This window comes from Rhodococcus sp. P-2, from assembly GCF_016598535.1.
Taxonomy (GTDB): Bacteria; Actinomycetota; Actinomycetes; order Mycobacteriales; family Mycobacteriaceae; genus Rhodococcus_F; species Rhodococcus_F baikonurensis.
Window position 1 is genome coordinate 2298749 of record NZ_CP066779.1, and the last position, 57671, is coordinate 2356419.

Here is a 57671-nt window from a genome sequence, read left to right on the forward strand (position 1 = left end):
CAATCTTGTCCGGGTAGGACGCGTCGTCGACGAGCACGAAACGGTCTTCGGTCAGTCCGAGGTCAAGGCCGGACAACTTCTCGTAGCCCGCTTTGTCGGTGACGATCAGCTGGCAGTCGACGTACCGGACCTCGGCCTCGAGCTCGGCTCCACGCCTGGTCGGATTGATGCCGACGATCGTGGCTCCGGTCAGGGCCGCGCCGCCGAGCCAGAACAGGAACTCGGGATCGTTCTCGAGAAGGACTCCGATGTGAAACGGTCCAGGCGCGCGAAGCGACTTCGCAAGCGAGCCACGCGCTGCGCTCTCGCGCACCACTTCGTCCCAGCTCCAGTCCTGGGTCCGCGTCCGCAGACCCAAGTGCTGATCACCGAGACGGTCGATCAACATCTGCGCGACGTCCTCGCGCTGAGGAGCTGCAAGAGCTGCATTCGAAGATGCTTCGGTGGCGGTGTTCGTCATCGTGTCCTGTGTCCTAGTCGATATCGGAATGTCGATTACTCCAACTGCGATACGACTCGAACGTATCGACGCCTCAAAGCCGGAACCGTCTCAGTCTCGCTCAGTGGTAACCGCCGCCACAGATATGATTTTCTCGTGAGATTTTGTGACGTGAAAAGCGCCACAATACGAAAGGCCATTCCATGACTGCCCCCGCAGATCCGCAGTTGCTTCTGGACCAGGCGGTCTCACGCCTCACCGGTCCAGGTGGGCCATTCGAGATCGTCGAAGAAGAGGTTCTCGGCACCGTCATGCCCGTGATGAAGAACCGTGGTCACGCCATCGGTGAACTCATCTCGGCGTCTCGCGCCTGGGGCGACGGCGACTATCTCGTCACCAGCGATCGTCGAATCTCGTTCACCGAGCACGCCGATTCCGTCGCCGCGCTGGCAACTGCTCTGCGGGACAAGTACGGAGTCCGCAAGGGCGACCGTGTGGGCATCCTCGCTGCCAACACTCCCGAATGGGTCATGACGTTCTTCGCGACGCAGGCGCTCGGCGCGATCGCTGTCGGTCTCAACGGTTGGTGGGTTCCGCGCGAGGTCACCCACGGGATCGAGCTCTCACGTCCGAAGGTTCTGGTCGTGGACGCCAAGCGCGGCGCCGCCCTCCCCGAACTGCCGGCAGACATCACGGTCCTCACCATGGAGGAGGATCTGCCCGCGCTCATCGCGGAATATGCAGGCTCCGACGTGCCGAGCACCGACATCGACGAGGACGATCCCGCCGTCATCCTGTTCACCAGTGGTACCAGCGGCCGCCCCAAGGGCGCACTCCACTCGCACCGCAACGTGATGGCCGTCGTCGACTACCACAAGTACAGCGACGCGATCGGCGCAGCATTCACCGGCCGTGAGTACGACGCTTCCAAGCCGAGCCCACTGCGTTATCTACTCACCTCCCCGCTCTTCCACATCGCCAGCCTGCACAATCTGGTGGTCCCCCGTCTCGCGACGGGCAGTGCCGTCATCCTGACCGAGGGCGGCTTCGACGTCGACAAGGTTCTCGGATTGGTCGAACGCGAGCGCGTCACCAACTGGGGTGCGGTGCCGACGATGGCGTCGCGTCTACTCGAACACGGCAACATCGCCAAGTACGACGTCTCCTCGCTGACTGCATTCTCGCTGGCGTCGGCGCCGTCGTCACCCGCTTTCAAGGAACGACTCAAGGAGCAGGTGCCGTTCGCACGCAATGCTCTGGTCGACAGCTACGGTCTCACCGAATGCAGCACCGCCATCGCAGTCGCCGTCGGCGCCGAACTCGAAGAGTTCCCAGGCACTCTCGGACGTCCGATCATCACCGTCTCGATGGAGATTCGCGATCCCTTCGGGGAGTGGCTGCCGGACGGCATCGAAGGTGAAGTGTGCGTACGCAGTCCGTTCGTCATGCTCGGATATTGGGAGAACGACGAGGCCACCGAGTCTGCAATCGCACCCGGACGCTGGCTCCGCACCGGCGATTTCGGCGTCATCGAGAACGGTCGTCTCCGTCTCACGGGCCGTCGTTCCGACCTGATCCTGCGTGGCGGCGAGAACGTCTACCCCACCGAGATCGAGCAGACGCTCGACGAACACCCCGACGTGATCGAGTGCGCTGTCATCGGCATGCCGCACCCCGACCTCGGCCAGGAAGTGTCCGCCGTGGTGGTCCTGCGTCCCGGAGCGGACACCACGGAGGCCGAATTGCGCGACTACGCCGCCGAGCGCCTGTCCTACTTCAAGGTGCCGTCGAAGTGGCGCATCACCAATGATCTGTTGCCTCGCAACGCAACCGGCAAGATGGTTCGGCGCGAGATCACCGTATGACCGCGGAGCTGTCACGGATCGTCGCCGAGTCGGCGATCCGTGACCTGCTCTGCGAGTACACGCATCTGATCGATCAGGGCAGATTGCGTGAAGTCGCCGCATTGTTCGCCCGGTCCGACTACGGGCAGTGCGGGCCGGACGGGATTGCCACCACGCTCATTTCATCCGACGCCGATGCCGTGTTCGCAGCCTGCAGTGGCTTCATTCGCATGTACGGCGATCCTCCGATTCCACGAACCAAGCACCTGCTGACAAACACGCGGATCGCAGTCGACGGCGAATCGGCGTCGGCGCTCTCGTACATCACGGTCATACAAGGCACTGAAACACTTGCCCTGCAACCCATCCTGTCGGGGCGTTACTTCGATCGTTTCAGCTGCGTCGACGGATCGTGGCAGTTCAGCTCGAGACTCTTCTGTATGGACAACATGGGCGACATGTCCGCTCATGCCAAGCGTGCGCTGTAGAGGAACGACTGTGGAAATCGGCGTCAACGTTCTGGGCCTCGAGGCCCTGTTCGACGGCAAGATTCGCCCGGTTCTGGACTTCGCCGCGCGCGCTGACCGTGCCGGAGTCGATCTGATCTGCACCGGCGATCACCTCGGGTTCAATGCCGACGCACACGCTCGGCGGGTAGTCGAACACAACTTCTTGTTCCCCTTGGATCACCCTTGGTACGAACCGATTTCATTGCTGTCCTCGATCGCGGCAGTGACGGAACGTGCTCGCCTCGGGGTGTCGGTTCTGATCGCCACTGTTCGTCCGGCGGCTCTGCTCGCCAAACAGGTTGCCACACTCGACTCACTGTCCGAAGGTCGAACTGTGATGGGCTTCGGCGTCGGTTGGCAAGAAGCCGAATACACTGCCACCAACATGCCTTTCGATGCGCGATTCGGGCGCATGGAGGAGACTGTCGCAGCGTGTCGCGAACTGTGGACCAATGCCCCGGCCAACTTCAAGGGACGCGACTTCGCCTTCGAGAACTACCACAGCCTCCCACTGCCGATCCAGCCCCGAGTACCAGTGCTCTTCGGGTTCGGACCAAGTCAGCGGAACTTCGACCGCATCGCACGCGTCGCCGACGGTTGGACCGTGAACCCGACCGATCTGGGAACGTTTTCCGACAGTGTCACATTGCTGCGCAACACTTTCGAGGCCCACGACCGTGACCCGGATACCGCACGTGTGCAAGTATCTGCAGCACCGATTCGACGCGACAACGGGTCCGTCGACCTCTCGGCAACGGCAGACGAAGCCCGGGACTGGTTCGACCGCGGCGCGTCCGTCGTCGTCTTTCGACCTGCCGTATTCGACTGCGCAGCCGAAGAACTACCAGAACTACTCGACTGGATGAGCAGCATCAAGGAGGCGTGACATGGACCGGGCACTGCAAGATCTCATCGACAAGCAGGCAATCCGTGAGGTAGTTCTGACGTACTGTCGCGGCATCGACCGCCTCGACTTCGATCTCGTCCGCAGCGCCTACCATCCGGACGCGATCGACCACCACACCGGTTTCGACGGCAACATAGACGAGTACATCGCCTGGGTCACACCGAAACTCTCGGCGATCGGCGGCACGATGCATCACATCGGCAACCACCTGGTCGAACTACACGGCGACCAGGCGATCAGCGAGGCGTATTCGATGTCCACACATTGGGGCGGTCCCGAAGGCATCGGGATGGTCAACTTCACCAGCGGTGCGCGATTCATCGACCACATGGAGCGACGCGACGGTCGTTGGGCGATCAAGGAGCGATGGGCCGTACGAGAGTGGACCCGCTCGGACGAGGGCCGCTTCGTCAACCCCGAAGGGCCTGGTCCGCGTGGGCGTCGAGATGCCTCGGATCCGCTGACAGCACTACGCCAAACCCTTGAAATGCGTTGAGGTTCACGATTCGGACTATTCCGACTGATTTGAAGATTCAGCTGCATTCGAACATGCATTCGAATATGATGAATGCATGTTCAACCCCACGACAGAGCTTTTCGGTATCTCAGCGCAGCTGACCGGTACCGAAACTGATTGTGCGCTGGTTGATCTCATGACAGATCTGCACGCATGTGAGGCGATGCTGGTCGAACGCAAGCTCGCTGTGATTGCCGAGTTCTTTTCGCGGCGAAGCTCAGAGCATGCCGCCAGTGGTGCGTGGTCGTCGACCGCACACGAGTTGGCTGAATCGGAAGTCGGTGCGTCACTGACGATGGGCCGCGCGGCTGCAGGCAAGCTGATCGGGTTGGGGTTCTCGTTGAAGACTCGTTTGCATCGCACTCGAGCGGCGATGGCGCGTGGCGAGTTGGATCTGTACCGAGTTGGTTTGATCGATTCCGCGACCGCGAACGTGAAAGACGAATTGATCGACGAGGTGGAACGACTACTGCTCGAGCAGGTTCTCGCCCCACCAGTAGCCGGCGGAACGGGCTTGACGGGAAGGCGACTGACAGCGGCGATCGATCGGATCGTGGCGATGGTGGACCCGGAAGGTATGCGAGAACGCCGACGCCGTGCTCTCACCGATCGGTTCGTCGGGGTCAGCGCTGCCGAGGACGGGATGGCAAAGATCTTGGGCAGCATTCCGGCAGAGCAGGCTCGGGCATTCGACGGCCGACTACGCGAGTTGGCAATGTCGGTATGCCGAAACGACTCTCGAACATACGAGCAGCGACGAGCCGACGCGCTCTTCGAGTTGACCAACGGATCACCGTTCTTGCCGTGCAACTGTGGCCGAGCTGATTGCCCGCAGGATCGTAGCGGTGGTGTTGTCGTTCGTCGGCCCGTGGTTCACGTCGTGATGACTGATTTCACTCTGCGCGGAGGCGGCGAGCCCGCTCACCTCGACGGGTACGGGGTGATCAGCGCTGAGCATGCTCGCGACATCACCCAAGACGCCGTAATTCGAAACGTCCGAGTACCCGCTGATACCGCCACCGAATCGGTGCCCGGTTCGGCGTACGTCTACCGGCCTGGTTCAGTTCTCGATACCTGGTTGCGGATCATCGCGGGCAGCTGCCAATGGCTGCATTGTGATGTCCCGGCCTGGAATTCCGATCTGGACCACAATGAACCGTTCCATCATGGCGACCCCGAACGCGGCGGCAAGACAGTCGAATCGAATATGAGTGCGTTCTGCCGCAACCACCATCGCCTCAAGCATTCCGACCGGTGGCGATTCGCGTCGAACCAGGATCGGACCATGTCGCTGACATCGCCGACTGGGCATTGCTACCGAACACGCCCCGCAGGGTTGATGGCCGGGCCGCACGGCCCGATACCGCCGCAGTGCGGTCGAGATCGGCGGACCCAGGCGGAGAACAAGGCCGCCCGTATCCAGTCCGAACGCAATCGTCAACGCCGACGGATACAGAAACGAGCACAGGAGCACATTCAATGTGAGCGGCGGAAATCACCGCGAGCCCATCGAGAACCCATCGATTACGGAGACGACCCGCCACCGTTCTGAGGTGCCGAGGTGCGTCGACGTGTCGCCGGGGTCAATCTGACGTCGGCTTGGTGTCGTCATCTCCCGCTGACGGATCCTCTTCGGCAAACGGATCGATGGTGTCGACACCTTCGAGGACGGTCAGTTCTTCTTCAGCCTCGGCCAGGAGGCCCTTGGCTTCAGCTTCGAACTTCTTCTCCCAATCGGACATACCGAGCCCCTTCTCTTCCGAAGCGAGTTCCCGCTGTATCTGAACTCAGACTACGTCGCCGGCGACGAGTTTCGCCTTCCGCTCGAGTCATTACTCATGACCGAGTAATCATGTATCTCGACGGACGGAGCACCCATGCCCGGACAGTTGGAAGGCAAAACCGCACTGATCACCGGAGCCGCCCGAGGTCAGGGCCGAAGCCACGCCGTGCGACTGGCGCAGGAGGGCGCGAACATCATTGCGCTCGACATCTGCCGTCAGATCGAATCGGTGGCCTACCCGATGGGAACCGACGACGATTTGAGGCAGACAACGGCAATGGTCGAGGCCCTCGGGAGACATGTCGTCGCGCGAGAAGTCGACGTTCGCGATTTACCTGCGCTAGAAGCTGCAGTATCCGAAGGAATTGCGGAGTTGGGCAGCCTCGACATCGTCCTGGCCAACGCCGGTATCGGCATGATGTCTCCGGACGTCGACGATGCTCGCGCCTTCCGCGACCAGATGGAGGTCAATCTCTTCGGTGTCTGGAATACCGTCCAGGCCGCAGCGCCCCCGATGATCGAGCAAGGGACAGGCGGCGCAATAGTCCTGACCGGATCGACACTGGGACTCGTCGGTCGCGGAGGTGACGGCACCGGCGGGTCCGACGGCTACTGCGCGAGTAAACATGCCATCGTGGGGCTTGGTCGCACGTGGTCGCACTGGCTTGCTCCCCACAATATTCGTGTCAACTCCGTGCACCCGACGGGCGCGAATACACCCATGGTCGTCAACGACGCCGTCGCGAAACTGTTTGCGGACTCCCCCACATCGAGCGGAGCCGACGTGGGCAACCTCTTGAACGTCGGGCTGATCGAGGCTGCCGACGTCAGCAACGCGATAGCCTGGTTGGTTTCGGATCAGGCTCGATACGTCACAGGTATCGCGTTGCCGGTCGACGCCGGCTTCACGGCCAAATAGACACCGCAATCTCGAGCCGAAGAACTGCCGATCAGTCGACGGTCGGCGCCCACTGCACACCGTTGATGTGCCCGCCGCCGTCGACGAAGAGGGTGTTGCCGGTGACGTAGCGGCTGTCGTCACTCGCCAGGAAGGCCGCAACGGGGCCGATGTCGTCGAGGGGATCGCCGATCCGCCCCATCGGGTTCTGTGCGGCCATCACTGCCACGTTCTCCGGATTGGCTTCGGCGACACGCTTGTACGCCGCACTCTGCGCACCGGGACAGATGACGTTGCAGGTCACATGCTTGGGGGCCCACTCGCGGGCAGCAGTGCGAGTCAGCGTTCGCAATGCTTCCTTGGCCGCGTTGTACTGCACCGAGTACATGTGAGCATTCACCCCGTTGAGGCTGCACATGTTGATCACGCGGCCGGTGCCGTGACGCTCGAGTTCCGGCAACGCGGCCTGCATGGCCCAGAAAGCGGCCATCACTGCCATGTCGAAACCGCCGCGCAATTGCTCGTCGGTCATGTTCTCGAGCCGAGCGAAACCGAAAGTCCGCCAAGCATTGTTGACCAGGATGTCGAGGCGCCCGAACCGCTCGACGGCCCGGTCCACCATGGCGCCAACCTGCGCTTTGTCGGTGACATCGGTACGGATGAACTCAGCCTCCGCGCCCCATTCGTCCCGCAACCACTGGGTGGTTTCGAGGCCCGCTGCCTCGTCGATCTCGGCAACCAACACCGACGCGCCTTCACGCGCGAACGCGCCCGCCACTCCGCGCCCGATGCCCATACCGGCACCGGTGACCACTGCTACACGTCCGTCGAGCTTGCCCACTGGGCCCTCCTTCGTCAGAACCCCTACCTGGGGCGCGGCACGGTCTTGTCGATGAACAGGCCCTCTACCGATACACACAATTCGCCGTCCGCAGTCTTGATCTCACCGACGGTGTGAATCTTGCGGCCGTCCTTGGAAAGGAATTTGCCGCTGATCGTGAGGGGCTCGAACAGCGGAGTCGGGCGATGGTACCGAGTGCTCAATTGTGCTGTCATGCCGGAAGTTCCGCCCCAGGCGTTCGCGACGCCGAGAACGTGATCGAGCAGCAGCGCCGAAACACCGCCGTGTACATGGCCGGGAGGGCCCTGGTACGGCAGCGTCAACGTGACCACTCCCTGCACCGACCCGTCAGCGAGCCCTTCCAGAACGAGCGGCGGCGCAATGGCATTCTCGGGGCCGGTCACCGGATCGTGACGAGTCACGCCCTCACCGTTCCACATGTCGATCAAACGCTCAGCCACCTCGGGTGAGTGCTGCTCGAGGTGCTCGGCAATGCTGTTGAGCTCCTCCGCAACCCGGTCCAGGTTGGCGTTTTCGCGGTCGGTCCGCAGCATCGCGTCGACAACGCGTCGGGCTGCTGCCGTGGCCCGGTCGACGGGGGCGTCTTGCGGCGGCGATGTCAGAATCGTGCCGCCCGGGTGTGTGGCTGCCGTGGGGTGTGTACCGAGGTCCATCAGTTGATCTCCATTGTTGCGTGTGTGAGAACCGGGGAGTTCTCGCGCTCGGGGCAGGTCGCCGCCAACGTCAACGTGTTGCCGTCCTGCCATACCGAGGTGGTGATGGATTCGCCGGGGAACAGCGAACCGGCAAACCGCACCGAGTAGTTCTTCACCCTCGTCGGATCTCCGTCGAGGATTCCGTCCACCACTGCCTTGCAGACGATGCCGTACGACGCCAGGCCGTGCAGAATCGGAGCGTCGAAGCCCGCCATCTTCGCGAAGGCAGGATCGGCGTGCAGCGGGTTCATGTCTCCACTGAGTCGGTACACCAGCGCCTGTGAGGGACTCGTGCTCGACGTCAGTACCTTGTCGGGCGCCTGATCGGGCACCCCGGCAACAACTTCGGGACCGGCACTGCCGCCGAAGCCACCTTCGCCGCGCGCCCAGATCTGCATTCCGGTGGTCCACAACGGGTTCCCGTCAAAGTCGTGCGCCGCGGTCTCGAGAACGATCACAGCTGCCTTTCCCTTGTCCCAGACGTCGGCGACCCGAGAGGAAATACGAGCAGCACCCGTCGACGGGATCGGCGCGTGAAGTGTCAGCGACTGCCCACCGTGCAGAATCTTGCGCAGGTCGATGTCGATTCCCGGCATACTCATCGACGGTGCGGGCAGCACACCCGCCGAAACTCCCTGGCCTGCAACCATTGCAAACGTCGGAAGTACCTTCAGACCCTTTTCGTACACCCAGGTGAGTTCTGCGGGATCCAGAGCATTCGCTCCTGCTCCGAGTCCCAACTGGTAGAGCATGACGTCGCGGTCGGTCCACGACGCTTCGCGCACTGTCGGTTCGGCGGACAACGCCACATCGAGATCGATAGCCATCAGTTCTCCAAAGTTCCGGCTCGGTAGACCGTCACGACGCAAGCGCCGCCCAGTCCGAGGTTGTGCTGCAATCCGATTCGTGCGCCCTCGACCTGGCGAGCGTCCGCGGTCCCGCGAAGCTGCCACGTGAGTTCGGCGCACTGGGCCAGCCCCGTCGCGCCCAGCGGGTGTCCCTTCGAGATCAAACCACCCGACGGGTTGACGACCCACTGGCCGCCGTACGTGGTCGCGCCGGATTCGACGAGCTTTCCGCCCTCTCCGACAGCGCACATCCCCAGGCCCTCGTAGGTGATGATCTCGTTGATCGCGAAGCAGTCGTGCAGCTCGATGACGTCGACGTCTTCGATGCTGATGCCGGCTTCGGCAAAGACCTGCTCGGCGGCCGCCGCCGTCATCGGCGCGCCGACAACGTCGATCATCGACCTCTCGGCAAATGCTGCCTCGGTGTCGGTGGTCATGGCCTGAGCGACGATCTCGATCGCTCGGCCCTCGAGTCCGTGCTCACGGACGAACTTCTCACTCACGACGATCGCGGCTCCGGCGCCGTCCGAAGTCGGCGAGCACTGCGAACGTGTCAGTGGATCGTGAATCATCTTGTCACCGAGTACCTGTTCGAGGGTGTACTCGTCACGGAACTGCGCATACGGGTTGTTGACCGAGTGCTTGTGGTTCTTGACCGCCACGGCTGCAATCTGTTCGACCGTCGTGCCGTACTTCTTCATGTGTTCGACGGCAGCATTGCCGAACAGCTGCGCAGTCATGGGTGAGCGCGCGAAACCGTAGTCCTCGACCATGATCTTCAGCTGCGAGTCCAAAGTCGTGACCTTGGGCATCTCACCGGTGCCGGTCAGTGCAGTTTTGGTCATCTTCTCGAAGCCGACGGCCAAAGCGCACTCGGCTTGCCCGGCCTGGACCCATTCGCGCGCCGTCATCAGTGCCGTCGAGCCGGTGGCGCAGTTGTTGTTGACGTTGACGATCGGAATGCCGGTCAGACCGGTCTCGTAGAGAGCTCGCTGTCCTGCCGTCGACGCATTGAACACGTAACCGACTGCGGCGCGCTGGATCTGGTCGTAGCCGATGCCGGCATCGGCCAGGGCATTCGAGACGGCTTCGGTCACCATGTCCGGGTATTCCCAGTCGCGGGTCTCGATCTTCTCGAACTTGGTCATGCCCACGCCGATGACGAAGGTGCGATTGCTCATGTGCAGGTCACTTTCCCGGTTCGGGGTCGCGAGGCAGACCCAGGATTCGCTCACCGATGATGTTGAGCTGAACATTGGTTGTACCACCCGCGATGGACATGCACTGCGAGTTCAAGAACATCTGGGTTGCAGACATCCGATGCTGTTCGCCCAGAAGTGAACTCGGCCCGGCCCACTCCATTGCCACGTCCCAGACCTGCTGGATGTGCTCGACACCGATCAACTTTGCCACCGAGGACTCGGCGCCCGGCTGGGCGCCGGTGAGCGAGCGCAGCGTGGTGCGCAGACCGAGAAGACCGCCGGATTGCGCGTCGCACAGCACCTTTCCGAGAACGGTCAACTGCTCGTTGTCGATGCCACCGGGCAGTCCGTCGACCAGGCTCAGAAGAGCCTCGCCACCCGATCCGAGAGACGAGTCGTTGGACAACGAGACACGCTCGTTGGCCAGCGTGGTGCGAGCGAGCTTCCAGCCGTCGCCTGGCTCGCCGACCAGGCACTCGTCAGGAACGAAGACGTCGTCGAAGAAGACTTCGTTGAACAGTGCTTCACCGGTGATCTCGCGCAGCGGACGAATGTCGAGGCCACTGTTCTTGATGTCGATGAGGAAGTAGGACAGGCCCTTGTGCTTGGGTGCGTCAGCGTCGGTGCGCGCGAGGCAGATTCCCCAGTGCGCGTCGCGTGCCATCGACGTCCACACCTTCTGGCCCTGCAGCTTCCAGCCACCGTCGACCTTGGTAGCCTTGGTACTCAGGGCCGCGAGGTCGGAACCTGCGCCGGGCTCGGAGAAGAGCTGGCACCAGACTATGTCGCCGCGCAGTGACGGCGGGACGAACTTGGCAAGCTGCTCTTCGTTGCCGTGCGCGATGAGCGTCGGGATGACCCAGTTGCCGATGATCATGTCGTGCGGCTTGATCTTCGCCGCGCGCAATTCCCCGGCGATCACGAGCTGGCTGACAGCATCGGCGGACTTGCCCCACGGAGCCGTGAAGTGCGGTGCGGTGTAGCCCTTTTCCGCGAGATACGTCTTCTGTGCGGCGCCTTCGAGTTCGAGAGCAGGAGCAAGTTCAGCGCGAACGTCGGCGCGGATCGCCTCTGCCTCCGGCGGCAACTCGATGCTGAGCACGCGACGGGCGCCGGCAATGGTCAGCTCCGCAACACGACGACGCCAAGATGCCGTGGAACCCAGCAGAATTCGCAAGGACTGCGCGCGGCGCAGGTACAGGTGCGCGTCATGCTCCCACGTGTAACCGATTCCGCCAAGCACCTGGATGCAGTCACGCGTGACGGAAAAGCCTGCCTCCAGGGCCGTGGCTCCGGCGACTGCTGCTGCGAGAGAAGCCTCTTCGGCACCGACGCCGTTCGCCGGTGTCAGCGCACGCGCAGCGTCCCAAGCGCAGACGCGCGCCTGCTCGGCAAGAGCGAGCATGCGGGCAGCCTTGTGCTTGACTCCCTGGAACTGGCCGATCGCGCGACCGAACTGCTGACGCACCTTCGCGTAGTCGGCCGAGGTCGTGACTGCCCAGTCGGCCAAGCCTGATGCCTCGGCCGCGAACAGTGTTGCGGCAATGTCGAGTACACGCTGGGTATCGATGGTGAGGATCTCGGAATCGGTGAGGACCAAACCATCGACGGTGACCTCGGAGTTACGACGCACGACGTCATAGCTGGCCAAGTCCGTGACCTCGAGACGATCGCGTTCGAGCAACACGAATCCGCTGTCGGTCGCGAGCAGGAACACGTCGCTGACATGACCGCCGAGAATGTGGCTGGACGTACCACTCAGAGTGGCGACACCACCGTCGCGTGTGATCTTCAGTGAACCCGGCTGCAGTGCAACAGCTCCGAGATTACTGCCGTCCACGAGCGCCGGTAGCCTGCCGGTCACCCCGGCATCGCTGAGTACGGCGCTGACCACTACCGTCGGCAGGAACGGTCCGGGAACCATCGAGCGTCCCAGTTCCTCGACGACGATAGCGAGTTCGACCAATCCGTATCCGGCACCGCCGAATTCCTCGGCTACGTGCAGTCCGAGAAGTCCCTGCTCGGCAAGCCCGTTCCAGAGTTGGGGGCGGGTTTCGACCTTCGCCTCGACCGCTTCACGGATGACGGTGGGTGTTGCGTGACGCGCCGCCCAGCCCCGTACGGAGTCGCGGAGGTCACGATCTTCTTCACTCAATCCAATAGTCATGTCTACCTCGTCAATTCGACAGTGTCAGTACGGGTCAGATGCGTTCGATGATGGTGGCGGTCGAGAGAGCGCCACCGGCGCACATCGTGACCAGAGCCGTCGACTTGTTCGAGCGCTCGAGTTCGTGCAGCGCAGTGGTGATCAGACGAGCACCCGTCGAGCCGACGGGATGCCCGAGCGCGATCGCACCACCGTTGACGTTGACCTTGGACAGGTCGGCGCCGTGAACCTGCGCCCAGGAGAGCACGACGGATGCAAATGCTTCGTTGATTTCGACGAGATCGATGTCGTCCAAGGTCATTTTGGCCTTGTCGAGCACCATCTGGGTGGATTCGATGGGACCGTCGAGGTGGTAGAACGGGTCGGATCCGATCATGCCGGACGCGATGATCCGCGCGCGGGGCTTCAATCCCAGTTCCTGTGCGCGCTCTTCGCTCATCAGCAGTACCGCAGCGGCGCCATCACTGATCTGCGACGAGTTTCCGGCGGTATGGATGTGGCCCTCGATAACCGGCTTGAGCCCGGCGAGCGCTTCTGCCGTCGTCTCACGCAGTCCCCCGTCGCGAGTGACAGTGGCAATCTCACCAGTGGGCGCGCCTTCCTTGTCCACCACCGGAGCCTTGACAGGAACGATCTCGCGGTCGAAGCGGCCTTCCGCCCAGGCCTGGGCTGCGCGGCGCTGCGACTCGAGACCGAAGGCGTCGACGTCGGCGCGCGTGATGCCGCGTTTTTCGGCGATGCGCTGCGCCGAGGTGAACTGATCACCCATGTCGATGGTCCAGTCGTCCGGGTACGGGTTCCCCGTTCCGGGCGCATTTGCCTGGCCCAGGAACACACGGCTCATGGCCTCGACGCCGCAGCCGATACCGGCCGAGATCTGATTGGAGGAAATCAGGCCGGAGATCAAATGCACTGCCTGCTGGGCAGATCCACAGGCGCAGTCGATAGTGGTTGCCGCTGTGCTGTACGGCAATCCGGCGTGCAACCACGCCTGCCGCGTGACGTTGTTGGACTGCTCACCCGCCTGGGTGACACAGCCACCGATGATCTGTCCGATGTCTTCCGGTGCTACGCCTGCCCGCTCGAGAACGCCGAGCTGCGCTGCTCCCAGAATTTCGGCGGGGTGCAGTCCCGCCAGGGCGCCGCGACGACGGCCGATCGGTGTCCGAGCGGCCTCGACGATGACTGCATGACCCATGATGTTCGCTCCTTCGTGGAGTTTTCGGTCGGTGAGCTGGCTCACCGTTCAATTTTCTGTAATTTATTCTATTAATGATGTCAGGGCAATGTCCGGATTGACATCAACTCTGAACCAGTGCCGATCCAAAAATAGAATTGATTTCAATTTTGAAGAAATGACGAACCCACCCCGAGGAGGGGCGAGGTCACGTCAGTGTCGTGAGAGATTCACCAGGAGCAGGTCGCATCCCTTGCGGATGTCGTACTCCGCATCGGGGATGGAGATTCGACCGTTGAGGCACGATTGGATAACCCCGAACCACAGCTGCATCAGCAGACGCAGCCCGGTGTTGTCTTCTTCGGTGGGGTTCTCGATCCCAGCCGCATCGAGGATGATCTGCCGGAATCCGCGATCGATCTTGCCCACGTCCGGCACCGTCGCGACGTTGGCGGTACTGGACGACTGCAGCATCGCAGTCGAGAGAGCCGGCCGACGCAGTAACCCGCGAGTGGCGCGAACCAATACCTCGTACACCGCATCCTGTGGATTGTCCGACTGAACCTGATGCCTGGCAAAGCTGGCACCGATCTGATCGATCTGCTCGACCATCACAGCGACGAAGAGGTGCGTCTTCGAGGGGAAATAGCGATAAAGAGTGCCGATGGCCACGCCCGCCCGCTTGGCGACCTCGTGCATCTGTACCCGTGAGAGTTCCTTCTCGGTCCCCAATTCGGCGGCCGCTTCCAGCATCCGCACATGGCGCGCCCGCTGCTCGTCCGAACTGGGCTCTGCAGCGTCCCTGACCTCGGCAATTCTCGGCAACGTCGCCCCCATCATCGATTCTGTGTCCCGGTCGCGAACGACCTCGCCAATTCTCTCATCTCGACCACCCATCTCGGCATATTGCCCGCTCAGTGGGACCTGGCATGGCCTTCTCTCTCCGTGCGGTATTCCGTGGACACCCCACCCTCTTGGAGTAAGGACGCAATGATGCAGGACTGGACCACCGAGTGCGACGTGTTGGTAGTCGGCTCCGGCGGCGGCGCGCTGACCGGCGCATACACCGCGGCAGCTCGAGGATTGACGACGATCGTCCTCGAGAAAACCGATCGCTTCGGCGGAACTTCCGCGTACTCGGGCGCATCCATCTGGCTGCCGGGAACCCAGGTACAGGAACGTGCGGGACTCCCCGACTCGACGGAGAACGCACGCACCTATCTACGCGCATTGCTCGGCGATTCCGAGTCCGAGCGCCAGAACGCCTATGTCGAGACCGCTCCCGATGTCGTCGCCCTACTCGAGCAGAACCCGCACATCGAATTCGAGTTCCGCGCGTTCCCCGACTACTACAAAGCCGAAGGCAGGATGGACACGGGACGCTCCATCAACCCACTGGATCTCGATCCCGCGGACATCGGTGAACTCGCCGGCAAGGTGCGTCCCGAACTCGACCAAGACCGCACCGGTCGAGGCCATGCGCCCGGCCCGATGATCGGTGGGCGCGCACTGATCGGCCGCCTGCTGGCCGCAGTCCAGAGCACGGGCAAGGCAGAACTTCGAACCGAATCCACTCTCACGTCCCTGATCGTCGAGGACGGACGAGTCGTCGGGGCCGAGGTCGAATCCGGTGGCGAAACCCAGCGAATCAAGGCGAACCGCGGTGTCCTGATGGCAGCGGGCGGCATCGAAGGCAACGCCGAGATGCGTGAGCAGGCCGGCACCCCCGGCAAGGCGATCTGGAGTATGGGTCCCTTCGGCGCCAACACCGGCGATGCGATCTCTGCCGGTATCGCTGTCGGTGGCGCAACCGCTTTGCTCGATCAGGCGTGGTTCTGCCCCGGCGTCGAGCAGCCGGACGGCAGCGCCGCCTTCATGGTCGGCGTTCGCGGCGGACTTGTCGTCGACAACGCTGGAGAGCGCTACCTCAACGAGTCGCTTCCGTACGACCAGTTCGGGCGAGCGATGGATGCGCACGACGACAACGGTTCGGCCGTACCGTCGTTCATGATCTTCGACTCGCGCGAGGGTGGCGGGCTGCCCGCCATTTGTATCCCGAATACCGCACCCGCCAAGCATCTCGAAGCCGGGACGTGGGTCGCCGCCGATACGCTCGAAGAACTCGCCGCCAAGACCGGACTGCCGGCCGACGCGCTGCGCAGCACCGTCGAAAAGTTCAACGATGCAGCAAAACTGGGCGTCGACGAAGAGTTCCACCGCGGCGAAGACCCGTACGACGCGTTCTTCTGCCCACCCAACGGCGGCGCGAATGCGGCACTGACGGCCGTCGAGAACGGTCCGTTCTACGCAGCCCGCATCGTCCTCAGTGACCTCGGCACCAAGGGCGGATTGGTTACTGATGTCGACGGCCGTGTCCTGCGCGCCGACGGCAGCGCCATCGACGGTCTGTACGCCGCCGGCAACACGAGTGCTTCATTGAGCGGGCGTTTCTACCCCGGCCCCGGAGTTCCGCTCGGTACTGCCATGGTCTTCTCCTACCGAGCAGCCCAGGACATGGCGAAGTGACGCACTAGATCGTAGAGCAGCAGATGATGGGGCAGCCGAATGGAAATCGGTTGCCCCATTCTCCTTCTCACGGTGTCGCGATGCTGTATCAGTCCGCGTCGATGCCGGGTAAGCCGTCCACACTCTTCGCGTTCTTCTCGGCGCGATAGGCGACGAGTCTCTCCGGCCCCTTCTGCTCCGCCACGCGGTCGAGCACGTCACGATCGGATTGGTAGTCCATCAGCGGTACTGCGTATCCGCACGAATCCGAGATGCGCGTCAGATCGACCACGACGATTGACCGCAGCCCCGGGTGCTCAGGGAACCTGCCGACAAGCTCGTTGAACGGTTCCGATCCTGCAAGCAGAATTTGTCCGTGACCGTGCAGTCGTACGATCTTCGGGGGTCCGTCAAATGCCATGAACATCAGTGTTATCCGCGAGTTCTCGCGCACGTGTGCAATGGTTTCCACACCGCTGCCAGTGAGATCGATGTACGCCACCCGGGTGGATGTCAGCACCACAAACGATCCGACTCCCCCTTTGGGTGAGCAATTGATCAACCCGTCAGGAGACAACGGTGCCGTAGCAACGACGAACAGCGGTTGAGTCTGCAGCCACGTGGTGAGCTTTTCATCGATGCCTTCGTAGACGCGCCCCATGCCGAGAGTGTAGTTCGCGCCGGCTGGACGTCACGAGGCACTGGCTGTGGCGGCTCGAAGCTCCTCACACATCGCCGTGAAGGCACCGTCGTCTGCAGGATCCGTCGGCACCGACAGTGCAATCCCGTCGCAGAGGCCCACGTACTTCGAACTCACCACGTCGGGGAGTTCCGCATAAGTGCATTGTGTGACCAAGATGTCGAGAACATCGTCGGTGAGGACGGCAGGTAACTGGGCCCAGTCACCTGCCCGCGCCATCACTGTCAGCTCCTCCCCGACCTCGGACAATCCGAGGACCTCCAGCGCGACTCGGTACGCCGGAGTGGAGTAGAGAAAGGCGAGTTCGCTGCGCGCCGCTTCTCGCTGCGCGATGATCGCGGCCCGATCTTTGCCGGTGATCGTCTTCGGAACGGCAATCAGTCTCGGCTTCCTCCCACCGCCCGTCAATGACGGAATGATCCTCTCCGCGAGCACCTTCGGATGCGAGCTGGTGGGGTGAGCCACAAATCCATCGGCGACGTCGCCCGCGAGGGAGCACATCCGTGAGTTCACTCCCCCGGTCCAGATCTCCGGAGCCGGAACACCGATCTGCCCCGGGCTGAAATAGGGTTGCAGCCTGTTGAAAGTGTAGTGCGAACCGGCATAGTCGAGTTTGCCGCCCGTTTGGAACACTCGAAATATCTCACGCACAGCGCCGACGTAATCACGCAGTTGCGCAACAGGATCTGTCCACGGCATCGAATACCGTCCGACGATGTTACCCCGCACCTGCGTCGCAAGCCCCAATTGGAATCGTCCACCGGAGAAGTCCGCCAGATCCCACGCAGCCAAAGCCGTCACCATGGGACTGCGCGCAAATGCGACAACCATCGACGTCCGGACGGTGAGGGTGGTGCTGTGTTCGACGGCGAGTGCTGCCACCGCAAAAGGATCGCGGACGGTCTCGGAGATGTGCACCGTGTCGAAACCGAGTTTCTCGATGCGTTCGACGTGCTGAGCTACCTGCCGCAGCGGAGTGTCGGCAGGTAGCGAGGTCACCAATTCCATGTCAGCCCAACGGCTCCAGGCGAATCGACAACAGCTTTCCTTCGTTGGCGACCTTACGAGCGTGCTCGTTGAAGTCCGGTGCGGCGCAGACGAACAGCGTACGTCCGTCGGAGCCGCCGAGCCCGCACGCGAAGACACCGCTGTCGAAGGCAATTTCATCGATTATCTTGCCGGCGCTCACATGAAGAACACGACTTCCGAGTGCGTCGGCCACCCACATCGAATCGTCTCCGTCGATGCAACATCCGTCGGGCGCAACGACGATCTGAGCGAGAGTGGTCTCCATCTCGGGTCCACCAGGTACCGGCCCGAACGACACCCAATCACGGCGTTCGCTCAGGGAGCCGTCGGCCTGAACCGCAAACGCACTGATTCGATTGCCCAGCGTTTCGTCCACGAGCAGATCTCCGGTCGACGTCAGAGCCATACCGTTGGGGAAGTGGAGATCTCGCGCCACGACGTGTACCGATCCGTCCGGGTCGACGCGCAGGAGATCTGCCGTCTCGACGGGAGCCAGGTTCATCAGGTCGAACCCGAAGTTGCCTACGTACGCTCGTCCCTGCGCATCGACCAGCATGTCGTTGACGTTGGCACTGACGTACTCGGACAAGTCCGCGTGCACCACCAACTCGCCGTCGGATTCTCGCCGCAGAATCTTCTGGTCCCGCATGGAGACCACCAGCAATCTGCCGTCCGGAAGCCACCCCAGCCCCGACGGTTGCCCTGGAACCTCCGCCTCCACGCGTATGTCGGTCCCGTCCTCGCGGGCCGAAATCACCTGGTAGGTATAGAAGTCCGACACCCAAACCCGGTTTTCGTGCCAGCGTGGGCATTCGAAGTAGGTATAACCCTCGAGAACTACCGCAACCTCTGGTGCCATCAGGCTCTCCCACGTCGGTGATTGAATGGTGTATTCACTCCATTCAATCATCGGTGCCCCGGTGGCGGTGTCCGATTCCCGACTACTCGCCGCGGTACACCTGGTCCAGCACGTCGAACGCGGATTCCCACCCGTCGTAGACGTTGCCGTCGCCCTTGAAACCCGGGACCCCGACCAGATGGAATGTCATCTCGGTCTTGTCGCCCCGATCTGCGAGCGTGACCGTGATTCGCGGCGCAGTATCCACCGAATCTCCTGGATTCCCCCAGGTGAAGACCAGTTTCTTCGGCTCGTCGACCTCGAGATAGGTTCCGCCGGTGGGGAACTCGGCACCATTCTCGTCGTTGATCATCAGGTAGCGGTACGTTCCGCCAACTCTGGGATCGATCGTGACGTGCTCCCGAGGGCTGCTGACACCCTCAGGGTGCCACCAACGCGCCGCCTCGTCGGGATCGGTCCACGCTTGCCAGACAAGGTCGCGCGGCGCGTCGAAGATCCGGGTGATGGTGAATTCTGCAGTGGCATCGGCATTCTGGTCACTCATTGTCCTTCTCCTTCTTCGGTCGACGTTGTTTCAGCTCACGTAGACGCTCGTCGAGAAGATCGAAGCGTTCGTTCCAACCGCGCCGGTGTTCGTCGACCCAGGCGCTCGCGTCGTCGAGACCCTCTGCGCGAAGGGTGCATGTGCGCCATTGCGCGGTGGCGGTTCGTTCGATGAGACCGGCTCGCTCGAGCACCTTGAGATGCTGCGAGATGGCGGGTCTACTCATTTCGAACGGCTCGGCCAGCTCACCGACGGTCATCGAACCATCCGTCAGGCGAGAGAGCATTTCACGCCTCGTCGGGTCGGCCAGTGCGCTGAACACTGCATCGAGCCGGCCACTTCGCCCATCCATGTAAGCAACTCCTTAATTAAGGAATAACTTAAACATAGAACTCGGGATCGTGGCCGTCAACCCTTTCAACTCCAGGTGTACCGAAGCCGCTCGACGATTGTCGCCTCGTCCATCTGGGAGAACGTCTCCCGCTCAGCTCCCTTCACTGACACCAATGCTTCGACGATCGATTCCCCGAAGATTTTCTTCGCCGCCGAGGAACAGCTGAAATTCTGCACGAGCGCGCCGACGTCGGTGGGGACTCGGGTCACCCCGCGCTCATCACGTTCCGCCTCTGTGAGAGTCGACGGGTTCACCACCATTTCCGGAGGCAATTGCGCGGAATTGTCGATACCGATATGCAAAAGACCCAGTATCGCAGCGGTGGCCAGGTACGGATTGGCCGACGGATCGACGAGTTTCAGTTCGGCGTTGGCGCCGTGTGGATTCGACGGCGACTCTGCGCAGAACCTCAGTGCGGCTTCCCGGTTCTCGAGCCCCCAACAGACGTAGGCGCCCGACCAATTGTCCGGCCGCAGCCTGATACCCGAAAGTGGAGAGGACGCAAAGACAACGGCGAATTCCGCCAGATGAGCGAGGACTCCCCCCAAGGCGGAAGCCCCCGCATCCGTCATTCCGTGCTCCCGATTGCCACCGGAGAAAATTGGCCTACCATATGCGGTCAACGAAAAATGTTGGTGCGCACCGTTCCCCGCACCACCAATAGCAGGGATCGGCGAGAACGAGGCCGTCCAGCCGTGAGCTCTGGCCGTACGGCTGATCAGTATCCGAGCCAAGACCACCAGATCAGCGGCCTGAACAGGAGCACTCGGAGCGATCGACATCTCGAATTGATCTACTCCGTACTCGGCATGGACTTGCTCGATATGCAGTTGTGCGCGTTCGGCATTGCGCAGGAGGTCCTTGAGGAAGTCTTCGCGACCGAGGACTGCGCCCAGACCGTAGGCCGACCACTCACCGCCACACGCATCACCGAAAAGAGTGAACTCGATCTCGTGGCCCACCCGAGCGTCCAGTCCGTCGGCAGCAAGCCGCGCCACGACCGCGGCAAGTGCGGAACGAGTGCACACGGCGGCCGTCGAACCGTCTTGCTCGTGCAACGTGGCCGGCGCCCACGACACACCCCCGCCGAGATCGCGGAGGTCGGATCGGTCGATACGCAATCGGAGATCACCGACGACCGAGAAGGAATCGGTGAAGGAAATCCGATCGTCGCTACAGAAGACGTTCCAACTCGGTGAGACTCCCGCACCGACTTCCTCGAAGACACCGGTTCGAGCCGCGGGCATCACTTTCGCGCGAGCGACACCTGCCATGTCGACGATCGAGCCGATGGTCAGAGCCGGAACTTCCCTCATCCAAAGGCAAATACCCCACCCGGTGGCGCGCCAACCCGTCAGATCAGGTTGTCCTCCACCGGCAGCCCGAATGCCGCCCGGCCGTACAGCGCCAACGCGCGCTCGGGTTCGTTGGCAACGTGAACGCTGCCCGCATGAACGTCACGCCACGCACGCTCGATCGGGTTTCCGCGGGAGAGGGAGTTGCCGCCTGCCGTCTTGAACAGCATGTCGATCGCTTCCACCGAGCGTTCCGTCGCGCGAACCTGGTCACGACGCGCACGCAGCCTCATCGAGAGTGGTAGCTCCTGACCGGCGACCGCAAGTTCGTACATCTCCCGGATGTTGCGATCCATCTGCAGAATCGCAGCGTCGATCTCCGACGACGCGCGTGCGACTGCGACCTGAGCGAACTGGTCCTCACTGAACCGTCCGCCACCCAGGCTCAGACGGACGCGCTCACGCATCACGTCCAGGTACCCCTCGTAACAACCGGCGACGATGCCCACACACGGAGCAGCGACCGTCGAAGTGAAGATGCTTCCGAACGGAAGTTTGTACAGCGGACCAGGATTGACCGCTTGGCCAGGCCCACTCAGTTGCGCGGTTTCGTAATTGCGTTTCAAGCGGTGCTCGGGAACGAACGCGTTCTTGACAACGATCTCGTTGCTCGCGGTACCTCTCATTCCCACGACGTCCCAGACGTCGCGGATCTCGTAATCGGTGCGCGGCACCAGCACCGTCATGAAGTCGACGGGACGGCCGTCCACGCCGACCACCATCGCTCCCAGCAATGCCCAACTTGCGTGGTCACAGCCGGAGGAGAAACCCCACTGGCCCGACAGTTCGTAGCCACCGTCCACCGCCGTCAGTCGTCCGACCGGTGCGTAGGCGGACGAGATGAGCGTCGTCTGATCCTCTCCCCACACGTCGTCCTGCGCTCGGTCGTCGAAAAGCGCCAGGTGCCACGGGTGCACTCCCACCACCGAGGCGACCCAACCGGTCGAGCCACAGGCAGCGGAGATGGCCCTGATGACTTCGTAGAAGTGGACCGGGTCGCTCTCGGCGCCTCCGTATCTCTTCGGCGCAAGCATGGAGAAGACACCGGCTTCGGACAGTTCCCGGATGGTCCGTTCGGAGATCTTGCGCGAATCGTCGACCTTCTGAGCACGGGCCGCGATCTTCGGAAGCAGATCACGGACGGTACTCAGAACCTTGTTGACCATGGGAGACACTCCTCGCACCGAACCGTGAGGGAGCGGATCGGCAGATAGACATAACGGCTGCCTCGCCACGATATGTCGGTCGCGCGTTCCGGTGATCGGAAGTCCCGAAGGCCGGGACGAGCCGCCGGATCCTCGCGCTCTCCGCTGGTCCCGGCCAGTGAGACGAGGCCCCAGAGGCAATTCACGCTCCCCTAGCGTCGGGCGTCGACACTGACCCTGGAAAGGACGGGACTCATCGTGACGATCAATCAGTCCGACAACGACGAAGTTCGCGAGATCCAAGCTGGAACCGCGCCTACTCGCTTTGCACGTGGATGGCACTGCATTGGGCTCACGGAGTCCTTCAAGGACGGCCAGCCGCACTCCATCGAGGCGTTCGGCACCAAGCTCGTCGTCTTCGCCGACAGTGAAGGCAACGTCAAGATCCTCGACGCGTACTGCCGTCACATGGGTGGCGACCTGAGCCAGGGCACCATCAAGGGCGACGCCATTGCCTGTCCGTTCCACGATTGGCGCTGGGGCGGCAACGGCAAGTGCCAGAAGATTCCGTACGCACGCCGCGTTCCCCCGCTGGCCAAGACGCGCGCATGGCAGACGCTCGACCAGGACGGCATGCTCTTCATCTGGCACGACCCCGAGGGCAACCCGCCGACCGACGACGTAGCCATCCCCCGCATCGAAGGCGCGCTCAGCGACGAGTGGAGCGACTGGGTCTGGTACACCACGACCGTCGACACGAACTGCCGTGAAATCGTCGACAACATCGTCGACATGGCCCACTTCTTCTACGTCCACTACTCGTTCCCGACGTACTTCAAGAACGTCTTCGAAGGCCACGCTGCAACGCAGTACATGCGCGGCGTCGCTCGCTCGGACATGCGTCCCCACGCGGCAGGCACCCCGAAGATGGTGGGAAGCAACTCGGTTGCGACGTACTTCGGTCCTTCCTTCATGGTCGACGACCTGACCTACGAGTACGAGGACTACAACGTCGAGTCCGTGCTCATCAACTGCCACTACCCGGTAAGCGCGGACAAGTTCGTGCTCCAGTACGGCATCATCGTCAAGAAGTCGGATCGTTTCCAGGGCGAAGCCGCCGACGCGATGGCCGCGAAGTTCGGCACGTTCATCGCCAAGGGATTCGAGCAGGACGTCGAGATCTGGAAGAACAAGACTCGCATCGAGAATCCGCTCCTGTGCGAAGAAGACGGCCCGGTCTACCAGCTCCGTCGCTGGTACGAACAGTTCTACGTCGACGTCGCGGACATCGCTCCCGAGATGACCGAGCGCTTCGAATTCGAACTCGACACCGCGCGACCCGTCGCCGCCTGGCAGAAGGAAGTCGAAGACAACCTCGCTGCGAAGAAGGCAGACGAAGATGCAGCCTCTTCAGTGCGCTGAGTGCAAGGCGCAGGTCCTGGTCCAGAAGAACAGTTGGGAACACACCACCGTTCAGTGGAGTGACCAGGCCCGCGCCCAGTGCCTCGAAATCGCCGACGACCGTGAATTCGGGCAGCGAGAGGGGCGACCCGGTGCTCCTCGCAAGGAGTGCGGCGCCTTGATCGCATCCATCGTGAATGCTGCAACAGCGGGCGAGCTCGAGATCCTCAACGACGAGCCGGTGCCCAAGCCGATCGTCGACGACAGCGAACCCGTACCGGCTCCGTTTCACTAGTCAAGCCAACATCTTTCGAAGAAGGTAGTAATGATCGATCCTCAGTACTACGGCCCGTGGGCAGTCATCGCCGGCGGTTCCGAAGGTGTCGGCGCGGGGTTCGCCGACGAGCTCAGCAAGATCGGCATCAACCTCGTTCTCATCGCCCGCAAGCCGGGCCCGCTCGAGGAGACCGCGGCCAAGGCACGCGCCAACGGCGTCGAAGTACGCACTCTCGCATTGGATCTGCTGGTTCCCGATGCGCTCGATCAGATCAAGGCGGTCACCGACGACGTCGAGGTCGGCCTGCTCATCTTCAACGCCGGCGCCAACAGCTACGGCCACGAGTTCGTGACCGGTGATCTGACCGGATTTGCCGGAGTCATCGAGCTGAACATCAACAAGCAACTCGAACTCTCGCACCACTTCGGCGGCTTGATGAAGGATCGCGGACGAGGCGGCATCATGCTGCTCGGTTCGCTGGCCGGATTCATGGGCTCCGAGCACCAGAGCATCTACGCGGCCTCGAAAGCTTTCGGTCGCATCTTCGCCGAAAGCCTGTGGCTCGAACTCCAGCCGTACGGCGTTCATGTCGTCGAGTTCATTCTCGGTGTCACTCGCACGCCGGCCATGATTCGCGCGGGATTGAACTTCGACATTCCGGGCATGAACGTCGCCGAGCCCGAAGATGTTGCACGTGAAGGTCTCGAACACCTTGCCGACGGCCCGATCTGGGTTGCTGCAGGAAACTATGAAGGCGCCAAGAAGCGCAGCGGCTTCCCCCGAGACAAGATGGTCAAGGGCGCTGCCGAAGCGATGCGCAAGCTGCTGAACCGCTGACATCTGCTGTGCGCCTTTATTAACCCCCCGACGTTAAGAAAGGCGCACAGCATGAGCGTCGACATCACCACCCTTCTCGACGAACGCGAGATCACCCGCTCCATCTTCGAGTTCGCCCGAGCCATGGATGCGCGAGAGTGGGATGAACTCCACCGGATCATGACGCCGGACGCTACGGCAGAATTGGGCACCGGAACTCTGCGCGGACCCGCCGAGGTAGTGGCGTCCATCCGCTCGTTCCTCGACGAGTGCGGTCCCACCCAACATCTGATCGGTAACGTGCTGGTCGAGGTGGTCGGTGATATTGCCACCAGCCGCTCCTATGTCAGCGACATGCATGTGGGCACCGGGAGCAAGGCTCACCTGAACTTCTTCACCCTCGGCGACTACCACGACTCATGGGCGCGGATCGACGGAAGGTGGCGAATGACGCACCGCACCAAGCATTCACACGCCAGTCAGGGATCCATCGAGGTTCTGGGCGCCGGCCCCAGCGGTTGGCGGAGCTGATTCAGCTCAACATCGACGAACGGCCGGTCGCGAGCGGACTCTTGCTGGTGAGTCCGCCGTCGACCACCAGGGTCTGCCCCGTCATGTAGCGAGATTCGTCCGACGCCAGGTAGACCATGGCGTGTGCGATGTCTTCGGGTTCGCCGAGGTAAGGCAGGGCGTTGGCCTGCTTCATGCCTTCGATGACGTCAGCAGGGATGTTGTCCACGAGTGCGGGTGTCATGATCGCACCCGGCGCTACGGCGTTGCACCGAACACCGTTTGCTCCGTACTGAACTGCGATGTATTGAGTCAACCGGATGACCGCTGCCTTGGCAGACCCGTAGGCCGACTGCAGGGAGTCTCCGATCAATCCACCGACCGAGGCCGTGTTGACGATCGATCCTCCGCCGCTGCTGTTCATGTGCGGAATGGCAAGGCGTGAAGCGACGACAGTGCTGCGCACGTTGAGGGACATCACGCGATCCCACTCGTCCAGGTCCATCCGGAGCAGGTCGAGATCTTTGCGCGGATTGCTACCGCCCACGTGATTGCACAAGACGTTGATGCCGCCGAATTCGGCGACCGCTTTTTCGATCATCGCGGCCAGGGAGTCCTCGTTCATGACGTCGACGCCGAAACCCAGTGCAGTGCCACCGGTCTCGCGAATCGCCACCGCCGCTTCCTCTGCTCGCGCCGGATCGAGGTCGGCAACCAGCACCGCGGCACCTCCTGCCGCCATGAGTTGTGCTGCGGCACGACCGATTCCACTGGCGGCGCCGGTGATCACTACCTTCTTACCTTCGAGCCTGTTCATATCTGTTCCCTTCGCGGACAATCGCCATACCCGGATCTCACGTGCCCGGAATTGACAGCTGGGCGATTACCCGATCACTACCAGTGAACGCAGGATCGACAGCCGCGTCCAACTTTCTTGAATGAACTCACAAGTACGTGACCATGGCCCGCGCACCTGCTACACCGCCGAAATCGAGTGGCGACGGCAGGATCGACTGTGCTGAAGTGGCACTATGCAGAATTCTGTTCGACCGCTGTCCATCAACGACCTCGACCGTGCCGCCGAGGTTCTCGGCGAGGCGTTTGCCGACTACCCCTGGACGAACTGGTGCGTCGCCGAAGACTCCCACGTGGAACGCGTCGCGGCTCTGCAACGGATCTACCTCGAACACCTGGCACTACCGTTCGGGCGTTCCTACATCGACGATTCCGGCAACGGCGTCATCGCAGTCCTGCCGCCCGACGCCCCGGAGCCAGATGAAGCGACCGTCGAGAAGATCGTCGAACTGCACGGAGATCGGTTCGAGCGCGTTCTTCAGGCTGACGAACAACTGTCTGCGCTTCCCGTCCCCGACAACGCATGGTCGTTGGCAACGATCGGTACGACGCTGCGCTCACGCGGAACCGGATTGGGTTCTGCGCTACTGAAACATGCTTTGGCGGAGCTGGATCGAACTGAACAGGATTGCTGGCTCGATACGTCAACCGAACGAAATCTACCGCTGTACCAACGGTTCGGTTTCACGATCGTCGGCCAGGCCTCGCTCCCCGACGGACCAGACGTATGGCGGATGCATCGACTTCAGGGCTGATTGTTCGACTTCAGCACTCGCCGAATCATTTTCGACAAGGACGCGTATTGGGTGATCGTGTTGACTGCGATCCACCTCGACACCGGCCAGGTCCTGGTCCACGAGAAAACCCCGACCGACAGCAGTTGATCCTCGTCGAGAGTTTCCACGTATCGACGCAGCGCTGCGACAGCCGCGCGCAAACGATCCCGAAGCTCTCGAACCGAGGTGCCTGCACTCGCCTCGACCACCGACTGATTCAGCGCGGGTGTTTGCGTCCACTTGTAACCCGCCGCCGGCGTCTGCGGAGTCTGGTCTCGCAATCCGGCACCTATCCACTCTACGACGGCCTCTGCCCACCAGACACGCACAGCGAGTACGTCGTGCACCGACCACGCATCGACGGCAACGACGTCGAAAACATCGGCCTCGGCGGCGCTCTCGAGTAACGCGTCGAGTTTCGAATACGCCGTGTCCAGCTCACTCGCCAGTTCCTCGCGTGACAAGGTCTGCGCCACAATGCCTCCGAACTTTCGTCAAAATGGAAGAAGCGGAGCCATCGCAATCCGATGACCCCGCGTTCAACCTAACGTCTACCGAAGTTAGTTCAGTTCTCCCATGAACCTGTTGACGTTCTCGGCGATCTCCTTCGACTTGGTGTGGTGCAGGTAGTGATCGCCGTCGAGCAAGACCAATTCACCATGATCGACCGATGCTGCCTGTCCTTCGTGCAGCTCTGTCCAGCCCTGGACCTTGGAATTCTGTACCGCGAACAACAGAATCGGAAGATCGGCCGGGAAGGTCTTGCCGATCGCCGCGGCGAAGTTGCTCGAGAGGTGATCCATTTCGTTGAGGTACGTGTCGCTGAAGTTGTTCTTCGCGACCAGTCTGCTCATCTCTGCCTTCTCGGCATCATCGAGGTATGCATCGGTTTCCTCGCTGCCACCGAGTTTCGCCAGAACGTCGGAGAAGCCCAATTTCTTTGCAACGCGGAAGGCTTCGATCGGGAACTTGGTGTCCACGTTCGGCTGCCCCGGGACGCTGCTGTCGATGCCCACGAACGCGGTGACCTCGTCGCGGTACTTCGCTGTGTAGTCCAGTGCATAGACACCGGTGATCGAGTGACCCATGAGGATGTATTGGTCGATCCCCAAGGCCTGCACAGCCTCGTGTATCTCTTCGACGATGTTCTCAGCCGTGCGGTCCGTGTCGGTTGCGTCGCTGTATCCGTAGCCGAAGGGCTCGATCGTGACCACGCGGTAATCAGGGGCAAGCTCGTTGATGAGCGATTTGAAGTCGAGAATGGGAGCAGACGTTCCGAATCCGGGCAGCAGCACGATGGTCTGATCGCCGTTGCCGCGGATCGAGTAGCTCATGTTCTTTCCGTCTACGGACACGAACTGGTTGCCGGTTTCCCCGGTCGGAACGCTCGCCTTGGCGGAGCCGACATCGAATACGAGCGCTATCGATACCAGCACAACCAGAACTACGGACACCGAAGCCAGAACCTTCAGTGCAACGGTACGAATCTTCTTCATTCTCATCCTCATCTTTTCGGGCGTCGATACGGCTAGGAAAGGCTCGACATCGAGGCCACACTGGTCTCGTCGAGCACACGCAACACGTTGTTGCCCATCAGCTTTGCCAAGTCCTCCGCAGGCCAACCGCGTTCCGCCAGACGGTCTATCAACACCGCGAAACCGGATACGTCCTGCATACCGTCCGGAAAGTCGTCGAATCCATCGTAGTCACTACCCAAACCGATGTGGTCGATGCCCGCGACGTCTCGGGCATGCTCGACATGATCGGCCAGATGGTCCACCGTCATCGCCGGCCGTGGGCCGACCCGCCCGCCTTTGAACCACTCGTTGTACTCGGCAGAAAGGAACATAGGCACAAAGGCGATCATGATGACCCCGCCGTTTGCCGCGAGCAGCCGCATGACGTCGTCGGGAACGTTGCGGGGGTGACCGCACAGCTGAGAGCAGGACGAATGGCTGAAGATCACCGGTGCCGACGACGTCTCGACGGCATCTCTCATCGTTTCCACCGAGACGTGCGACAGGTCGACGAGCACGCCGAGCCGGTTCATTTCGCGCACGATCTCGCGACCGAAGTCGGTCAGCCCGCCGTGCACTCGGGTGTCCGTCGCGGAGTCCGCCCACCCGGTGTTGTCGTTGTGCGTCAGAGTCATGTACCGAAGACCAAGGCGCGCCATCATTCTCAGGACGCCGAGCGAACTGCCGATGCTGTGACCACCCTCTGCGCCTAACAATGACGCAACCTTGCCCTCGCTCCAGATGCGACGCACGTCGTCACCTGTACGCGCGAACTCGAAAGTATCCGGGTACCGCTCGATCAACCGGTACACGAAGTCGATCTGATCGAGTGTGTACTGAACAGCCTCGGCCTCCGTCCGGTCACACGGGGTGTAAACCGACCAGAACTGCGCACCGACGCCACCGCGACCGAGTTTGTCGATGTCGGTTTGGAAGATGGAATCCTTCTCGAGATTCTCCACCGAGTAGTCGGCAGTCTCGCGAGCTGTCCATGCGAGATCGTTGTGGCCGTCGATGACCGGTGCAAGGCCGTAAGCATCCAGTGCCGCTGGGTGATTCACGTCCGGGAAAGGAGCGAGAGGTTTCATCATGAGTTTTCCTCGGGAAAGTAGTGCGGGCAGGTCGAGGGCCCTCATCGCCCTCGACCTGCCCGAGATTTCATTCAGCGGAGAGAATCATCTCGCCGCGACTAGTCGGAAATCTTCTTGAAAAGCCTGGTCATGTACAGATATTCCTCGCCATCGATCGTGAGATGAGCCATCTCACCCGAAGCGCTCTCGTTACTGATCGAGAACCGGGAAGCGGACAGAGGCACGACCTTGGTGGGCGGGGCGGGCGGCTCGCCGTCGATCTCGATCTTGGCGAAGTTCTGCACCTGGAATCCGCCGTCGTCGCCACGCGTGAGTTCGATGCGAACGGTTGTCGATTCATAGGTTCCGAGAATGTGCGACAGGTCGATGTCTTCTGCATTCGGCTCGGACTTCGGCTCCGGCAGAACAAGATCGAGCTCCTGCGCGATCTCCTTCTCGATGTCGTGGGCCAGGGCACCGCCGCCACGCGAGTTGGTGACTACGGCCATGGCGAGACCGAGCTTGGGGAAGGTGTGAAAACGAGTGATCTGACCGATCGTCGCACCGCCATGCTGCGCGGACGTCACACCGCCCCAGTCGGACAGGATCCAGCCGAGACCCCAGGCCTGATCGACGCTCGAGACCGCGGTCAGGTCGAATTGCGGAGTGCGCATCAGGCGCGCGGACTCTTCGGACAGAATGCGCTCACCCGTCAGAGCCAGGCCGTCTCGCATGTGTGCAGCACCGAATGTCAGCAGAGAGCTGACGGATCCGGTGATGATGCCGGCCGGACCGATACCGCGCGGAAGCAGCCACTGCTTGGTCGGAACCACCTTGTCCGGCGACGTCCGATCCGGGTTGGCCACGTGGCCGACGGCGGTGCGGAACAGAGGGGCGTCCTTGGCCTTGGTGATGATGTGCGTCAATCCGATTGGCTTCCAGAGGTATTCGACCAACGCCTCGTCCCACGTCATCTCACGAAGAACCTCGACGATACGGCCGGCCACGGCGAAACCCGCGTTGCTGTAACTCAGATGTCCGCCGGGCTCGGTGACGCTGATCGCGGTCGCGAGTTCGTCGACGTACTTCTCGACGCAGTCGTCGCCGTCACCGGTGTCGTTGAACAGGTCTCCGTCGATACCGCTTGTGTGCGTGAGCAACTGGCGAATCGTGATTTCCTTCGTGTTGGAAGGATCCGCGATCGTGAACTCCGGAAGCACCTCCACCACCAAGGTGTCCAGCGTCAGCTTGCCCTCGTCGACGAGCTGCATGATCAGCGTCGTCGTCCAGATCTTGCTCGCGGATCCGAACTGGAACAGGGTGTCGGCATCGACGTCGACTCGCGTGTTCAGGCTCGTCACTCCGGTGGTGATGACACGGATATCCGCTGCGCCGTCTTCGCCCAGCGCGATCACACCGACCTGCGCGCCCGGTACCGAATGCTTGGCTGCCAGTTCGTCGAGGCGTTCCTGCCACTTCGGGGCGACAAGTAGGTCCTTGGGCAAGTCGGTCACAGGTCGAACTCCTTCGATCATGGAAGCCAGTGGCGTAGATGGCGTTACTGCGATCCGCTCAGGTCTCACTCGTCGGGAAGTGAGGTTGCGGAAGCAATAGCCGTCCACCCATGATCTCAGTGTGCTCGCAGTCACGTCCTGGTCGATTGCACCGAAGTTGCACCCGAAAATGGTGCGATCGGACGAGCCTGTGTTCAGGACTCGCCATTCGAAACGATCAGCGCTCGAAGGTTCCTTCCAAGCGATTGCGTGAACCCGGATGGATCAAGCGCGCCGCGCTGACCAACCCGTTGGCCGACCAGGTGCGGCGGCGAATCAGTAGGCACGGTTCCCCTCGATCGATGCGGAGCAGCTCGCATTCGTCCGGGCTCCCCAACACAGCTTCCACGACATGCTCGCCGCGAACCAGAGGCGCAACGTCACTCAAGTAGTTGTTGGGGGTGATCGCGGTGAAGTCCTGGCGCAGATAGTCGGGCGCCTCGTTCGGATTCACGAATCGGTCTTCCACCTGAATCGGAGTTTCGTCCTCGAAGTGCACCATCAGCGAATGGAACACCCGTTTGCCCACCGATTCACGAAGAAACGTCTGCCCGTGGTCGGTTTCTTCCTCACGAACGAAGACGACCTCGGTTCGATGACGGTGGCCGCGGCGCTGAATCTCGTCGGCGATGTTCTTGACTTCGAACAGCGGGGACGCGGTCTTGGTGGCGGCGACAAAAGTACCGACCCCCATCATCCGCACGATCAGACCGTCGCTGGTGAGTTCACGAAGCGCTCGATTGATGGTCATACGTGACAATCCCAGCGCACTCACCAGTTGGTTTTCCGAAGGCAGCTGATCGCCTTCGGTCCACCGACCCGAGTTGATCTGCGAGACCACGAGGTTCTTGACCCGTTCGTAGGCAGGGGCGGACTCGCCGCCTGCCTCGTTGAACAGCACGGCGAGTTCTGCGTCCACTTCGGCAATCGCCATCGCCACCACCCGTTCGTCGAAAACCACCGAGTCGGTTCTCCCGTTCGGCCTCCGAAGTCTATCCGCCTCGTGCACCTTTCCGATCCATCCGCGAGCGTCCGCGCCGGACCTAACCCACCATGCGCCGCAATTGGCTCGTCGCAACCGAAAGCGCAGCAAGATCGTGCTGCCCGGATGCCTCGATCTCGGCGAGCGCGAGAGTGGACCTCTCGATTCTCGACGCATTCCTCTCTTCCCACCGGGAGAGTTTTTCCGCTGTCGAGTCACCTGCTTGCGCATCGGCCAGGACGTCGAGGGTCAATGCCCGCACCGTCGAGTACAACTCGTCACGCAACGACAACCTGGCCAGCGCGTTCCATTTTCCGTCCTTGCTCAATGCCGACACTCGATTGAGCATCGGGACGAGCCCAACGTGTTCACCCAGCCGGAAGTAAAGTTCGCCGGTCTCCGCGATTGTGCGATCGGCGAGGTCCGCGATCTCCACCACGTCCAGCAGCCCGAACTGGTCGAGCAGGATCTCCACTCGCCTGACCAGGTTCTCCGGCGCGCCCTTGTCCGTGATGAGGACAGTTCGCGCAGCCAGGTTCCGCTGATCTGCACCTACCAGCCAGCCATCGAGTTCGGCCGATGCCTCGGCGATGCGATCACCGAACCGGCTGATCTCGGCCCCGACGGCCAGCGGTTGAGGCCGACGCGTCAGCATCCACCGTGACGCGCGGTCGAGCAGTCGCCTGGTGAGCAGGATCAACTCGTCGGACACAGCAGTCGAGATCGAGGCTTCGCTGATCTCGCGCCACAACTCCCACAGACCGAATACCTCGGACACCACGGTGAAGGCGCGTACTGCATCCTCCGGATCAGCGCCGACCTCTTCACCGAGCCGATACACAAAGGTGACGCCTCCCCGATCGATGACGTTGTTCGTCAGCACCGTCGCGACGATCTCGCGCCGCAGGGGGTGCCGGTCGAGGGCATCGCCCCCTGCATCTCGAACGCCCTCCGGAAAGTAGTTCAGCAGCGCCTTGCGGTAGATCTGGTTGTCGATCGAGCTTCCCGCCAACAGAGTGGATTTCAGATCGAGTTTGACGTGGGCCATCAATGTGGCGAGTTCCGGCGACGTCAGTCCCGTTCCCGTCTTCTCGGCCGCAGCGAACTGTTTCTTGGTCGGAAACCCTTCGATGACGCGGTCGACGATTCCGCGAGCCTCGAGGCTCGAAATCACTCTGCCGTGCACACCGATCATCGCCCCCGCATCCGCGCGCGTGGTGCCCATCAGCTCGTTCTGTGAACGGTTGTCTGCAAGAACGAGTTCTGCGACCTGATCGGTCAGCGATTCGAGTAGCGCAACGCGATGTGAGTCCGCGACGACGCCTGAACTGATCAGGGAGTCGAGAAGGATCTTGATGTTCACCTCGTGATCTGAGCAATCGACTCCGGCCGAATTGTCGAGGGCGTCGGTGTTGATCCGCCCGCCGCCGCGTGCGTACTCGATCCGTCCGGCCTGGGTGAGGCCGAGGTTGCCTCCTTCGCCGATCACTCGCGCACGCACTTCGTTGCCGTTCACCCGAACGGCATCGTTGCTCTTGTCGCCGACTTCGAGATCGGACTCGGCGGAGGCCTTGACGTACGTTCCGATGCCGCCGTTCCACAACAGATCTGCCGGGGACCGCAGAATCGCCCGAACCAGTTGCGGTGGAGTCAGTTCGGTGACGTCGTCCTCGAGGCCCAGTGCCTGTCGCATCTCGTCACTGATCGGAACGCGCTTCGCCGAGCGCTCCCACACTCCGCCGCCGGCACTGATCAGGGTCGGGTCGTAGTCGGCCCACGACGATCGTGGGAGCGTGAAGAGACGTGATCGCTCGTCGTACGAGCGCTGCGCTGCCGGGTTCGGGTCGACGAACACGTGCCGATGATCGAACGCCGCGATCAGGCGAATGTGATTGCTGCACAACATTCCGTTACCGAAGACGTCACCGCTCATGTCTCCGATCCCCACCGCGGTGAAATCGTCGTGCTGGGTATCGACGCCGAGCTCCCGGAAGTGCCGCTTGACACTTTCCCAGGCGCCTTTCGCCGTGATACCCATGGCTTTGTGGTCGTAGCCGACCGATCCGCCGGAGGCGAAGGCGTCGCCGAGCCAGAATCCGTACTCCGCAGCAACTTCGTTCGCGATGTCGGAGAACTTTGCAGTGCCCTTGTCCGCGGCGACAACAAGATATGTGTCGTCTCCGTCGTGGCGAACGACCCGTCGCGCTGCGACAACGGCGCCGCTCTGCTTGTCGACGTTGTCGGTCAGGTCAAGTAGCCCGCGAATGAAGGATCGGTAGCAATCGATTCCGGCCGCCAATGCAGCTTCCCGGTCTGCGTCTGCACCCAGACCCGGAACCGGCGGGCGTTTGACGACAAATCCGCCCTTCGCGCCGACAGGCACGATGACCGCGTTCTTGACTGCCTGCGCCTTCACCAGTCCCAGTACCTCGGTGCGGAAGTCCTCTTTCCGATCCGACCAGCGCAGGCCGCCGCGAGCGACCGTACCGAAGCGAAGGTGCACACCTGCGACATCGGGTGAGTACACGAATATCTCGAACTTCGGACGAGGGAAAGGCAATACGGACAGCTGCTCCGAATCGAACTTCAGCGAGAGTGCGCCGAACGATGCGGTGCCGTAGACGAAGTAGTTGGTACGCAACGTGTTACAGACCAGTTCCGACATCGCGCGCAAGATCCGATCAGCGTCCAGTCCTTGCACTTGTGCCACGGCCGTATCCACCGCCGCTGCTGCGCGTGCGCCCCGATCACCGTCGACGGCGTCAGGATCGAAACGACTCTCGAACAATTCACACAGACCGCCGGCGATCTCGGGATGATCGGCAAGTACCTCGGCGACACGACTGTTGCTGTACGGAAATCCTGTTTGCTGCAGGAACTCCGCGTATGCCCGCAGCACCACAACCTGTTTCCAACCGAGTCCCGCGATCGCGACCAATTCGTTGAACGAGTCCGGCTCGGCGTCGCCGCGTCGAACCGCGGCAAATGTCGCAGCGAAGCGCGCGGCAAAGTCGTCGAAGCCGTCGACAGGAGCATTCGGATAGTCGAGCGTGAACTCGTAGATCCAGGCCTGTTCCGACCCCACCGGGACGAGTTCGTACGGACGCTCGTCGACCACGTCGACACCCAGGCTCTGCAATACCGGCAGCACCTCGCCCAGCGAGAGCGGGTCACCCGATACGTACAGCCCGAGTCGGTGAGTACCGGGTCCGTCGACAGATCGGGCCAACCGTGGGCTCACCTCTCCGAGTTCGAGGCCATCGAATACCGCCATGTCCTCGGCAGCGCGGACGGCATCGAAATCCTGCTTGTATGCCACCGGAACTCGCTCGGCGAACCGAGCACGCCTGCGCCGCTCGTCGTAGTGCGAAGCATCCAGAACGAATCGCTCGTCCCACGTCAGGCACGCGTCGACGACGAGGTCCCGAATCTCCCGCGCTTGTCGCGCCGATGCGAAATTCGCGCCGCTGCCGACTGTGGCCGTGAAATGCACGACGGCCAGGGCAGATTCCGAGACTCGACTGGAGAATTCGATATTGCGGGCACCGAGCGCGTCGGCGAGTACCGACTCGGCCGTTGTTCTGATCGTCGTACTGAACTTCTCGCGCGGAACGAAGAGCAACGCCGACAACTCTTGATCCCGCCCAGCCGCAGGAGAACATCCCACCGGTTGCAAGAACAGATGGATCGACGTGCGGCCGTCCACGGAAGTGAGTTCGTCCAGCGCGTCCGCGATTCGGGCCGGCTCGGCTGCGAACAGCACTGTGATCGGGATCGACTGGATTACTGCCAGCATCGATTGTCCGACAAACGAATCGACGGTGGATCCGGAGGCATCGAAGATGTCTGCGACACGTCCGCGCACGAGCGGGGTTCGCCGAACATCCGCGACAAGGCCGGTCGCGGTCAAGGACCCGATGAACCGGTACGCACGGTCACCGACGGACACATCGATCTCGGTGGCGTAGGCGGAGCCACCGAACCCTTGCCCGAGAGTCACCACCCCGACCGAGAGGGGCGCCGCTTTCGAATCCGCGGAGCCGGTTGGATCGGGGAGCACGCCGAGAGTCTTCGTCTCCTCGCCGTCGATTGTCGTCGCACCGCCGACTACGCTGAAGTTTCCGGCGCTGCACCACCGGAGGAAGTCAGCCTCTTCTGCGTAGCCATCCGAGTCCAGTTGCTCGCGCGCCTCGTCGACGAGATCCCGCAGGGGTAAGGAATCGCGGAAGGCATGCGCGATTCGGTCGAGGATTCCGTCGACGTCCTCCGCGATCACCTGAGCCTGCTCGTCCGAACAATGTGCAGGTAGCCCGATGTGGATCCATGATTCGGTGCGCTCACCAAACCGGGCACCTTCGATGCTGTGCGCCGGTTGCACGACTGTGCCAAGCACAGGGTGCACCACGAATTCCGGTTCCATGCGAGCACGGGCGAGCGTCGCCAGGACCGCTTCGACGAGCTGCGGCATGTCGTCGCCGACGTATTGAATCGCCGGGCCATCACCCAACTCCCCGGCCGGCGCGAGTCGCGAGATCGACGAATTATGTCCTCGCCGACGCGAAAGGTCCATGTGCGCGGCGACGATCGCAAGCTTGCGGTCTTCGGCAAGCGCAGCGTATCGATCCGCAGACAAGCCCTCGAAATACGTACTGGACACCCTCCTCACATTCTCGGAGTCCGGTGTCGTGTCGACTGAAACGAGGCTCATGTCAGCACCTTCCGCCGAAAGCCACGCTGCTTCCGACTGGTAGAGGATTCGATCCGCGATCAACTTGTCTATACAGGCTTAGACAAGTTGATCATTGCAGAACGTGAGCCGCGACACAACAGCTACAGCCCTGGACAAATTCGCCACCCTCGGCCATAGTCAGTCCATGCCGACTAGTGGCAATTAGATTCCATTAGATGAAATCTGTGAACACCTCGCTTCGAAGGAGCCCCCGTGACCACCCAGACCGCGCCCGACATCGACAACGTTGATCTCGCAGAGTTCCGCAGCACCGTCCGAGCCTTCGCCAACGCCGAGATTCACCCCGGTGCGGCCGCACGCGACGAGTCCAAAGAGTTCCCGGCGCAGCTGGTCAAGCGCCTCGGACAGCAGGACCTCATGGGCATTTCCGTGCCGGAGGAATTCGGCGGACTGGGTCTGTCGACACGAACCCAACTGGTCGCCATCGAGGAGGTTGCGCGCACCGACGCCGCTCTGGCGTCGATCTACACCGCGCACTACCTGGGCCTCGAGCCGATTCTCGTCGGCGGTTCCGAAGAGCAGAAGCATCGCTGGTTGCCCCAGTTGGCTTCAGGCGAACTGCTGGCAGGCTTCGCACTCACCGAACCCGACGCCGGATCAGACATCGCGTCGATGCGTACCGTCGCCCGACGCGAGGACGACGGCTGGCATCTCTCCGGGTCCAAGACGTACATCTCCAACGCGAAGGAAGCCGACCTGGTCGTACTCTTCGCCAAGACTGACCCGAGCGCAGGATTCCGCGGCATCACCGCCTTCGTCGTCCCCAAAGGCACACCGGGAATCAGCTATTCGGAACCGCAGGACAAGATGGGAATTCGCTCGGCTCCGACATACACCGTCTACCTCGACGACGTCGTCCTCCCGCTCGACTCGGTGATCGGCACCGAAGGCCGCGGCGGCAACATCGCCTTGACCGCACTGAACCGAGCGCGCATCGACGTCGCGGCAATGGCGAACGGCATCGCTTTGCGCGCTTGGGAACTGGGACGTGAGTACGCCACCGAGCGAAAGCAGTTCGGCACGCCTATCTTCGACTTCCAGGCAATTCAGCTCCTCCTCGGTGGCTGCGACGCGCAACTGGTCGCATCACGCGTCACCGCAGACTGGGCCGCCGACGTCAAGGACGCCGGCCAGGACATCCGCCGCGCCGCATCGATTTCGAAGTACGTCGCCACTGAAGCCTGCTTCTCGATCGTCGATCAAACCGTGCAGATCCACGGTGGCGCGGGATTCATGCGCGAATCGGAAATCGAACGCCTGTACCGGGATTGCCGCATTCTCCGCATCTTCGAGGGCACCTCGCAGATTCAATTGCTCACCATTGCCGGCAACGCTCCGTCGCCGCGTTCCACCGAGTTCTGAAAGGCGCGGACATGACTGCACTTCCCCCACTCGACGGCATCCGGGTCATCGACCTCTCGCGTGTCCTCGCCGGACCTTATTGCACCGCACTGCTTTCGGATGCCGGCGCGGACGTCGTCAAGATCGAATCCGAGCATGGTGAAGACTCTCGGCATCTCGGCCCGTTCCGCGACGGCGAGAGCATCTACTTCAACGTGCTCAATCGCGGAAAGCGTTCGGTGGCACTCAACCTCAAGAACGACGAGGACCATGAGGCGCTGCTGACGCTCATCGAGACCGCCGACGTCGTCGTCGAAAACTTTCGCCCGGGCGTCACCAAGCGCCTGGGAATCGACTACGAGGCTGCGCGGGCTCGCAATCCGCGGATCGTGTACGCGTCGATCTCCGGTTTCGGCCAGGACGGACCCATGTCCGGAGCTGCAGCCTACGATCTTGTGGTCCAAGCCCTTTCGGGGATCATGAGCATCACCGGCTCGGAAGCATCCGGGCCGACCCGGTTGGGTGAGTCGTTCGGAGACCTGGTCGCCGGGCTGTTCGCCGCCTGGGGAATCAGTACTGCCCTGCTGAGTGCACGGGCGACCGGGCTCGGACAGCATCTGGACGTCGCGATGTTCGACAGTATGCTCGCCATGCTGCCGACAGCACACAGCCAACTGCAATCCACCGGGCTCACTCCCCCACGCGTCGGTAACCGTCATCCGGTGTCCACACCTTTCGACACCTACCGGGCCGACGACGGACTCTTCGTCCTCGCAGTTGCGAGCCAATCCGGGTTCGAGAAATTGGCGCAGACGATGAATCGCGTCGACCTGATCGCAGATCCTCGATTTGCCGACGACACCGTCCGGACCGAGAACGAGCCGGCACTGCGTAAGGAGATCGAAAACTGGGCCGCCGGAAAGACCGTCGCGGACGTGGTCGACATTCTCGGCGCTGCAGGGCTCGCCGGCTCGGAGATCTGGGACGTCCAACAGGCACTCACCTCCGCACAGGCCGAGTACCGCGAAGTCGTCGAATCGTTCGAGCACCCGGTAGCAGGAAAGATCTCCTACGTACGACAACCCGTCGTCTTCGGTGAGAGCCGACGTCCAGGAGTTCGCCGCAGCCCCCTGCTGGACGAGCACCACGGTGAGGTGCTGCCGGGCTCGCGATAGATTCAGCGCAGACATCCCTCGGCACTTGGAGTAGGACATGGCCCCCGGCGACGTGACTCGCAGCGCGAATCGCACGTTCGAACTTCTCGGTGCGATCGTCGAGCACGGCGGGTTGACGCTCGGCGACGCCGCCAAGGCAACCGATCTGGCAACCAGCACCGCGCTTCGCCTGATCAGAAGCCTCGAACAAACCGAGTTCGTCGTTCGCGGCGAGGACAACGTCTATCGCGTCGGCCCGCGGCTACTGCAGATCGGAGCTCGCGCTCTCGGCGACAATCAACTGTTGCCGAGAGCCCGGCCCGCGATGAAGGCCATCGCCGAAACCACGAGGGAGTCGACCTACCTGTCGACGATGGGACCGAAAGACACTGCGCTGTATCTCGATCAGATCGAGGGCACGCACGCGATCCGCCACATGGGGTGGGTCGGCCAGAGCGTTCCCCTGAACGGCACCGCCGTCGGCGCAGCGTTGAGCGGCAAGGTGGGTGAGAGCGGATACGCCATTGCGCACGACACCATCGAGGACCACTCGACCGGAGTTGCCGCGCCGATCTACAACGCAGTCGGTCAGATAGCCGGGGCGCTCAGCGTCGTCGGCCCGACATTCCGTCTGACGGACGAGGTCTGCGCCAGCCACGGTCGCGTCTTGGTGGAGCACTGCGCCCGGTTGTCCGCGGAACTCGGCAGCCAGACTCCCTGAGCCACCCCGAGCACTTGGCGATTCAGTCTCGTATCCGAGACAATGTGGGTCCCCCGCTACCTCCTCCGACCTACCTGTAAGGACACACCCATGAGCACGAGCCGCGTGAAATCCGCTGAGCGTGTGCTCGACGTGCTCGATCTGCTGGCTCGCCGGGGTGTGCCGCTGGCGACCGCGGACATCTCCAGCGCCCTCGACCTACCCAAGAGCACGACGCATCATCTGCTCAATGTCATGCGGGATCGACGGTTCGTCTCGTACTGGGCTGATCAACGCGCCTGGACTCTGGGTGTCTCGGCGTTCGAAGTCGGTGCGTCGTACATGCGATCCGGCCCACTGCACCGCGAGGGCCAACGATTCATGCTGGCACTCACGCAGTCGACGGACGAGACCTCCCACCTGGCGGTACTTCAAGGTTCTGACGTCATCTACCTCGACAAACGTGAACCGCTCAAGCCGGGCGTGCGGTTGGTGACCGAGATCGGGACCCGCCTTCCGGCGCACCTCACCGCAGTCGGGCGGGCAATTCTGAGCCGCCTGGACGCGGAACAGATCAGCGCGCTGTACGAGGGGTACACCTGGCCGACGCGGACCGGAACAGGACCGTCGACGCTCGCCGAACTGCGAAACCTGCTCGCCGAAGCACGCGAGAGCGGGTATGCGGTAGAAGAGAATGCGACGACATCCGGGATCAATTGCATCGCCAGCCCCGTGATCACACGGGACGGTCGTCCGGTCGCAGCTCTCGGCGTCACCTTCCTCTCCGGCTCCAAATCGGCCGAGGAGAGCGCCTTGATCGCCGACCGAGTGCGCACCGTCAGCGCCGAGTTCTCCGCCGACCTCGGCGATCGAATGGTGGAGACCCCGACCGCCGACTTGTAACAAAATTCTCCGCTGCGTACTTCCCGGGCCTTGTTTTCGTCTCATATTCAAGACTAGAGTCTCGTATACAAGACTTACTGAATCGCTGCCGCACTATTGGAGTCCCATGAACGCCACCCCTGCCACCCAGACAGCCACCCGAACCATCCAGGTCGGAATCGGCGCTGTCACCATCGCCGACGTCGTCGACGTCGCCCGAAACGGTTACGGCGTCGCATTGACCGCCGAGTCCCTCGCCGCGATCGCCGAAAGTCGTGCACGCATCGAAGCCCTGGCCGCAGACCCCACGCCGGTGTACGGAGTTTCCACGGGATTCGGCGCGCTTGCCACCCGGCACATCCCGGAGCATCTGCGGACGCAGTTGCAGCGCAGCCTGATCCGCTCGCATGCGGCGGGCTCGGGGCCGGAGGTCGAACGCGAAGTGATCCGGGCCTTGATGCTGCTACGCCTGTCGACGCTCGCCACCGGACGGACCGGAGTGCGCCCCGTGGTCGCGCAGGCGTACGCCGACCTACTTACCGCGGGCATCACTCCGGTGGTGCACGAATACGGCAGCCTCGGATGCTCGGGAGATCTGGCACCACTGGCGCACGTGGCGATGGCAATCATCGGTGAAGGTTCCGTCCGCACCGCCGACGGTGAACTCACCGATGCGGCAACGGCATTGGCCGCCCATGGCCTCGAACCGGTGGTTCTGGCCGAGAAGGAAGGCCTCGCACTGATCAACGGCACCGACGGGATGCTCGGCCAATTGGCCCTCGCGATCACCGATCTCGATCATCTACTCAAGCTGGCCGACATTGCTGCCGCGATGAGCGTGGAGGGCCTGCTCGGAACCGATCAGGTATTCGCCGCAGATCTTCAGGCACTTCGCCCCCACCCCGGACAGGGTGCGGCGGCCTCGAACATGGTGCGTCTGCTGGCCGACTCCCCGATCGTTGCCAGCCATGCGGGCCCTGACTGCACCAGGGTTCAGGACGCGTACTCACTGCGGTGCGCTCCGCAGGTCGCCGGCGGCGCACGTGACACCGTCGATCATGCCCGCCTCGTCGCCGGACGCGAATTGGCCAGTGCTGTCGACAATCCCGTTGTCACCCTCGACGGGCGGGTTCGGTCGAACGGCAACTTCCACGGCGCTCCCGTGGCCTACGTCTTGGACTTCCTCGCCATCGTGACCGCGGACGTCGCGGGTATCAGCGAACGCCGCACCGACCGCTTCCTCGACGTTGCGCGCAATCACGGCCTGACTCCCTTCCTCGCCGACGACCCCGGAGTCGACAGCGGACTGATGATCGCGCAGTACACGCAAGCTGCCGTCGTGTCCGAACTCAAGCGACTCGCGAGCCCCGCCAGCGTCGATTCGATCCCTTCCTCGGCCATGCAGGAAGATCACGTCTCCATGGGATGGTCGGGTGCACGCAAGCTCCGCCGGTCCATCGACGGTCTCACCCGGGTTCTCGCCATCGAGATACTGACTGCAGCACGAGGAATCGATCTCCGGTCCCCACTCGAGCCCTCCCCCGCCACCGGAGCGGTTCTCCGGACGCTACGCGAGAAGGTGCAGGGGCCTGGTACCGATCGCTTCCTGTCCCCCGAGATCGAGGCGGCGGTGGACTTGGCGGCATCCGGCGCACTCGTTGCGGCCGCGGAGAACGCGATCGGTGCCCTGGCATGACCGCACCCGGAGCACTGAGGCCGCGCCCTCGACCTGAAATCGAAGCACTCCCTCGATACTCCAAAGCCGCCGGCCTGGAGCAGGTTCGGTGGCGGGCGTCGAGCAACGAGTCGACGGTTGCACCCTCGGCGGCAATTCTCGAGGCCGTCAATCTCGCGGCCGCACACTCGCACTTGTATCCGTCGCTGTTCGGCGACACGCTGATCACCCGGTTGAGCGACCGTCTGGGCGTGGGCGACGACCAGGTATTGGTCGGCGCCGGTTCGCTGGCACTGCTCCAGCAGGTATTGACCGCATACACGGGCCCGGGCACCGAAGTCGTCTACCCGTGGCGCAGCTACGAGGCGTACCCGATTCTGATCGGAATCGCCGGAGCGAGCGGTGTACCTGTCGCGCTCGATTCCGAACATCGGCACGATCTGAGTGCAATGGCGGCAGCCGTGACTCCGCAGACCCGCGCGGTACTCGTCTGCAACCCGAACAATCCGACCGGAAGCGAGTTCTCGACCGCGGAGTTCGTCTCGTTCGCCCGCTCGATCCCGGGTGACGTCCTCATCCTCCTGGACGAGGCTTACCGGGAGTTCGCGACCGGCGATGTCGACGGCGTCGATCTGCTTCGAGCCTTTCCCAACATCGTCGTATTCCGAACCTTCTCCAAGGCTCACGGATTGGCCGGCCTTCGGGCCGGCTATGCCATCACCGACTCGGCGATCGCAGCGGATCTTCGTAGCGCGGCACCGCCCTTCGGGCTCAGCGCCGTTGCCGAGGCCGCGGCCTGCGCAGCGTTGACCGATCCGGCGCACACCGATTCGATAGTCGAAACGGTAACCGAGGGTCGCGCGCACCTACGTGAGCAATTGGCTCTGCGCGGCGTCGAGTCCGTCCCCAGCGGAGCCAACTTCGTCTGGATCCCTCTCGGCGAGAGAGCTTCTGCACTCGAAGCGGCTTGCGTCGCCCAGGGTGTCTCGGTCCGGATGTTCCCTCGCGAGGGGGTGCGGGTCACCGTCGGCGAGCGGGCCGCAGAAAACGCCGTGATCTCAGCTGTGGACGCTCTCGCACACAACCTTTGACCGACTGGAGAAAAGAATGTCCGTCCACGAACTTGCTCGGTCGATCGGTTCGAGTCGCCTGATCACCGACCCGGCGGTAATGGACTCGTACCGTCGCGACGAGGCTCATCTCGCCGAACCCGGCCATCCGGTAGCCGTCATGCTCGCCGACACTGCGGCCGACATTTCCGAGGCTCTGAAATGGGCTACCGCTCACCGTGTCCCGGTGGTAACCCGCGGGGCGGGAACCGGTTTGGCGGGCGGCGGGACAGCCGTCGAGGGCTGCCTGGTCATCTCGACCACTCGCATGCGCTCGATTCTCGAGGTCAATCCGGACGATCAGCTCGCTGTCGTGGAAGCCGGGGTGATCAACGCCGACATCAGTCGAGCAGCAGACGAGTACGGGCTGATGTACGCCCCGGATCCGAGCAGTTTCGAGATCTCCACGATCGGCGGGAACATCGCCACCAACGCCGGTGGACTTCGATGCGTGAAGTACGGCGTCACCCGCGATTCAGTCTTGGGCCTCGAGGTGGTACTCGCTGACGGGCGGATCGTGCGAACGGGTCGAAGGACCGTCAAAGGTGTTGCGGGATACGACCTGACGAGCCTTCTCGTCGGTTCGGAAGGAACTCTCGGAGTCGTCACGAGCGCCACACTCAAGCTCCAGCCCAAGCCCAAGAGAGCTCCGGTCACCGTCGTCGGCAGTTTCGATTCTCTCCGCTCCGCGGCGGACGCAGTTGCCGCGGTCGTTCGTGACGGGATCGGGCCGAGCCTGCTCGAACTGATCGATCGAGCAACCCTTCGCGCAGTCGACGACTGGAAACGAATCGGGTTGGAAGACAATACTGCCGCGATGCTGATCGCGCAGGCCGACGGGGTCGATGCCGACGCAGCAGCGGCGGCTATGCAGAAACACTTCGAACAGGCCGGCGCCGATTTTGTCGCCGTCTCGCAGGATGCAGCGGAAGCCGCACAACTACTCGAGATCCGCAGGCTCGCCTACCCGGCGTCCGAACGTCTTGGGCAATGCCTCGTGGAAGACGTCGGGGTCCCGCGGTCGAAACTGCCCGACATGCTCGAAAGTATCGACCGGGCCGCTGCCGAGCATTCGGTGAAGATCATGACGGTCGCCCATGCGGGTGACGGCAACGTCCACCCGACGTTCGTATTCGACCGCACCGAAGACGGCTCGGTCCCCGAAGCCGTGTGGACCGCCGCGGACGAGGTCTTCCGGCATGCCCTCGAACTCGGCGGAACTCTCACCGGAGAGCACGGCGTCGGCGTCCTGAAGCGTCGCTGGCTCTCTCTCGAACTCGGCGAGGACAGCATGCAACTGCACCGATCGATCAAGGCCGCGTTCGATCCGCTCGGAATCCTCAACCCGGGTAAGGGTTTCTGATTCGCGAGGGGTGTTACACAGCATTTACGTGAAAACTGGTTCCGGGTATTGACGCCTGTATATACAGGCATATACATTTATCCGCAGTGACAGTGACCCAGCGCACAGAGCGCAAGGCGCAAAGCACCAAGCACGAAGAAGGTGGGCATTACCCCGACGTCGATTCCGTCGCTCGACGGGCTCGCAGCAGAAAGACAGGCCTATGACTCACGATGGACCGGCCGAGGTCATCCTCACTCCGGAGCGACGCACTATCGACGTCGTCCCGGATGCAGAACGACACGGCACCCCGCGCAGCCAGTTCACTCTCTGGTTCGGCGCCAACATGCAGATCACTGCAATCGTCGACGGTGCTCTCGCCGTCGTATTCGGCGCGGACGCCATCTGGGCGATCGTCGGACTTCTGATCGGCAACATCTTCGGTGGCGCTGTCATGGCGCTTCACTCCGCACAGGGTCCGCGCATGGGCCTCCCCCAGATGATCTCGAGTCGCGCCCAGTTCGGCGTCAAGGGAGCCGTCGTCCCGCTTGTTCTGGTCATCCTGATGTACCTCGGCTTCGCTGCCACGGGCACTGTGTTGGCCGGCCAAGCCGTCAACAAGATCCTGCACATCGACAGCCCCACGGTCGGCATCGTCGTCTTCGGTCTCCTCACCGCATTCGTCGCGGTCACCGGCTACAAGCTGATCCACATCGTCGGCAGAATCGCCACCGTCGTGGGCATCGTCGGATTCTCCTACCTGGCCGTTCGACTGTTCCTCGAGTACGACGTCGCCTCATACGTCGGCATCAAGGGCTTCGACATCGTCACCTTCCTGCTCGCGATCTCGCTGGGTGCCGGTTGGCAGCTCACCTTCGGCCCGTACGTCGCCGATTACTCGCGTTACCTGCCGCGCAGCACCTCCGAGAGCACCACGTTCTGGTCGACGTTCCTCGGTAGCGTCATCGGATCACAGTGGTCCATGACCTTCGGCGCTCTCGTCGCGGCCTGCGCCGGCGACGCGTTCCTGGGTAACCAGGTCGGCTTCATGGGAGATCTCGCCGGACCCGCTGCCATCGCCTTCCTGATCTACTTCGTCATCCTGGTCGGCAAGCTGACGGTGAACGTGCTCAACGCGTACGGCGGATTCATGTCGATCCTGACCACCGTCACAGCCTTCAACGGCCAGTCGCGAATCTCCAGCACCGCGCGCACCCTCTACATCCTCGGTTTCACCGCCGTCTCGGTGTTGATCGCGATCGCCGCCAGCGCCGACTTCCTGGACAACTTCAAGAACTTCGTCCTGGTATTGCTGATGGTGTTCACGCCGTGGAGTGCGATCAATCTGATCGACTACTACTTGATCTCCAAGGAGCGCATCGACATTCCGGCGCTCTACGACGTCAACGGTCGGTACGGAGCCTGGAACTTCACTGCCCTGGCCTGCTACGCCGCCGGTGTTCTCGCCCAGATCCCGTTCCTCGCCCAGAAGATGTACACCGGCCCCGTCACGGACATGCTCGGCGGCGCCGACATCTCGTGGCTCGTCGGCATCGTCTTCACCGGCCTGATCTATTACCCGCTCGCCAAGCGCACCAGTAATCCGCCTGCGTCGATGATCTACCCCGATCACACAGCGATGACCGACTCTCGCGTCTGATCCCCCAACATCTTTCGAACTTCAGCAAGCTAGGAGAACACAATGGAAATCAGCACCCCCGGCCACGAGCCGCGCCCCGTCCGTGCTCCCCGCGGCCCCGAGCTCACGACGCTCGGTTGGCAGCAGGAGGGCGCCCTGCGCATGCTCATGAACAACCTCGACCCCGATGTTGCCGAGCACCCGGACAGCCTCGTCGTCTACGGCGGAACCGGTCGCGCAGCACGTAGTTGGGCGGCATTCGACGCCATGGTCGCCACGCTGAAGACGCTGAAGAACGACGAGACCATGCTGGTCCAGTCCGGCAAGCCGGTCGGTGTCTTCCGCACCAACGAGTGGGCACCCCGAGTCCTGATCGCCAACTCCAACCTCGTCGGTGACTGGGCAAACTGGGAGGAGTTCCGCCGTCTCGAAGACCTCGGTCTGACCATGTACGGCCAGATGACCGCAGGCTCCTGGATTTACATCGGCACCCAAGGAATCCTGCAGGGCACCTATGAGACCTTCGGCGCCATCGCGAAGAAGCGCTACAACGGCTCACTCGCCGGAACGATCACCCTCACTGCAGGTCTCGGCGGCATGGGCGGCGCTCAGCCTCTCGCCGTCACGATGAACGACGGTGTCGCGATCTGTGTCGACTGCGACATCACCCGCATCGACCGTCGTATCGCCCACAAGTACCTCGACACCAAGGCCGACAGCATCGAGCACGCGCTCGAACTGGCGACAGCGGCACGTGACGCCAAGAAGCCGCTCTCCATCGGCCTCGAAGGCAATGCGGCAGAGATCTTCCCGGCGCTGCTCGAGATGAAGGCCCCCATCGACATCGTCACCGACCAGACCTCGGCGCACGATCCCCTCGCCTACCTGCCGATCGGCATCGACTTCCCCGACATGAAGATCATGTCGGAGAAGGATCCGCAGAAGTTCACCGAAGATTCCCGCAACGCGATGGCCGCGCACGTCAAGGCCATGGTCGGATTCATGGACGCCGGCGCCGAGGTGTTCGACTACGGCAACTCCATCCGTGACGAAGCCCGCAAGGCCGGCTACGACCGCGCTTTCGACTTCCCCGGATTCGTTCCGGCCTACATCCGCCCGCTCTTCGAAGAAGGACTCGGCCCCTTCCGCTGGGCAGCGCTCTCCGGTGACCCCAAGGACATCGAGGCCACCGACAAGGCCATCCTCGAACTCTTCCCAGAGAACGAGCACCTGCGCCGCTGGATCACCATGGCAGGCGAAAAGGTTGCCTTCGAAGGCCTTCCGGCCCGCATCTGCTGGCTCGGATACGGCGAGCGTCACCTCGCCGGCCTCAAGTTCAACGAGATGGTCGCCTCGGGCGAACTGTCCGCACCGATCGCCATCGGCCGCGATCACCTCGACTCGGGATCGGTCGCCTCGCCGTACCGCGAAACCGAATCGATGATCGACGGGTCCGACGCCATTGCCGACTGGCCGCTGCTCAACGCCCTGGTCAACACCGCATCCGGCGCTTCGTGGGTTTCACTTCACCAGGGTGGCGGCGTCGGTATGGGACGCTCCATCCACGCGGGTCAGGTGTGCATTGCCGACGGCACCGAACTCGCAGCCAAGAAGCTCGAAGCAGTTCTCACCAACGACCCCGGTATGGGCGTCATCCGGCATGCGGATGCAGGATACGACCACGCCATCGACACGGCAGCCACGCGCGGCGTCCGTATCCCGATGACCGAGAACTGAAACAGCTCCACCACCTCACCCTGAGTTAGGAATTACATTGACCACGAATGGTTCTCGAACCACAGTTCTGACCAACATCGGAACCCTCGTCACCAATGACCCGACTCTGGGTGAGGGCAAGCTCGGCGTACGACACGACGCGGCAATCGTCTTCGACGACGGCGTTGTTGCTTGGGTCGGCGATTCCGCCGACGCCCCGGCTGCCGATATCGGTCAGGATATCGGCGGTCGGGCCCTGCTTCCCGGCTTCGTGGAGAGTCACTCACACCTCGTGTTCGGTGGCGAGCGGGCCGAGGAATTCGCGGCTCGCATGGCCGGCGAAAAGTACGCCGCCGGCGGCATTCGCAACACCATCGAAGCGACGCGCTCGGCCACCGACGAGCAATTGCAGGCCAATGTTCGGCGCCTACTCGACGAATCCCTGCGCTCGGGCAGCACAACCGTCGAATGCAAGACCGGGTACGGGCAGAACACCGAGAGCGAACTACGCAGCGCGCTGATCGCCGGGCAGTTCACCGACGAGGTCACACTGCTGGCCGCCCACGTTCCACCACCCGAATATGCCGGCCGCGCCGATGATTACGTCGCCATGGCGTGCGACGAGATGATCCCTGCCTGTGCGCCACATGCGAAGTGGATCGATGTCTTCTGCGAGCGAGGAGCATTCAACCGCGAACAGGCACATGCAGTCCTGAGCGCAGGCGTCGCCGCCGGACTGATCCCCCGTGTCCACGGAAACCAACTCGGCGAAGGGCCAGGAGTCCAGCTCGCCGTCGAGATGGGTGCCGCGTCCGTCGATCACGTCACCTACGTTACCGCCGAGGACATCGACGCCCTGGCTCAGAGTTCCACCGTCGCAACACTGTTGCCCGGCGCCGACTTCTCCACCCGCAACAAGTACCCCGACGCCCGCGCACTTCTGGACGCCGGAGTCACCGTAGCTCTGGGCGCCGACTGCAACCCCGGCACCTGCTACACCACCAGCCTTCCGTTCTGCATCGCAATTGCGGTGCGAGACATGCACATGACGCCCGCTGAGGCGGTCTGGGCAGCCACTGCCGGTGGCGCCCGCGCGCTTCAACGTACCGACGTCGGAACCCTTTCTCTCGGAACACGTGCCGACGCCATCGCGCTCGATGCACCGTCGTACCTCCACCTCGCCTACCGCCCGGGCGTGCCTCTGGTGCGCGAGGTCTGGAAAAACGGCGCACTCGCCACAAGCTACTGAAATACACTCACCGGGAGGCCGTCGTGGCACATCAGATCGCAGTCGACATCGAACCCAAGCCGTGGACCGGACGCTCCGACGGTACCTCTGCCGAGCATCTGCGGTGGCATCATGCCGTGCAACCGTATTCAGCCGAGACCGCACCCGGTGACTGTGTTCTGATCGGATTCTCCAGCGACGAAGGAGTCCGTCGCAACAAGGGCCGTCGCGGTGCCGCGGACGGCCCGGACGCATTGCGAGCCGGGTTGGCTTCCATGGCGCTGGCCGAACCGCTGCAGATTCAGGACGCGGGAACCGTTGCCGTGTCGGGTGAAGAACTCGAGGCCGGTCAAGCCGCACTCGGGAACGCAGTCAGCGCTGCGCTCGATTCGGGACACTTCCCCGTGGTTCTCGGGGGAGGACACGAAATCGCCTACGGTACATACCTCGGCGTCGCGGGCTCCGAGTTGCGGACCGCCGGAGCCAAACTCGGAATCCTCAACTTGGACGCGCACTTCGATCTACGTGGCGATCCGATCCCCAGCTCCGGCACGCCCTTTCGTCAGATCGCCGAGGACGAAGCCGCGGCCGGTACCTCGCATCAGTACAGCGTGATCGGGATCAGCCAGCCCAGCAACACCACTGCTCTGTTCGACACGGCCCACCGTCTCGGCGTTCGCTATCTGCTCGACGAAGAATGCGGAGTGATCGATCGAGGCGTCGTGGATCAGTTCCTCGCAGACTTCCTCGACGACGTCGATCTGGTCTACCTGACCATCGACCTCGACGTACTTCCTGCCGCCGTGGCGCCGGGCGTCAGCGCACCCGCGGCCTACGGTGTCAGCCTGGAAACCATCCAATACGTATGTGATCGAGTCACGTCCAGCGGAAAGCTCGCGGTTCTCGATGTCGCCGAACTGAACCCGAGCCTCGACGTCGACAATCGCACTGCACGGACCGCTGCTCGCCTGATCCATCGGATTGTCACCAAGCACGTGCCGGTTCGGCGCTAGCCCCGAGTACATTCAGCAACACTGAGCAGATCTACGGAACGGCCTGAAAGCTGATGCCGCGAGATCTGTCAGCACACTCCAAACTATGCCCTTCGAGCTCGCTGGCGGTTGCAGTCAAGACGCTGCACAGCCAGCCGTCGAACTCCGCTGACCAGGTATTTCCGGCATGACTGAGCGACGTGTCGTTCAGGTACCTTTCGGCAATGCCCATTGCCACCTCACAAGTGACGCCACCTTGCAGATTGTCGATGGAGGCGACACCGCCTGTCTCGGGGTAGGTGATCGTTCCGCACCCCTCGGATGTGGATGTCGTCGGCAATTGTGAAGTCGAAGTCGACGAGTTGCCCGAGCAGTACTCGAAGCCGGGGACTCCACCGATCACGGGAGGCCCGACCGTGCCGTCGTGAATCGAAAAGCCGATCAACCCTCCTGGGTTGCCATTACCGACTTGCCGCGGATCTCTGGTGGTGACGAAGATCGATTCGCCTGACTCGGTCTGAATCGTCATTGTCGAATGATCGTTGCCGTGGGCCGATTCGATCTGAGCCACGGTGGAGCCGTCGTGCCACCAGACGTCGTGAACGGAACGACAGCGCAACTCGGAAACTGCGTGGGCGTTCCGGCCTGATTCCCCAACGACGACAATGCTTCTGCCTGTGTCATACCGAGCGCGAGCGAGCCGAATCTCTCTGAACTTGCCTGTGTCACGGCCGATGCCTTCCCGGGACTACTCGAAACAACAGTGCTCGACGCAGACTCCGTTGACGACGTTACGTCTGTCCTGTTGAGACTGTCAGAGGCACAGCCACCGAGAAACAACGACAGACAGACGCCGGCCACTACAACCGTGGTTGTAGTGGCTGCGCCGTACCGAACTCGGTCAACTGGTGTGCGCGGTCGGTGACAAGAACGCCATCCCTGCCTTCGGTCATGGCACCAGGGAATTCTTCTCCAACCAGTCCTGAGCGATGTCGCTCATGTCATCGAGATCGGCAACGCGCTGGTTCATCTCGATGAGGTCTTCAGTGGTCAGTGCCGCCGAAACCCCCGCGAGCACGGATCGGACGTCATCGCGAGCCTTCAACTCGTTGATGATCGGCGTGATGTTCTCGGCGAGGAAGAGATGCTTCGTATCCTCGAGCGCAACCAAGTTCTCCGAGCGCATCGCGGGATCGGTACTGAAGACATCGGCTACCTGTATCTGCCCGCTCAGGAGCGCATTGAGCGTGAGGGGGCCACCTGCATCGAGTGCCAGGAACTCCCGGAACGTCAGGCCGTACTTGGTCTTCAAGCCGGCAACGCCGTTTTCGCGCGTCTTCCATTCCGGCGGTCCGCCGAGCGTCAACTCGTCGGCGTACTGCACCAGATCCTCGACGGTCTCGAGCGAATACTTTTCTGCCGTCTCCTGTTTGACGGCAAGTACATCCTTGTCCTCAGCGGGCGACGGCTCGAGAGCTACCAGCCCCTTGGGCAATTTCGCATCGATTTCGGCGGATACTTCAGCTGAAGCCGTCGCCGTTGTCTTGCTGTCCAGATATTGCAACAAGGCGCCGGAATACTCGGGGATCAGATCGATGGAACCATCGCGCAATGCCGGTACATAGAGTTCTCGGCTACCGATGTTCAACTTCTCGGTAACGTCGATACCGTTGGCACGAAGCGCTTCGGCGTAAATGGTCGCAATCAGTTGGCTCTCGGGAAAATCGGCGGAACCGATCACGATGGCGCCCTCAGCGCTACCACCGCCGTCCGTGGCCAAGGGGTCCTTGCCGATTCCGCAGCTGGACAACGCAACCGCTGTCACACCGACCAACGCGGCGATCAATACCTTCTTCATTTCGAATGTCCTCAGATCGGTGCGGGCTCGGGCACAGCAGTGCGTTGTGAGGTGGCGGCAGGCTTCTCTGACTTCTTCTTCCGATCGCGCCTGGTGATGCCAGGCGAAACGACTCGCGCAGTCAGTGCGCCGATTCCGAGATCGAAAACCAGCGCAATCAGCGATACCAGTACGGCTCCGGCCGCCATCTGGCCGTAGTCGCTCTGAGCTTTTCCGTCGATCAACAACCGGCCTAGCCCGCCCAACGAAATGTAAGCGGCCACAGTCGCGGTGGAGACGATCTGAAGAACGGCACTTCTGATGCCGGACAACATGAGTGGCAGGGCACATGGAATCTCGACCTCGGTCAAGATCCGCATCGATCGAAATCCCATCCCCCGCGCGGCGTCGACTGCAGCCTGATCGACCGCTCGAACTCCGGCATACGTGTTGGTGAGAATGGGAGGGATCGCGAGAAGCACCAGGACGATGAGGCTGGGGATCAGATACGCGAGTTTGTTCGGGAATGACGGCGCGATAATGAGAACCAGTAGGATCAGCAGACCGATGGTCGGCAGCGCTCGTAGCGAGTTGGCCAGTCCAGCAACAACAACGGAGCCTCGGCCCGTGTGTCCGATGTAGAGACCGAGCGGGATCGCGATAACCGCAGCCACCGCCAGCGCGGCGAAGGTGTACATCAAGTGCTGAACGAGAAGGGTGGGGATACCGTCCGGCCCGGTCCAGTGGGATCCGTCGAGTAGGTAGTTGATCATGATGTGGTCACTTTCGGGGTCCACGGCGTCAACAGCCGATTCGCCAACATGATGAGGAGATCAAGAATCAACGCCAGCACCAGACACAGAGCGATACCTGCGATGATGGGAGTGTAGAAACGCAACTGAAATCCCTGGGTGAACAACGAACCTATCTGCGGAATACCCAGGAGTGCGCCGAGTGAGACAAGACTGACATTCGAGACGACTGCGACGCGCAAACCCGCACAGATCACCGGAACTCCCACTGGCAACTGCACTTTCAACAGCGTCTGATACGGCCGGTAACCCATCGCCGTCGCTGCCAGAACTGTCTCCGGCGGAACCGAATCGAGCGCATCGGCCACTACCCGCACGAGCAGAGCAACGGTGTACACGGTGAGCGCAACGATGATGTTCATCGGGTCCAGAATCTTGGTACCCAGAATCGGAGGCAGGAGCACGAACAGCGCGAGCGAAGGGATCGTGTAGAGCAATCCGGCCGTGCCCACCACGTAGGGATGCAACCGACGACTGCGATAGGCAACCCAGCCGATCGGCAACGCGACCACCAAGCCGATCACCAAGGGAATCAACGACAGCAGAACATGCCATCCCACCAGGTCCATGATCCGGTCGGACTGACGTCCGAGCCATTCGAAGTTCATCGGAGTGCCCTCCCCGCGTCAGCCAGATCGGCGGCCTCGATGGCTTCCACCGCGGCGTGCGCGGTGACGGTTCCCACCAGGCGTCCGGCGTCGTCCACGACGACGCCACGCTTGCTCGGCGCTGACAGCGCCGCATCCAGCAGAGCGCGCATCGTCCCTGTGGAATCAGCAAGTGTTCCACTGAGATTCAAGTCGTCCGGGCGGATACAATCCGTGAGCGCGTCCGGCTTCACCCATCCGAGCGGCTTGTTCGCGGGATCCACTACCAACAGCCACGTATCGCCGGTGAGTGCGCGGGCCGCCGCAGCGGAATCGCCCAGATGGGCAACGGGTTCTGACACTGTCGGTAACTCGCCGTCCAATGTGGTGAACCCCAACGATCGGTACCCACGGTCACGTCCGACGAAGTCGGCAACGAATTCGTCAGCAGGTTGAGTCAGCAATTCGAGAGGCGTCGCCGCCTGCGCAAGAATGCCGCCGGTACGCAGTACCACCACTTGATCCCCGAGTTTCAGCGCTTCGTCGATGTCGTGAGTGACGATGATGATCGTCTTTCCGATTTCCTTCTGCAGGCGGAGAAACTCGTCTTGCAGCTGGCCGCGAACGACCGGATCAACGGCGCTGAACGGTTCGTCCATCAGCATGAATGACGGATCCGCGGCCAGCGCTCGCGCGACACCGACTCGTTGCTGCTGTCCTCCGGAGAGCTGCCACGGATAGCGGTCGGCGAAGTTGCTCGTCAGACCAACAGTTTCGAGCAGTTCCATAGCGCGAGCACGAGATTCCTTTTTACTCGCGCCGAGCAATCGAGGCATCGTCGCAATGTTGTCGACGATGGTGCGATGGGGAAAGAGACCCGCGTGCTGGATCACGTACCCGATGCGTCGACGCAAGAGAGCCGGATCCATTCCCGCTGCGGACTCACCGTCGAGCGAAATCGTGCCTGACGTCGGTTCGATCAGCCTGTTGATCATGCGGAGTGAGGTCGTCTTGCCGCAGCCGGAAGGACCCACCAAGGCGGTGATCTTTCCCGTCGGGCACTCCAGATCGAGAGCATCGACGGCAATGGTTCCGTCTGGATACGCCTTGGTGACCTTGTCGAATTTGATCATTTACGAACTACTTTCGTGTCGACCTGAGTCCGGACGCACCCAGGAGAAATGGTCGAGTTCCGTTCGAGCACACACCTACTTGTGATTCGGTCCACCTGCTTACTGGTCGAGCGGTTGAGAAAGAAAGTTCACGGCGGCACTCAGATCTGCACTGAGTGGCCGGTCTTCGGTCCTCGCGTCCAGCACCAAACGCGCACGCGCGAGGTACGCACCGAGCTCGGTCGCCGGATCCAGCTCACGCTGTTGTTGCGAGAGTGCGCGAACCGCCGAGATCAGTTCGCACGCGAGCACCAATCGAGATTGGGTAAGAATGTCCGCCAATTGAGTTGCAGCTTGGGATGCGAAACTTGCGTGATCCTCGGTGCCGCGCGAAATTACCGTGTGGCCCAACGACCCCGGTGCCGCCGACGAGCGGATCTCGGCGATGGCAGCAGAAGTCGTGTATTCGAGAAGCATGGTTCCACTGCTGCCGTCCGGACCGTCTGCGAGAAACGCACGGAGGCCGGTGACTGCAGGGTCGGAGAGGTTGGCGAGCCGGCATTGCGAGAGCAGGGCAGCACTGGCGACCGCCAACTTCGCCTCGTCAACTGCAAGAGCGATTGGCATCGCATGGAAATTTCCGTTGTGGAACACCATGTCGTCTTCGACCGACACCAGCGGATTCTCGGAAGACGAATTCATCTCGATACTCAGCGTGTTCTGCAGTCGATGCACCGCTTGCCAGGTGGCACCCAAGATTTGCGGTAGGGCGCGAAACCCGAACGAGTCCTGAACTCTCACGGGTGTGATGTCGTGTGGGGCCAGCAGATCGCGAACCCGCTCGGCGACCTCCGCTTGACCGAAGTGCATTCTTGCCGACTGTACTTGTGCAGCAAACGGTTCGACCGAACTACGCGACGCAAGCACGGAAAGAACACTGACGACCAAGCAGTGCTGAAGCCACCGCGCGACGTCGATACTGGTGTCGCCGGCGATCGCCACCGTCATCGCATTGGTGGAAATGAACGGAAGTGCATCACCGTGGTGCGGAATCCAACTGACTCCGGTGCGTCCGTCGCGAAGCGGGCTCTCACCGATCAGCCCCATGGCGATTTCGGAGAACGCACTCAGGTCACCCGTTCCGATCGCACCGCGTGCGTGCACTGTCGGCAGGTTCTGCGAAGCAACAGCAGCGACCAGACCGTCGATGATGTCGGGATGCATGCCTGAGCCACCGTTGAGAATTTGATTGGTGCGGATGACGATCGCGGCGCGCACCACCCGGTCCGGGAGCCTGGGGCCCGATCCCGTCGCGTGACTTCTCAGAAGCCTCAGATCCTGCTGCACACCGTCGGAGACGGCCGTTTCACGATTCCCGCCTACCCCCGTCGTGCGCCCGTACACCGCTTGACGGGAGGAAACCCGAACCGCGGTCTCCCATGACCGCCGTGTGAGCTCGAGCGCCGCGGCGGCAGGTCGAATCACGGCCGGCTCTCGCGCAATTTCGTTCACCCGGTGAACCGACAACCCTTTCCCGTCGAGCACGACACTGTCGTCTTCCGTCCGGTCTTCCGCAGGAAGACGTTCAGTCATCAGAACTCCATCGATCGAAGGACTCGGCCATCACGACCGGTGTGCATCACATGATCCATGCAATGTGCCCTGGGTCACTTTTAATGAATGTATATTCCTGTATATACAGCCACCTGTCAATAGGGACACCGCAGCTCATCCGCGTGCGCACACCTTGCGTCACCCCAGTACGAGTGAGCAACTGAACACGAATGATCGCTATTCGAGGACGGGTGTCGCCGATCTCCGACGCGCCTCCAGCGCATCGAGAATGAGATCGAGACCGTAGGCGAACTCACTCGTGTGGTCGTAAGCCGGACTCAGACCGTGATCGACGATCATCTCGTGAAGGAAGGGCAACTCTTCAGCCGGAAGGTGCTCGAGGATGCCACTCGCAACTTCTTCGACGTCGCCGGGGGCGCTGATCGGTAGATTTGCCTCCTGGAGAACATATCCGCCGATGTAGCTGTCGATCAGCGAGGCTCCATGGGCGGCCATCGGCAGCGTGAACCCCGCCTTCCGGAGAACTCCCAGCACAGCGTCGAGATGACGCAAAGTCGCCGAGCCAGGGTTGCGTCGCGAATCCAGCAGACCGAGAGCCCAACGGTGCTGCGACAGGACTGCGCGAGCGGAGAAGGCGCGTCCACGGATTGCATCTCGCCAATCCGCACACTCGCTGTCGGGTAGATCGATCGTCTCGAAGACCGCATCGACGACGCCGTCGAGAATCGCATCTTTGTTGGGCACGTGGTGGTAGAGCGACATTGCTTCGATGCCCAATTCCTGAGCCACTCGTCGCATCGTGACGGCCTCGACACCGCCTGCGTCGGCAACGCGGATTGCACCCTCGATCACGCGAGTTCTGTTCAGCGACTGTCGCGGTTGCCGTGCCACTCAGACTCCCTCCGAGGAACGAATACGTTGACAACCTTACAGATGTAAGTCACCCTTACAGGTGTAAGTCAGCCTTACGCTCGTAAGGCGCTCGCGAAAGGAGATCACGATGCCGTTGCCGAGATGGTGGGGACACGTCAACAAGCGAGTGTTCAACCCGCGAGCGATCTCGAGCGGGAAGTGGCCGGTACTG

General features: G+C 62.2%; 54 protein-coding genes (2 of these 54 running past the window's edge). 24 read left to right on the forward strand and 30 right to left on the reverse strand.

Features of this window, described 5'->3' with window-relative positions; genetic code table 11:
• Window positions 1–388, reverse strand: the beginning of a protein-coding gene (locus I7X09_RS10895) for an AMP-binding protein (RefSeq protein WP_397488172.1). 1244 nt of this gene lie to the left of the window's left edge; 388 of the gene's 1632 nt are visible here — the first part of the coding sequence; it begins with the start codon at window positions 386–388; its stop codon lies off the left edge, out of view.
• A 254-nt stretch (window positions 389–642) separates the two neighbouring features.
• Between I7X09_RS10895 and I7X09_RS10900 the strand changes: the two genes are divergently transcribed.
• The 5 genes from I7X09_RS10900 to I7X09_RS10920 all read left to right on the forward strand — a co-directional run bounded on the left by I7X09_RS10900 (window position 643) and on the right by I7X09_RS10920 (window position 5768).
• Window positions 643–2304 carry a class I adenylate-forming enzyme family protein gene (locus I7X09_RS10900; protein WP_095968477.1) on the forward strand — a complete coding sequence of 554 codons (1662 nt, stop codon included), beginning with the start codon at window positions 643–645 and terminating at the stop codon, window positions 2302–2304.
• Window positions 2301–2771 carry a nuclear transport factor 2 family protein gene (locus I7X09_RS10905; RefSeq protein WP_124569635.1) on the forward strand — a complete coding sequence of 157 codons (471 nt, stop codon included), beginning with the start codon at window positions 2301–2303 and terminating at the stop codon, window positions 2769–2771. Before I7X09_RS10900 ends, I7X09_RS10905 begins: the two co-directional genes overlap by 4 nt.
• A gap of 10 nt (window positions 2772–2781) precedes the next feature.
• Window positions 2782–3678: a TIGR03619 family F420-dependent LLM class oxidoreductase gene (locus tag I7X09_RS10910; RefSeq protein ID WP_200316764.1), complete on the forward strand. Its 897-nt coding sequence runs from the start codon at window positions 2782–2784 to the stop codon at window positions 3676–3678.
• A 1-nt stretch (window position 3679) separates the two neighbouring features.
• A complete protein-coding gene (locus tag I7X09_RS10915; RefSeq protein WP_095968474.1) occupies window positions 3680–4195 on the forward strand; it encodes a nuclear transport factor 2 family protein in 516 nt (171 codons plus the stop codon).
• A 76-nt stretch (window positions 4196–4271) separates the two neighbouring features.
• Window positions 4272–5768, forward strand: coding sequence for a DUF222 domain-containing protein (locus tag I7X09_RS10920; protein ID WP_200316766.1), 1497 nt, complete (start codon window positions 4272–4274; stop codon window positions 5766–5768).
• Window positions 5769–5799: 31 nt separating this feature from the next.
• Here the strand turns inward: I7X09_RS10920 and I7X09_RS10925 are convergent, their stop codons facing one another.
• Window positions 5800–5958: a hypothetical protein gene (locus tag I7X09_RS10925; protein ID WP_172436470.1), complete on the reverse strand. Its 159-nt coding sequence runs from the start codon at window positions 5956–5958 to the stop codon at window positions 5800–5802.
• A 135-nt stretch (window positions 5959–6093) separates the two neighbouring features.
• On the opposite strand from I7X09_RS10925, the gene I7X09_RS10930 reads away from it, so the two are divergent.
• Window positions 6094–6918 (forward strand): mycofactocin-coupled SDR family oxidoreductase, encoded by an 825-nt coding sequence (locus I7X09_RS10930; protein WP_124569632.1) that lies wholly within the window; start codon window positions 6094–6096, stop codon window positions 6916–6918.
• Between the two features lie 31 nt (window positions 6919–6949).
• Here the strand turns inward: I7X09_RS10930 and I7X09_RS10935 are convergent, their stop codons facing one another.
• The 7 genes from I7X09_RS10935 to I7X09_RS10965 form a co-directional block, all read right to left on the reverse strand.
• Complete coding sequence (locus tag I7X09_RS10935; RefSeq protein ID WP_200316768.1) at window positions 6950–7738, reverse strand: SDR family NAD(P)-dependent oxidoreductase; 789 nt, start codon at window positions 7736–7738, stop codon at window positions 6950–6952.
• Window positions 7739–7761: 23 nt separating this feature from the next.
• Window positions 7762–8412, reverse strand: a complete 651-nt coding sequence (locus tag I7X09_RS10940; protein WP_095968470.1) for a PaaI family thioesterase — start codon at window positions 8410–8412, stop codon at window positions 7762–7764.
• Window positions 8412–9281: a MaoC/PaaZ C-terminal domain-containing protein gene (locus I7X09_RS10945; protein ID WP_200316769.1), complete on the reverse strand. Its 870-nt coding sequence runs from the start codon at window positions 9279–9281 to the stop codon at window positions 8412–8414. The genes I7X09_RS10940 and I7X09_RS10945 overlap by 1 nt, the downstream gene beginning before the upstream one ends.
• Entirely contained in the window at window positions 9281–10483 is a 1203-nt protein-coding gene (locus I7X09_RS10950; RefSeq protein WP_200316771.1) for a lipid-transfer protein, read from the reverse strand. Before I7X09_RS10950 ends, I7X09_RS10945 begins: the two co-directional genes overlap by 1 nt.
• A 7-nt stretch (window positions 10484–10490) precedes the next feature.
• Window positions 10491–12671 carry an acyl-CoA dehydrogenase gene (locus I7X09_RS10955; protein ID WP_200316773.1) on the reverse strand — a complete coding sequence of 727 codons (2181 nt, stop codon included), beginning with the start codon at window positions 12669–12671 and terminating at the stop codon, window positions 10491–10493.
• A 34-nt stretch (window positions 12672–12705) separates the two neighbouring features.
• Window positions 12706–13869, reverse strand: a complete 1164-nt coding sequence (locus tag I7X09_RS10960) for a steroid 3-ketoacyl-CoA thiolase (RefSeq protein WP_200317778.1) — start codon at window positions 13867–13869, stop codon at window positions 12706–12708.
• Between the two features lie 192 nt (window positions 13870–14061).
• Window positions 14062–14688, reverse strand: coding sequence for a TetR family transcriptional regulator (locus I7X09_RS10965; RefSeq protein WP_095968846.1), 627 nt, complete (start codon window positions 14686–14688; stop codon window positions 14062–14064).
• A gap of 153 nt (window positions 14689–14841) precedes the next feature.
• Between I7X09_RS10965 and I7X09_RS10970 the strand changes: the two genes are divergently transcribed.
• A complete protein-coding gene (locus I7X09_RS10970) occupies window positions 14842–16374 on the forward strand; it encodes an FAD-dependent oxidoreductase (protein WP_200316775.1) in 1533 nt (510 codons plus the stop codon).
• A gap of 88 nt (window positions 16375–16462) precedes the next feature.
• Here I7X09_RS10970 and I7X09_RS10975 read toward each other — a convergent pair whose 3' ends face one another.
• The 7 genes from I7X09_RS10975 to hsaA form a co-directional block, all read right to left on the reverse strand.
• On the reverse strand, window positions 16463–17014 hold the full coding sequence (locus tag I7X09_RS10975) for a pyridoxamine 5'-phosphate oxidase family protein (protein ID WP_095968464.1): 552 nt from the start codon (window positions 17012–17014) through the stop codon (window positions 16463–16465).
• Between the two features lie 30 nt (window positions 17015–17044).
• On the reverse strand, window positions 17045–18061 hold the full coding sequence (locus I7X09_RS10980) for a TIGR03617 family F420-dependent LLM class oxidoreductase (protein WP_200316777.1): 1017 nt from the start codon (window positions 18059–18061) through the stop codon (window positions 17045–17047).
• A 1-nt stretch (window position 18062) separates the two neighbouring features.
• On the reverse strand, window positions 18063–18941 hold the full coding sequence (locus I7X09_RS10985; RefSeq protein ID WP_200316778.1) for an SMP-30/gluconolactonase/LRE family protein: 879 nt from the start codon (window positions 18939–18941) through the stop codon (window positions 18063–18065).
• Between the two features lie 82 nt (window positions 18942–19023).
• Window positions 19024–19485 (reverse strand): SRPBCC family protein, encoded by a 462-nt coding sequence (locus tag I7X09_RS10990; RefSeq protein WP_200316779.1) that lies wholly within the window; start codon window positions 19483–19485, stop codon window positions 19024–19026.
• Window positions 19478–19837: an ArsR/SmtB family transcription factor gene (locus I7X09_RS10995; RefSeq protein WP_095968461.1), complete on the reverse strand. Its 360-nt coding sequence runs from the start codon at window positions 19835–19837 to the stop codon at window positions 19478–19480. Before I7X09_RS10995 ends, I7X09_RS10990 begins: the two co-directional genes overlap by 8 nt.
• Window positions 19838–19902: 65 nt before the next feature.
• On the reverse strand, window positions 19903–21195 hold the full coding sequence (locus tag I7X09_RS11000) for a glutamine synthetase family protein (RefSeq protein WP_200316780.1): 1293 nt from the start codon (window positions 21193–21195) through the stop codon (window positions 19903–19905).
• A gap of 38 nt (window positions 21196–21233) precedes the next feature.
• On the reverse strand, window positions 21234–22400 hold the full coding sequence (gene hsaA, locus I7X09_RS11005) for a 3-hydroxy-9,10-secoandrosta-1,3,5(10)-triene-9,17-dione monooxygenase oxygenase subunit (protein WP_095968459.1): 1167 nt from the start codon (window positions 22398–22400) through the stop codon (window positions 21234–21236).
• Window positions 22401–22637: 237 nt separating this feature from the next.
• Here hsaA and I7X09_RS11010 point away from each other — a divergent pair, with 237 nt between their 5' ends.
• From I7X09_RS11010 to I7X09_RS11025, 4 genes are read left to right on the forward strand one after another with little or no spacing between them, the layout of a single operon-like run.
• Window positions 22638–23801 (forward strand): Rieske 2Fe-2S domain-containing protein, encoded by a 1164-nt coding sequence (locus I7X09_RS11010; protein ID WP_200316781.1) that lies wholly within the window; start codon window positions 22638–22640, stop codon window positions 23799–23801.
• Complete coding sequence (locus tag I7X09_RS11015; protein WP_095968457.1) at window positions 23779–24075, forward strand: hypothetical protein; 297 nt, start codon at window positions 23779–23781, stop codon at window positions 24073–24075. The genes I7X09_RS11010 and I7X09_RS11015 overlap by 23 nt, the downstream gene beginning before the upstream one ends.
• Window positions 24076–24105: 30 nt before the next feature.
• Window positions 24106–24894, forward strand: a complete 789-nt coding sequence (locus tag I7X09_RS11020) for an SDR family NAD(P)-dependent oxidoreductase (RefSeq protein WP_020909164.1) — start codon at window positions 24106–24108, stop codon at window positions 24892–24894.
• Between the two features lie 51 nt (window positions 24895–24945).
• Window positions 24946–25404, forward strand: coding sequence for a nuclear transport factor 2 family protein (locus tag I7X09_RS11025; protein ID WP_124569620.1), 459 nt, complete (start codon window positions 24946–24948; stop codon window positions 25402–25404).
• A gap of 1 nt (window position 25405) precedes the next feature.
• Here the strand turns inward: I7X09_RS11025 and I7X09_RS11030 are convergent, their stop codons facing one another.
• Window positions 25406–26200, reverse strand: coding sequence for an SDR family NAD(P)-dependent oxidoreductase (locus I7X09_RS11030; protein WP_200316782.1), 795 nt, complete (start codon window positions 26198–26200; stop codon window positions 25406–25408).
• Window positions 26201–26414: 214 nt separating this feature from the next.
• On the opposite strand from I7X09_RS11030, the gene I7X09_RS11035 reads away from it, so the two are divergent.
• Window positions 26415–26993 carry a GNAT family N-acetyltransferase gene (locus I7X09_RS11035; protein WP_095968454.1) on the forward strand — a complete coding sequence of 193 codons (579 nt, stop codon included), beginning with the start codon at window positions 26415–26417 and terminating at the stop codon, window positions 26991–26993.
• Here the strand turns inward: I7X09_RS11035 and I7X09_RS11040 are convergent.
• The 6 genes from I7X09_RS11040 to I7X09_RS11065 all read right to left on the reverse strand — a co-directional run bounded on the left by I7X09_RS11040 (window position 26984) and on the right by I7X09_RS11065 (window position 36844).
• Window positions 26984–27490 carry a ClbS/DfsB family four-helix bundle protein gene (locus tag I7X09_RS11040; protein ID WP_095968453.1) on the reverse strand — a complete coding sequence of 169 codons (507 nt, stop codon included), beginning with the start codon at window positions 27488–27490 and terminating at the stop codon, window positions 26984–26986. The genes I7X09_RS11035 and I7X09_RS11040 overlap by 10 nt on opposite strands.
• A gap of 84 nt (window positions 27491–27574) precedes the next feature.
• Window positions 27575–28510 carry an alpha/beta fold hydrolase gene (locus tag I7X09_RS11045; RefSeq protein ID WP_200316783.1) on the reverse strand — a complete coding sequence of 312 codons (936 nt, stop codon included), beginning with the start codon at window positions 28508–28510 and terminating at the stop codon, window positions 27575–27577.
• Window positions 28511–28542: 32 nt separating this feature from the next.
• Window positions 28543–29622 carry a dipeptidase gene (locus tag I7X09_RS11050; RefSeq protein ID WP_200316784.1) on the reverse strand — a complete coding sequence of 360 codons (1080 nt, stop codon included), beginning with the start codon at window positions 29620–29622 and terminating at the stop codon, window positions 28543–28545.
• Between the two features lie 98 nt (window positions 29623–29720).
• Window positions 29721–31115, reverse strand: a complete 1395-nt coding sequence (locus tag I7X09_RS11055; protein ID WP_234036879.1) for a serine hydrolase domain-containing protein — start codon at window positions 31113–31115, stop codon at window positions 29721–29723.
• 217 nt (window positions 31116–31332) lie between these two features.
• A complete protein-coding gene (hutC, locus tag I7X09_RS11060) occupies window positions 31333–32088 on the reverse strand; it encodes a histidine utilization repressor (protein WP_024487384.1) in 756 nt (251 codons plus the stop codon).
• Between the two features lie 109 nt (window positions 32089–32197).
• Entirely contained in the window at window positions 32198–36844 is a 4647-nt protein-coding gene (locus tag I7X09_RS11065; RefSeq protein WP_234036880.1) for an NAD-glutamate dehydrogenase, read from the reverse strand.
• Between the two features lie 234 nt (window positions 36845–37078).
• Here I7X09_RS11065 and I7X09_RS11070 point away from each other — a divergent pair, with 234 nt between their 5' ends.
• The 11 genes from I7X09_RS11070 (at window position 37079) to hutG (ending at window position 50685) form a co-directional block, all read left to right on the forward strand.
• Window positions 37079–38248, forward strand: a complete 1170-nt coding sequence (locus tag I7X09_RS11070) for an acyl-CoA dehydrogenase family protein (protein ID WP_124569612.1) — start codon at window positions 37079–37081, stop codon at window positions 38246–38248.
• 11 nt (window positions 38249–38259) lie between these two features.
• On the forward strand, window positions 38260–39402 hold the full coding sequence (locus I7X09_RS11075) for a CaiB/BaiF CoA transferase family protein (protein ID WP_200316790.1): 1143 nt from the start codon (window positions 38260–38262) through the stop codon (window positions 39400–39402).
• Window positions 39403–39439: 37 nt separating this feature from the next.
• On the forward strand, window positions 39440–40102 hold the full coding sequence (locus I7X09_RS11080; protein ID WP_166809096.1) for an IclR family transcriptional regulator: 663 nt from the start codon (window positions 39440–39442) through the stop codon (window positions 40100–40102).
• Window positions 40103–40192: 90 nt separating this feature from the next.
• On the forward strand, window positions 40193–40984 hold the full coding sequence (locus tag I7X09_RS11085; RefSeq protein WP_200316792.1) for an IclR family transcriptional regulator: 792 nt from the start codon (window positions 40193–40195) through the stop codon (window positions 40982–40984).
• A gap of 106 nt (window positions 40985–41090) precedes the next feature.
• Window positions 41091–42659, forward strand: a complete 1569-nt coding sequence (gene hutH, locus I7X09_RS11090; protein WP_095968443.1) for a histidine ammonia-lyase — start codon at window positions 41091–41093, stop codon at window positions 42657–42659.
• A complete protein-coding gene (locus I7X09_RS11095; RefSeq protein WP_200316794.1) occupies window positions 42656–43729 on the forward strand; it encodes an aminotransferase class I/II-fold pyridoxal phosphate-dependent enzyme in 1074 nt (357 codons plus the stop codon). Before hutH ends, I7X09_RS11095 begins: the two co-directional genes overlap by 4 nt.
• A gap of 16 nt (window positions 43730–43745) precedes the next feature.
• Window positions 43746–45110, forward strand: coding sequence for an FAD-binding oxidoreductase (locus tag I7X09_RS11100; RefSeq protein WP_200316796.1), 1365 nt, complete (start codon window positions 43746–43748; stop codon window positions 45108–45110).
• 202 nt (window positions 45111–45312) lie between these two features.
• Window positions 45313–46749, forward strand: coding sequence for a purine-cytosine permease family protein (locus I7X09_RS11105; RefSeq protein WP_069145581.1), 1437 nt, complete (start codon window positions 45313–45315; stop codon window positions 46747–46749).
• A 42-nt stretch (window positions 46750–46791) separates the two neighbouring features.
• On the forward strand, window positions 46792–48465 hold the full coding sequence (gene hutU, locus I7X09_RS11110) for a urocanate hydratase (protein ID WP_019745352.1): 1674 nt from the start codon (window positions 46792–46794) through the stop codon (window positions 48463–48465).
• Window positions 48466–48502: 37 nt separating this feature from the next.
• Window positions 48503–49693, forward strand: coding sequence for an imidazolonepropionase (gene hutI, locus I7X09_RS11115; RefSeq protein WP_029256288.1), 1191 nt, complete (start codon window positions 48503–48505; stop codon window positions 49691–49693).
• 23 nt (window positions 49694–49716) lie between these two features.
• Window positions 49717–50685, forward strand: coding sequence for a formimidoylglutamase (gene hutG, locus I7X09_RS11120; RefSeq protein ID WP_124569607.1), 969 nt, complete (start codon window positions 49717–49719; stop codon window positions 50683–50685).
• 31 nt (window positions 50686–50716) lie between these two features.
• Here hutG and I7X09_RS11125 read toward each other — a convergent pair whose 3' ends face one another.
• The 7 genes from I7X09_RS11125 to I7X09_RS11155 form a co-directional block, all read right to left on the reverse strand.
• Window positions 50717–51193: a hypothetical protein gene (locus tag I7X09_RS11125; protein WP_200316798.1), complete on the reverse strand. Its 477-nt coding sequence runs from the start codon at window positions 51191–51193 to the stop codon at window positions 50717–50719.
• A 420-nt stretch (window positions 51194–51613) separates the two neighbouring features.
• Window positions 51614–52522, reverse strand: a complete 909-nt coding sequence (locus I7X09_RS11130) for an ABC transporter substrate-binding protein (RefSeq protein WP_200316800.1) — start codon at window positions 52520–52522, stop codon at window positions 51614–51616.
• A gap of 11 nt (window positions 52523–52533) precedes the next feature.
• On the reverse strand, window positions 52534–53274 hold the full coding sequence (locus tag I7X09_RS11135; protein ID WP_095968436.1) for an ABC transporter permease: 741 nt from the start codon (window positions 53272–53274) through the stop codon (window positions 52534–52536).
• Window positions 53271–53921, reverse strand: coding sequence for an ABC transporter permease (locus tag I7X09_RS11140; protein ID WP_003940005.1), 651 nt, complete (start codon window positions 53919–53921; stop codon window positions 53271–53273). The genes I7X09_RS11135 and I7X09_RS11140 overlap by 4 nt, the downstream gene beginning before the upstream one ends.
• Window positions 53918–55033 (reverse strand): ABC transporter ATP-binding protein, encoded by a 1116-nt coding sequence (locus I7X09_RS11145; RefSeq protein WP_095968435.1) that lies wholly within the window; start codon window positions 55031–55033, stop codon window positions 53918–53920. Before I7X09_RS11145 ends, I7X09_RS11140 begins: the two co-directional genes overlap by 4 nt.
• A gap of 99 nt (window positions 55034–55132) precedes the next feature.
• Complete coding sequence (locus I7X09_RS11150; protein WP_200316802.1) at window positions 55133–56605, reverse strand: aromatic amino acid ammonia-lyase; 1473 nt, start codon at window positions 56603–56605, stop codon at window positions 55133–55135.
• A 198-nt stretch (window positions 56606–56803) separates the two neighbouring features.
• Complete coding sequence (locus I7X09_RS11155) at window positions 56804–57478, reverse strand: TetR/AcrR family transcriptional regulator (protein WP_124569601.1); 675 nt, start codon at window positions 57476–57478, stop codon at window positions 56804–56806.
• A 109-nt stretch (window positions 57479–57587) separates the two neighbouring features.
• On the opposite strand from I7X09_RS11155, the gene I7X09_RS11160 reads away from it, so the two are divergent.
• Window positions 57588–57671 carry the 5' end (the start) of a nitroreductase family deazaflavin-dependent oxidoreductase gene (locus I7X09_RS11160; RefSeq protein WP_200316810.1) on the forward strand. Its footprint extends 291 nt past the window's final position, so the window shows 84 of its 375 coding nt (coding positions 1–84); the start codon lies at window positions 57588–57590; its stop codon lies off the right edge, out of view.

What these genes read in the sequence shown, in the direction of transcription:
- I7X09_RS10900 (WP_095968477.1), top strand. Translation starts at nt 643, where the DNA reads ATGACTGCCCCCGCAGATCCGCAGTTGCTTCTGGACCAGGCGGTCTCA.
- I7X09_RS11075 (WP_200316790.1), top strand. Translation starts at nt 38,260, where the DNA reads ATGACTGCACTTCCCCCACTCGACGGCATCCGGGTCATCGACCTCTCG.
- I7X09_RS11130 (WP_200316800.1), bottom strand. Translation starts at nt 52,522, where the DNA reads ATGAAGAAGGTATTGATCGCCGCGTTGGTCGGTGTGACAGCGGTTGCG.
- I7X09_RS10995 (WP_095968461.1), bottom strand. Translation starts at nt 19,837, where the DNA reads ATGGATGGGCGAAGTGGCCGGCTCGATGCAGTGTTCAGCGCACTGGCC.
- I7X09_RS10985 (WP_200316778.1), bottom strand. Translation starts at nt 18,941, where the DNA reads ATGGCACCAGAGGTTGCGGTAGTTCTCGAGGGTTATACCTACTTCGAA.
- I7X09_RS11080 (WP_166809096.1), top strand. Translation starts at nt 39,440, where the DNA reads ATGGCCCCCGGCGACGTGACTCGCAGCGCGAATCGCACGTTCGAACTT.
- I7X09_RS11100 (WP_200316796.1), top strand. Translation starts at nt 43,746, where the DNA reads ATGTCCGTCCACGAACTTGCTCGGTCGATCGGTTCGAGTCGCCTGATC.
- I7X09_RS10950 (WP_200316771.1), bottom strand. Translation starts at nt 10,483, where the DNA reads ATGAGCAATCGCACCTTCGTCATCGGCGTGGGCATGACCAAGTTCGAG.
- I7X09_RS10940 (WP_095968470.1), bottom strand. Translation starts at nt 8,412, where the DNA reads ATGGACCTCGGTACACACCCCACGGCAGCCACACACCCGGGCGGCACG.
- I7X09_RS10990 (WP_200316779.1), bottom strand. Translation starts at nt 19,485, where the DNA reads ATGAGTGACCAGAATGCCGATGCCACTGCAGAATTCACCATCACCCGG.
- I7X09_RS11030 (WP_200316782.1), bottom strand. Translation starts at nt 26,200, where the DNA reads ATGAACAGGCTCGAAGGTAAGAAGGTAGTGATCACCGGCGCCGCCAGT.
- I7X09_RS11150 (WP_200316802.1), bottom strand. Translation starts at nt 56,605, where the DNA reads ATGACTGAACGTCTTCCTGCGGAAGACCGGACGGAAGACGACAGTGTC.
- I7X09_RS11000 (WP_200316780.1), bottom strand. Translation starts at nt 21,195, where the DNA reads ATGAGGGAAGTTCCGGCTCTGACCATCGGCTCGATCGTCGACATGGCA.
- I7X09_RS11140 (WP_003940005.1), bottom strand. Translation starts at nt 53,921, where the DNA reads ATGAACTTCGAATGGCTCGGACGTCAGTCCGACCGGATCATGGACCTG.
- I7X09_RS11135 (WP_095968436.1), bottom strand. Translation starts at nt 53,274, where the DNA reads ATGATCAACTACCTACTCGACGGATCCCACTGGACCGGGCCGGACGGT.
- hutH (WP_095968443.1), top strand. Translation starts at nt 41,091, where the DNA reads ATGAACGCCACCCCTGCCACCCAGACAGCCACCCGAACCATCCAGGTC.
- I7X09_RS11145 (WP_095968435.1), bottom strand. Translation starts at nt 55,033, where the DNA reads ATGATCAAATTCGACAAGGTCACCAAGGCGTATCCAGACGGAACCATT.
- I7X09_RS10920 (WP_200316766.1), top strand. Translation starts at nt 4,272, where the DNA reads ATGTTCAACCCCACGACAGAGCTTTTCGGTATCTCAGCGCAGCTGACC.
- hutU (WP_019745352.1), top strand. Translation starts at nt 46,792, where the DNA reads ATGGAAATCAGCACCCCCGGCCACGAGCCGCGCCCCGTCCGTGCTCCC.
- I7X09_RS10930 (WP_124569632.1), top strand. Translation starts at nt 6,094, where the DNA reads ATGCCCGGACAGTTGGAAGGCAAAACCGCACTGATCACCGGAGCCGCC.
- hutC (WP_024487384.1), bottom strand. Translation starts at nt 32,088, where the DNA reads ATGGCGATTGCCGAAGTGGACGCAGAACTCGCCGTGCTGTTCAACGAG.
- I7X09_RS10945 (WP_200316769.1), bottom strand. Translation starts at nt 9,281, where the DNA reads ATGGCTATCGATCTCGATGTGGCGTTGTCCGCCGAACCGACAGTGCGC.
- I7X09_RS10905 (WP_124569635.1), top strand. Translation starts at nt 2,301, where the DNA reads ATGACCGCGGAGCTGTCACGGATCGTCGCCGAGTCGGCGATCCGTGAC.
- I7X09_RS11050 (WP_200316784.1), bottom strand. Translation starts at nt 29,622, where the DNA reads ATGATGAAACCTCTCGCTCCTTTCCCGGACGTGAATCACCCAGCGGCA.
- I7X09_RS11125 (WP_200316798.1), bottom strand. Translation starts at nt 51,193, where the DNA reads ATGACGATTCAGACCGAGTCAGGCGAATCGATCTTCGTCACCACCAGA.
- I7X09_RS11065 (WP_234036880.1), bottom strand. Translation starts at nt 36,844, where the DNA reads ATGAGCCTCGTTTCAGTCGACACGACACCGGACTCCGAGAATGTGAGG.
- I7X09_RS10960 (WP_200317778.1), bottom strand. Translation starts at nt 13,869, where the DNA reads ATGGGTCATGCAGTCATCGTCGAGGCCGCTCGGACACCGATCGGCCGT.
- I7X09_RS10925 (WP_172436470.1), bottom strand. Translation starts at nt 5,958, where the DNA reads ATGTCCGATTGGGAGAAGAAGTTCGAAGCTGAAGCCAAGGGCCTCCTG.
- I7X09_RS10970 (WP_200316775.1), top strand. Translation starts at nt 14,842, where the DNA reads ATGCAGGACTGGACCACCGAGTGCGACGTGTTGGTAGTCGGCTCCGGC.
- I7X09_RS11035 (WP_095968454.1), top strand. Translation starts at nt 26,415, where the DNA reads ATGCAGAATTCTGTTCGACCGCTGTCCATCAACGACCTCGACCGTGCC.
- I7X09_RS10955 (WP_200316773.1), bottom strand. Translation starts at nt 12,671, where the DNA reads ATGACTATTGGATTGAGTGAAGAAGATCGTGACCTCCGCGACTCCGTA.
- I7X09_RS11095 (WP_200316794.1), top strand. Translation starts at nt 42,656, where the DNA reads ATGACCGCACCCGGAGCACTGAGGCCGCGCCCTCGACCTGAAATCGAA.
- hsaA (WP_095968459.1), bottom strand. Translation starts at nt 22,400, where the DNA reads ATGGTCAACAAGGTTCTGAGTACCGTCCGTGATCTGCTTCCGAAGATC.
- I7X09_RS10965 (WP_095968846.1), bottom strand. Translation starts at nt 14,688, where the DNA reads ATGATGGGGGCGACGTTGCCGAGAATTGCCGAGGTCAGGGACGCTGCA.
- I7X09_RS11085 (WP_200316792.1), top strand. Translation starts at nt 40,193, where the DNA reads ATGAGCACGAGCCGCGTGAAATCCGCTGAGCGTGTGCTCGACGTGCTC.
- I7X09_RS10980 (WP_200316777.1), bottom strand. Translation starts at nt 18,061, where the DNA reads ATGGAATTGGTGACCTCGCTACCTGCCGACACTCCGCTGCGGCAGGTA.
- I7X09_RS11045 (WP_200316783.1), bottom strand. Translation starts at nt 28,510, where the DNA reads ATGAAGAAGATTCGTACCGTTGCACTGAAGGTTCTGGCTTCGGTGTCC.
- I7X09_RS10915 (WP_095968474.1), top strand. Translation starts at nt 3,680, where the DNA reads ATGGACCGGGCACTGCAAGATCTCATCGACAAGCAGGCAATCCGTGAG.
- I7X09_RS11025 (WP_124569620.1), top strand. Translation starts at nt 24,946, where the DNA reads ATGAGCGTCGACATCACCACCCTTCTCGACGAACGCGAGATCACCCGC.
- I7X09_RS10975 (WP_095968464.1), bottom strand. Translation starts at nt 17,014, where the DNA reads ATGGGGCGCGTCTACGAAGGCATCGATGAAAAGCTCACCACGTGGCTG.
- I7X09_RS11020 (WP_020909164.1), top strand. Translation starts at nt 24,106, where the DNA reads ATGATCGATCCTCAGTACTACGGCCCGTGGGCAGTCATCGCCGGCGGT.
- I7X09_RS11015 (WP_095968457.1), top strand. Translation starts at nt 23,779, where the DNA reads ATGCAGCCTCTTCAGTGCGCTGAGTGCAAGGCGCAGGTCCTGGTCCAG.
- I7X09_RS11105 (WP_069145581.1), top strand. Translation starts at nt 45,313, where the DNA reads ATGACTCACGATGGACCGGCCGAGGTCATCCTCACTCCGGAGCGACGC.